Source organism: Arthrobacter arnarulunnguaqae (assembly GCF_051262515.1).
Lineage (GTDB): Bacteria > Actinomycetota > Actinomycetes > Actinomycetales > Micrococcaceae > Arthrobacter_N.
This window is the reverse complement of the sequence record NZ_JBIMER010000001.1, coordinates 1-57,671: the sequence shown is the minus strand read 5'-3', so window position 1 is coordinate 57,671 and position 57,671 is coordinate 1. Positions and strand designations below refer to the sequence as shown.

Genomic DNA, 57,671 nt, shown 5'->3' with positions numbered 1-57,671 from the left:
GTTGAGCTCGATGATCGTCGCCGGCGCGACGCCCAGGGCGCCCGGGTCGACGTCGGCGTTCTTGGCCAGGCGCGAGATCTCGCCCATCCACCACTTGCGGGCGACGGCGGGGCTCGCACCGGCGGCGATGGTCTCCTCGATGGCGTCGAGCAGGCCGGCGTTGACGACGTCGCGGAACTCCGCGTCGGCGTAGCCCCAGTCCCCCTGCAGGCGCTTGCGGCGCACGGACGGCGGCTCGGGGAGGCGCGAGCGCAGCTCCTCGATCCATTCCGTGGTCGTCACGATCGGCACGAGGTCCGGCTCCGGGAAGTAGCGGTAGTCGTCGGCGTCGGACTTGGGCCGGCCCGACGTCGTCGTGCGCGTGTCCTCGTGCCAGTGGCGCGTCTCCTGGACGATCTTCGCCCCGGAATCCAGGACCCCGGCATGGCGCTCGATCTCGAAGCGCACGGCGTGCTCGACGGCGCGCAGCGAGTTCACGTTCTTCGTCTCGGTGCGCGTGCCGAACACGGTCGCGTCCTTGGGCATCAGCGAGACGTTGGCGTCGCAGCGCACATTGCCGCGCTCCATCTTCGCGTCGGAGACGCCGAGGTTCTTCACGATCTCGCGGACCGCCGCGACGTACGCCTTCGCCAACTCGGGGGCGCGCTTGCCGGCGCCGGTGATCGGCTTCGTGACGATCTCCACCAGCGGGACGCCGGAGCGGTTGTAGTCCACCAGCGAGAAGTCCGCGCCCTGGATGCGGCCGGTCGCGCCGCCCATGTGGGTCAGCTTGCCGGCGTCCTCCTCCATGTGGGCGCGCTCGATCTCCACGCGGAAGACCTCGCCGTCGGAGAGCTCGATGTCCAGGTAGCCGTCGTACGCGATCGGGTCGTCGTACTGCGAGGTCTGGAAGTTCTTCGGGGTGTCCGGGTAGAAGTAGTTCTTCCGGGCGAAGCCGCAGGTCTCGGCGATCTTGCAGTTCAGCGCCAGGCCGATCAGGATCGCGTATTCGACGGCGGTCTTGTTGACCACCGGCAGCACGCCGGGCAGGCCCAGGCACACGGGCGTGACGTTGGTGTTCGGTTCGTCGCCGAACACGTTCGGCGCCGCGGAGAACATCTTGGTCTTGGTGCTCAGTTCGACGTGGACCTCGAAGCCCAGGACCGGATCGTACTTGTCCAGGGCTTCGTCGAAGTCCACGAGCACATCGGTGAAAGCGGCCATGCTAGGCGGCACCTCCCAGGGTTGCGGCGGCCAGGTCGGGGACCTGGTTGATGAGCGGCCCGCCCCACGAGTCCTCGAGGAGCTTCTCCAGCGCGGCGCCGGCGCGGTACAGGCGGGCGTCCTCGCGGGCGGGAGCCAGGAACTGGATGCCCACGGGCAGGCCCTCGGACAGGCCGCCCGGGACGGAGATCCCGGGGATGCCCGCCATGTTCGCGGGGATCGTGGCGACGTCGTTGAGGTACATCGCCAGCGGGTCCTCCAGCTGGGAGCCGAGCTTGAACGCGACGGTGGGCGACGTAGGGGACACCAGCACGTCGGCGGCCTCGAACGCGGCGGCGAAGTCGCGCTGGATGAGCGTGCGCACCTTCTGCGCCGACCCGTAGTACGCGTCGTAGTATCCGGCGGACAGCGCGTAGGTGCCCAGGATGATGCGGCGCTTGACCTCGTCGCCGAAGCCGGCGGCGCGCGTCGCGCCCATCACGCGCTCGATCGTCATGGGTCCGTCGGCGGGAAGGACCCGCTTGCCGAAGCGCACGCCGTCGAACTTCGCCAGGTTGGAGGAGACCTCCGAGGGCATGATCAGGTAGTAGGCGCCGAGCGCGTATTTCAGGTTCGGGCAGGAGACCTCGACGATCTCGGCGCCCGCGCCGCGCAGCAGGTCGAGCGACTCGTCGAAGCGCTGCTGGACTCCGGGCTCGTAGCCCTCGCCCTGCAGTTCCATGACGACGCCGACGCGCACGCCGGCGAGGTCGCCCGTGAGCCCCTGCCGCGCGGCCTCGACCAGCGCGGGGACGGGCTCGTCCAGGGACGTGGAGTCCGCCGGGTCGTGGCCGCCGATGAGCTCGTGGAGGTAGGCGGAGTCCAGGACGGTCCGGGTGACGGGGCCGATTTGGTCCAGCGAGGACGCCATGGCTATGGCCCCGTACCGGGACACGCCGCCGTAGGTCGGCTTGACGCCGACGGTTCCGGTGACGGCTCCGGGCTGGCGGATTGACCCGCCGGTGTCGGTGCCGAGGGCCAAGGGCGCCTCGAACGCGGCGACGGCCGCGGCGGAGCCGCCACCGGATCCGCCGGGGATGCGGTCCAGGTCCCACGGGTTGCGCGTGGGGCCGTAGGCGGAGTGCTCGGTGGAGGAACCCATCGCGAACTCGTCCAGGTTGGTCTTGCCCAGGATCGGCAGCTTCGCGGCGCGCACCTTGGTGATGACGGTGGCGTCGTAGGGGCTCATCCAGCCCTCGAGCATCTTCGATCCCGCGGTGGTCGGTTGGCCGACCGTCACGATGAGGTCCTTCACGGCGATCGGCACGCCGGCCAGCGGGTGGAGCGCCTCGGCGTCGGCACCGCCGGCCGCGCGGATGGCGTCGACCTCGGCGGCGACGGCGAGGGCCTCCTCGGCGTTCAGGTGCAGGAAGGCGTTGACGCCGCGGTCCCCGCCGTCGACCTCGGCGATGCGGTCCAGGTGTGCCTGGACGGCCTGCACGGAGGTCACTTCGCCGGCGCGGAGCCTGTCGGCCAGTTCGACGGCGGAGAGCTTGATGATGTTGTCCATGTCTTTACTCCCCATCCAGGATGGCCGGGACCTTGAAGCGCGAGTCCGCGGAGTCCGGGGCGTTCAGCAGGGCCTGTTCGTTCGTGAGCGTGGGCCCGACGACGTCCTCGCGCATCACGTTGACCAGCGGAATCGGGTGGCTCGTGGCGGGCACGTCGTCCCCGGCTGCCTCGCTGACGCTGGCGATCGCATCGACGATGACTGCGAGATCTCCGGACATCTTGTCCAGCTCCGCGTCGGTCATTTCGATGTGGGCGAGCCGGGACAGGTGAACGACGTCCTCACGGCTGATGGCAGACATGTATCTCCCGTGTCTAGGGTGGCGATTGTTTCCCACCCAGTCTAGTCGTCGAGATCCAGGACGTAGACGACCAGACGGATGTCCGTCCCCGGCACCAGCCAGTCCCGCTTCCGGGTGTGCGTGAAACCCTCCGAGGCGTACAGCCGGCGGGGAACGCCCCAGACCTCGCCGGTGGTCAGGCTCACGGCGTGGACACCCTCGAGTGCGCGCGCGTGGGCGACGATGGCGCGGACCAGGGCCCGGCCGGCGCCCGTGCGCTGGACCCCGGGATCGACGGCGAGCATGCGGAACTCGAGTTCGCCGTCCAGGGCGATGTCGGCGTAGCGGCTGCCCCTGCGCACCAGGGTCACGGATCCGACGACGGCCCCGGCGACCTCCGCCACCCAGACGTCGGCGTGTTGGTGCCGCTCGGCGACGTCCGCGATGAAGCGCAGATACGGCGATTCCGCGTCGAAGTGGCCCGAGGCGAGGTACGCGGCCACGGTGATGCGCGCGATGTCGGGGTAGTCGTCGGGAATCGCCTGGCGGACGGTCACGCTCACGCGGGGGTCTCCAGGTCGACGAGTCGGCCGAAGTCGAAGTAGCCGGCGGCCGACCAGCCCGGCTCCGTCGTCGGACGCAGGACCGGAACGCCGGCCTCCTCCGCGATGAGCGCGGCTGCTGCCCAGTCGTGTACCTGCGTGCCGTATTCCGCGTAGGCGTCCAGCGTTCCGTCGGCCACGAGGCACAGGTCCAGCGCCGCGGACCCGAGCCGGCGGACGTTCGCGAAGCCGGGCAGCAGGTCGTTGAGGGCGGACACCTGCCGGCTTCGCCGCCCGGCGTCGTACCCGAAGCCGGTGGCGATCAGGGCGCCTTCGGCGTCCGGCACGGGTCCGGCCAGTCGTTGCGGTTCGCCGGCCGCGCCGCCGGCCCCCGTGGAGGAGAGCCAGGCTCCCTGCCCGCGCGAGGCCCAGTAGACGCGCGCCAGCGCCGGGGCGTAGACGACGCCGGCGAGCCAGTCGCGCCCCCCCGGCGCTCCGGCGTCGGGCCCGGAAACGGCGACGGACGTCGCGTAGTAGAGGATCCCGCGGACGAAGTTCGTGGTGCCGTCCAGCGGGTCGATCGACCAGCTGTATCCGCTGGGTTCCGCGGGGGTGGTGGTGCCGTATTCCTCGCCGGTGATCTCGTCGTGTGGACGTTCCGCGACGATGACGTCCCGCACGGCCTGCTCGGCGCGGCGGTCGAAGTCAGTGACCCAGTCCCCTGCCGCGCTCTTGGTGTCGGTCTCGACCCGCGCCGTGGGGCGTTCGGCGAGGACGGCGGCGCCGGCGGCCGCCGCCCGGCGCGCGACGTCGAGCAGATCGGTGGGGGTGGGCAGGTTCATTCGGGCCCTTCCTCGGGTGCGTTTTCGGGTGTGTTTTCGGCGGCGGGCGGGGCAGCTGGATCCGGCGCCGTTTGCGGCCCGTTGGCGAGCAGGTCGCGGAAGCCATCCTCGTCCAGGACCGGGACTCCGAGCGCCACGGCCTTGTCCAGCTTGGTGCCCGCGGAGTCCCCGGCCACCACGTAGGAGGTCTTCTTGGAAACGGAACCGGAGGCCTTGCCGCCGCGGACGATGATGGCTTCCTTGGCCTCGTCGCGGCTGAAGCCCTCGAGCGATCCCGTGACGACGACGGTGAGGCCCTCGAGCGTGCGCGGGGTGTCGGCGTCGACCTCGTCCGCCATCCGCACCCCGGCAGCCGCCCACCTGTCCAGGATTTCCAGGTGCCAGTCGACGTCCAGCCACTCGATGAGGGCGTCGGCGATAATCGGCCCCACGCCGTCGACGTCGGCCAGTTTGGCCCGGCCGTCCTCCTCCGCGGCAGCGGCCCGAATGGCATCCATGGTGCCGAACCTGGTGGCGAGCGCCCGGGACGCGGTGGGTCCCACGTGGCGGATGGACAGGGCAACGATGACCCGCCAGAGCGGCTGCGACTTGGCCTTCTCGAGTTCGTTGAACAGCTTGTTCGTGTTGGCGCTCGGCTTGGACGGCACCTTGGCGGTGCCCTTGGTCCAGAAGTACGGGACCAGTTCGAACTGCCCCGTGCCGACTCCCTTGGACCGCTTTTCGCGTTCGATGCGCACTCCCGCCAGCTGCTCCGGCGACAGGTCGAAGAGATCCGCCTCGGTGGCCAGGGGCCCCGGGACGGGCTCCGCCGGCGCCGTGAGAGCATGGGCCGCCTCGTAGCCCAGCGCTTCGATGTCGAAGGCCCCCCGGCCCGCCAGGTGCGCCACGCGTTCCTTGAGCTGCGACGGACAGGATCTCGCGTTGAGGCACCGGATGTCGATGTCCCCCTCCTTCGCCGGGGCCAGCGTGCTCCCGCACGAGGGGCACTCGGTGGGCATCACGAACTCGCGCAACTCGTCCTCGCGGCCCTCGCGCAGCGGCAGGACCGGCCCGACGATCTCCGGAATGACGTCCCCGGCCTTGCGCAGGACGACGACGTCCCCGATGAGGACGCCCTTCGCCTTGACGACGTCCTGGTTGTGCAGGGTGGCCATCTCGACGGTGGAACCGGCCACCTTGACCGGTTCCATCACGGCGTAGGGGGTGACGCGTCCGGTCCGTCCCACGTTCACCCGGATGTCGAGGAGCCACGTGTGGACCTCCTCCGGCGCGTACTTGTAGGCGGCCGACCAACGCGGCACCCGCGACGTGTAGCCGAGGGCCCGCTGGATGGCGAAGGAGTCCGCCTTGATGACGATGCCGTCGATCTCATGCACGAGCGAATGTCGGCGGTCCTCGAATTCGCCGATGTAGGACAGGACGTCCTCGGGTGTTTTTACGACGCGCGCGTAGGGACTCACCGGCAGGCCCCACGTCTCCAGCAGCGCGTAGGTCTCCGATTGCGACTCCGACGCCAGGCCCTCGCGCACGCCGATGCCGTGGACGAACATGTCCAGCGGCCGTTTTGCGGTTTCCGCGGCGTTCTTCTGGCGCAGGGAGCCCGCCGCCGCGTTGCGCGGGTTCGCGAGCTGGGCCTTGCCCGCCTCCAGCAGCGATTCGTTGAAGGCGCGGAAGGCTGCCGAGGGGAAGAAGATCTCGCCCCTGATCTCCACCTCCGCCGGCCAGCCGGATCCCGCGAGCTCGGTGGGAATGGTCTTGATGGTGAGCACGTTGTGCGTGACGTCCTCGCCCGTGGTGCCGTCGCCCCGTGTGGCTGCCCGCACCAGTTTCCCGTCCCGGTAGAGCAGGTTCACGGCGAGTCCGTCGATCTTCACCTCACAGAGCCAGCGCAGCTCCTCCGCGGACGCCCGCGTCGTGGCGTTGGCGGCGGCCCGTTCCAGCCAGGCCCGGAGCTCGTCGATGGAGAACAGGTCCTCCAGCGAGTACATCCTGCTCAGGTGGTCCACCGGCGCGAAGGCCGCGGACACCTCGCCGCCGACCGCCTGCGTCGGCGAGTCGTTGGCCACGATCTCGGGATGCAGCTGTTCGATTTCCCCGAGGCGCCGGAAGAGGGCGTCGAACTCGGCGTCCGAGACCAGCGGCTCGTCCTGGCTGTAGTAGGCGAAGCGGTAGCGGCGGACGTCGTCGGCCAGCCGTTGGTACTCGTCGCGGACGGCGTCGGACGGGACGGCCTCGGGCGGGGTGTCGCTGGGGGTGCTGGTCTCGGGCTTGTCGTTCACAGTCCTATCTTGCCCCACGGCGGAAGGTACTGCGCCCGGTTATTCGTCGGCGGGCGGGGCGGACTCCAGCAACCGGAGATCCGCCGGAGTCACCAAGTGCGATGTCACCGCATGCTCGACCAGCCGCGCCCTGCGGTTGGTCGCCAGCTTTCCCGGGCCGCCGCGCAGTCCCGCGACGCCGGCGCGGTCCAGCTTGTCGCAGACGTTGTCCAGTTTGCGGTTGAACTTGGTGAGCTGCCACCCCAGCCGTTGGGACGCCTTCGCCGACGAGGGGATCGAGCTCAGGCCCGTTCCGTCGCGCCGCAGCATCGGTTCGGCGAGTGCGACGACGAGTGCCCGCTGGGACTCCGTCAGCAGCACCGGGCCGATGGTGGTTTGGCCCTCGCCGCTGTCCGCGGTCCATTCCTGCCGGAACGCCGGGGCCGTCAGATGCACGGCGAACTCGTAGGTGGTGGGGCCGGCGGTGAAGACCACGTTCGTGTGGGCGAAGACCAGCGGCAGGCGGGCACCGGGGGCGACCCAGGCCTGCAGGCCACCGGTCGCGTCGGTGACGGTGGCCGACAGCCGGCTGCCGACGTTGGAGAGCCACCACATGCCGTCGTACCGGGCCAGGGTCAGGAACCGCCGGTGGAGGTAGGGATTGTCGTCGACCTCGAGATCGCCCTCGCGGCCGATGGCGAAGACCTGCTCCTCGGCGACGGGGAACCACTCCCCGCAGAAATCGATGTTTATCCCGGCCACCACATCCGTCCCTCCGTCTTCTTTGCCGCCCAGATTATCTACCGAATTGAACAAAGGTCCCGGCCCCTACCCGGCGGCGCAATGCCGGGCCGGCTCGGAGGCCCGCCCCGTGGAGCGCACGACCGTCACCTGAATGCACGTCGGCTGGCCCTCGACGCGGGGGGTCTCGACGCCGGTCGCCTCGGTCTTCCGGTTCTCGCCCTGGTCCGTCGCCGTCACCGGAGCCCAGAAGTACACATCGCCGTCGTGGGGGTCCGCGTTCTCCCACGTGAACCTCACCGTTTCCCCGGCCACGGCCGTCTCGAACCCGGTCGCGGGCGCGACCGTGCCCTCCGTCCCGGCGAGCGGGTCCGATGGACCACGGGTGGGCTGCGGGCCGCCGGAACCGGCGTCGGATTCGGCGCCATCCAACACGGTGTTCGCCACCAGCGCGCCCGCCATGACGACGGCGGCGACGGAGGCGATGCCCGCCACGAGCCCGGTGGGGAACCGTTGCCCGGACACGGGCTCCCGCGGCCGCCCGACGTCGGTGGGCACGGCGGGCACCCATCCCGGTTGCGTTGCGGCACGCCCGGTGGCCGCGCGCTCGGTGGTGGACCCCTCGTCCACCGCCGGCGTTCGCATGAGGGTGTGGTCCCACGCGTCCGCGTCGGACTGCGGGGGACCGCCCTCGCCGGTCGCGGATCCGGTGTTGCCCCGCGGATCGATCGAAACGACTTGGCGCAGTCGGGTCGCGTCCCCGTCGTCGTCCGATCCCCGCTCCTCGGCGAAGCCGGCGTCGTCGAGCACCTCGAACGGCGTCACCGACAGGCCGAGTTCGGCCTGCACTCGCTGCAGCGACAGCGCGAGTTGGTGCGCCGAGGCGAACCGCCCCGCGGGATCCTTGGACATCGCGGTCGCGAGGGTCTGCTCCAGCGCGGACGGCACGTCGGCGCGGTTCAGCGGCTGGAGCGGGGAATTCGCGATGCGGGAGATGAGCTCGCGCTGGGAGTTGTCCGCACCGGTCCGAACGAAGGGCGAGCGGCCCGCCAGCAGCGTGTAGATCGTGGCGCCGAGGGACCAGACGTCCATGCGCACGCCCTCCGGCGCGCCACCGTCGAAGGCCTCGGGCGGCGACCAGGGAATCGAGAGCCCCGCCTCGTCGTCCAGCGTGTCCGTGGTGCCGGAGATGCCGAAGTCGGTCAGCGCGGGCCGGTTGTAGTCCGTGACCAGGATGTTGGCGGGCTTGATGTCCCGGTGAACGATCCCCGCGCGGTGGGCCGTTTCGACGGCGGAGGCGACCTGGATGCCGATGGAGAGCACCTCGTCCACGCCGAGTCGCGCCCGGCGGTAGCGCACGTCGAGGCTGGGCCGCGAGCAGTACTCCATGGCCAGGTACGAGTGCCCCTCGCCCGTGACGTTCGCCTCGAAGATCGTGACGATATAGGGGTGGGAGGAGAGCTGGGCCATGAGGTTGGCCTCGGACTCGAAACGGCGCCGCGCGCCCTCGGTCTTGAGGTCGGACAGCAGGACCTTCACCGCCACCTTCCGGCGGGGCCGGTCCTGCTGGTACAGGTACACGTCGGAGAATCCGCCGGTGCCCAGCAGGCTGACGTATTCGTAGCCGGCGATGGTCGGGGGTGGGGCGGGCGGGCGCTTGCCGCTCACAGGAGTCCCTCGAAGCGCAACCACACGCCGTCCCCCAGGTCGGCGATGTCGCCGTCCAGCAGCATCAGGGACTCCCCCTTCGCCAGCCGGCGCGGCGGTTGCCCGGGACGCACGAGCATGGTGCCGTTGGTGGCATTGAGGTCCGCAAGCATGACGTGCCACCCATCCAGCCGAACCTCCAGGTGGGACCGGGAGATGTCCCCGCCCGGGCTGCGCACCTGGACGAGGCGCGGCATGGTCCCGCTGGCCACGCGCGAAGCCGACGGTTGGCGTCCGACGACGGCGGACCGGTCCAGCTCGACGGTCTCGCCCGTGGAAACCACCATGCGGCCCAGCGAGGGTCGCGGGGTCGGGAGCGCCTCGGACGCCAGGGGGGCGGCGCAGTGGCCGCACGAGGACGACGTCGGCGGGTTGGCGTGCCCGGACGCGCACATCCTGCCGAGTACCTTGGGCCCGCCGGCCTCGGCGGCCTTACCGGTCGCGGCGGCGGTGGCCGCGCGCCCCTTCGGCAGGTCGCCGCGCATCAGCGTGTGTCCGTCGTGGTCGCCGGCCTCGGCAGCATGGACGGCAGTCGCCGGCGCCGCGGGCTCCGGTTTCGGCGACGCCACGCGCGCCGCGGCGAGCCACGGGACCGCGTCGATCATTTCGTGCGCATCGCCCGGCGGTTCGGGCGCCGTTGGCCCCGGCGTCCTTGGCCCGGCCTCCGGGGACAGGATGGTGCTTTCCTCGTCGGCTTCGTCTGCCGTGACCATCGTGTCGTTGATGCCGGGGGCGTCCTCCACCTCGCCGTGGAACGCGGAGGTTTCCTCGGAGACGGCGGCCCGCTCGGGTGCGGGGTCCGGCACGGGCGCCAGCACGGGGTCCGGATCGGGTGCGGGTTCCGGATCGGGTGCGGGTTCCGGCGCGGGTGCGGGTTCCGGCGCGGACGCCACCTGGGGAGTAGGCGCGGACAGCGGCTCGATGACCTGCCCGTCGCAGGACGACGGAAGCTCGGCAACGATGCGCCCGAAAGGCACCACGCCCTCGACCAGGGGCAGGCCTACCGCCCCGTCGTCGGCCGATGCCCGGGCCGAGTCGTCGGTGGCGACCGTCAGCCTTTCCTGGCCCGACAGGCGGCGTTCCATCCACGTCGTCACGCCCATTCCGTTGGCGTGGGTTCCCAACTCGTGCCCGGAAGCCGAGAGGGACAGCGGTCCCCGCAGGATCACGTGGAGGTCCTCGTCCAGCGCGAGGATTCCGAACGGGGGCATTCCGGTCAGCGACAGGCCGCGGCCCGCCAGCACGGCCGAGAGCAGCGACTCCACGGAGGGATCCGATCCCAGCGCCTCCCAGAGTGCGTCGATCTCCGCGGCGGCGGTCCCCCCCGGCAACAACACCATGTGCCTGGACCTGACCAGGGCAAGCCACGGACCCGGAACGTAACGGATATCCAGGTTCACGAGCCGTCCTCCTCCGCGCGCGGCCTGGTGTGGGCGTCTTCCGCCTCCGGACGCGGCGCCGTGTCCGCATGCCCGTCGTCGTGCACGTGCACCACGTCGACCACGATCACGGTGATGTTGTCCCTTCCGCCGGAACGGAGTGCCGCCTGGACCAGCGCGTCGACCGCGTCCTGCGGGGCCGCGTGCCGCGTCAACAAGTCCGCGACGTCGGCGTCGCCCACCTCGCCGGTGAGCCCGTCCGAGCAGACCATCAGCCGGTCGCCCGCCCGCACCGGCAACATCCAGAAGTCCGCGGCGCTGTTGTCCCCCGTCCCGAGTGCCCGGGTGATGACGTGGCGCCGGGGATGGACGAGCGCCTCCTCGGCCGTGATCTCGCCGCCGTCAACGAGTTCCTGAACCTCCGAGTGGTCGACGCTGACCTGCGCGAGGAGACCCCGGCTGAGCAGGTACGTGCGTGAATCGCCCACGTTGAACACCAGCCAGTAGGGAACGCCGCCCTCGCGGACCAGCGCGGTCCCGGAGAGGGTGGTGCCCGCCCGCGATCCGGCCGCCTGGCGGATCGCCAGGTCGGCGGCGCGCATGAGCTCCTGCAGGTCGGCGGCGCCGAGGGCACCTCCGGCGTCGTCCTGTCCCTGCGCGAGGGTACCGACGCAGATGCTGCTGGCCACCTCGCCGGCCTCGTGGCCGCCCATGCCGTCGGCGACGGCGAAGAGGTTGCGGTCCGCGAGGTACGAGTCCTCGTTCAGTGGCCTGCGCAGGCCGCGGTCCGTGGCGACCCCGTAGGCGAGCCGAAAGTTGCCCGCGGCGTGATCGGTCTCTGTGTGGCTCATGAGCGTTCGATCCTGAAGTGTCGTTCCCCGAAGTTCACGGTCTCGCCGAAGGCCGCGCGCTGGGAGTGGCCCGCGGCGAGCTCCCGCCGCCGGCCGTCGACCCCCGTGATGCCGGATCCATTGGTGGAGTTGCGGTCGGTCACCCACACGCCGGAGCCGTCGGCCGCCACATGCAGATGCGTCTTGGACACGGAGCGGCCCATGTCCGCGAAGTTGACCAGTTCCGCGATGTCCTCGGAACCCGACGGCGCGGGATTCCGGCCGACGAGGGCCGTCGTGGCCAGATCCAGCACCTGGCCGTCGTCGAACACCAGCCGGGCCCCCACGGTCTTTGGCCCGGTCGGACGCAATTGCGTGTAGCCGAGATCCTCTTCGGCGACCGCCGGGGCGGGAGCGTCCTGGGCCCGGTGCCCCGGAACGCTCTCTATGGGTCCCGTGCCACGGTAGTCGGCGCGCAGCGCGGGCCACTCGTGCTCTTGGCCCGTAGCGGAAAGGTCCGGGTGGCCCGGCGCGGTGGTGCCGCCGGGGGCGAACGTCGACGGACCAAAAAGCCCCCCCGTCGTGATCGGGTTCCTCCCCTGGTTGACGTCGACGACGAGCGTCTTGGCGATCCTGTCGTGCCATCCCTGCCGCTGGTGGTTCGGATCCCAGAGGTTGGACAGGACCACCACCACAGGACCCGCCAAGGGAACCACGCCAGCCACCGCGATGACCAGCCGGCGCAGGAAGACCTTGAGCCATCCCGGCGCGAATCCGTCCTCGTCCGTGGTGCGCAGGCCGAGCGCGAGGTTCCCGGGGGTCTTCCCGCTGTGCGCCTCCCAGCCCCAGACGGCGATTCCGTACGCGAGGACGACGGCGGCGAACACGAGGTAGGAGGAGGCCACGGACGCCGCGGCCGCCTCGGAGGCGCCCATCCGTGCGAGGCCGTCCCCGCTCACGGCCGCGAAGACCATTCCGGCGAGTACCACGGGAACGGCGTCAAGCAGCCACGCGCCCAGCCTCTTGCCCGCTGCGGCGTTTACCAGATTCAGCGCTGCGGCCACTGGCTACTCCTTCTGTCTCTGTGCTGGATCTACTGTACGGACGTCGGCCATCCGGCCGCGCCTCCTCCGGCGCTCCACGACACGCGCGGCCGCGTCCTGGAACAGCGAGCGGGGCGAGAACCTGGCGCGTTGGCGTTTCCAAAAGCCTACCGAGGATCGCATGCCAACGAGTTGCTCCTCGACCAGGTTCCAGTAGTCGGCCACCTGCGCCTCAGTCGGTTCGGCGGTCCCGAACACCGCGCCGTCCGCCCGGTGCGCCAACTGCATGACGGTGGCGCTAGACCGGGGGAAGTCGCCGCCGAGGGCCCGGGCGTTCTCGCGCCTGGTGCCCTTGCCGTCCGGTTGGGCGCCCATGTCGGTGGCCAGGCTGACCACCTCGCTCCACCCGCCGCCCACGCGATCGCCGGGCGCCCCGGATTCGAAGCGCGAGCGCCGGCGGCGCAGTTTCAGCCAGGCAACGAGCAGCAGGGGCAGCAACAGCAGCAGCAACGGGACCGTTGCCACGGCCACGGCCGTGACCAGTTGACCCCATTGGTCCCAGAACGTCTCCTGCTGCTCGTCGGCGTCCTGCGGATCCGCGGCCGTTTCCGGCGGTAGCTTGGCAGGGTCCTGGGGTGGCGGCGGGGGCTGCAGGACCTGCGGCTGGGGAATCGACTGCGGTTCCTGCTGCGGTGGCGTGGGTTCCTTGTCCTTGTCCGGCGTGGGATCGAACGTCACCCATCCGACGTCCTCGAAGGCGATCTCCACCCAGGCGTGCGCATCCTTGCCGGTGATCGCCACGGCCGACCCGGGTTCGTGGTCCTCGGGATAGAAACCCATCACCACGCGGGCCGGCATGCCCTGTTCGCGTGCCATCAGCGCCATGGCCACGGCGTACTGCTCGTCGTCCCCGATCATGTTCTCGGCGTCCAACAGGGACGCGATGCGGGCCGCCCCGTGTCCGGACAGGCTGGGCACCTCGTTTTCCTTGCCGTTGGAGAAGAAACCGCTGGTCTTCAGCACGGTGGCCATGTTCCGCGCCCGGGCCAACGGCGTGTCTCCGTCGCCGGCGAACTTGGCGCCCTGGCCGGCGGCGGCCTGCGGGACGTTGGCCAGTTTGGGCAGACGCACGTCGCTGAAACCGAACGCCGCGAGTTCCTTGTCGCCGATGGCCACCGGGTACACGACGTCCGCGGTGTACGAGTCGCCCTGGCGCAGCGGCACCGTGCTCAGCGCCGTCTCCGCGTCCGCGTTGTAGAACAGCGAGCGCGAGAGGTCCCGCCCGCGCTCCCCGGTCAGCTCCATGCCGGCCAGCTTCCCGGCTCCGGGCAGCCAGACGCCGGAGTATCCCTCGATGGTGATGTCCAGCGTCCCTCGCACACGGCGCGGTTCCTCCCGCAGGGAGGCGTTGATGCTGCTGGTGTCGCCCACGGGCGCGAAGTTGCCGCCGGAGCGCGGGTCCACGTTGAAGACCATGCCGTCGTAGGAATCCAGTGCCGCCAGCCTGATGCGTTCCCCCTCGGGCAGGCCGGAAACGGTGAACAGCGTCTCGTCGGACCTGTCCTTGACATAGTTCCGGAAGGTCATGAGCGGGCTCGGGTAGTCGTAGAGGTCGACGGGCGGTACGACGGAGTCGCGAAGCACCTGCCGGTTTTCCGACGCCGTCACGAGCGGCGCGGCCAACGCCGTCGTTCCGCCCGCGGCCACCAGGACGACGGCGCCGAAGGCCATGCGGCGCACCACCGAGTCCCGCGCGGCACGGCGGTCCTCGCCCGCGTGGTTCAGCGACTCCATTCCCGCGCCCACCGCCCGGTCGACGTGCCGGCGCCAGGCCAGCCAGCCGACGACGACCACGGTCAGGACCACGCCCCGCATCACCGGCATGGGCACGTCCCGGGTGCCGAAGCAGATGCCGACCACGAAGAGGACCGCCACCGGGATGACGGACCAAAAGGGCGAACGCAACCGCCAGGCCAGCAGACCGGCCGCCAGCCCCGTCAGGAGCGCGGAGAGGAACGGAACCACCAGCATGCCGCCCTGGACGCCGACCGGGGGCGCGACGGTAAGCACGTCCTTCCACGACAGGACGATGCCCGCAAGCAGCGTCCGGAGCGACTCGAGGTTCGGGATGAAACCGGCCGTCGCCTCGGCCCCGGTGGCCAGGGCGGTCCCGAACAGCAGGTAGGCGGCCGCCGCGACCCCGGCGGTGCGCAGGATGCCGAGGTGCAACCGGACGTTGGCGTACGCCACGGCGAGCCCCAGCAGTGCCCCGCCCAGACCGGCCGCGAGGTAGCGCGCGTTGCCGCCGTACGCCGAGTGCAGACCCATCGTGCCCACGGCGAGCGCGGCGAAGAGGCACGCCGCGTCGACGGCGTGGTGCGCGGCCGGACGTGTGCGGTCGCGCCTCATGAGGCCGCCTTCCGCAGAACGAGCCCGAGGTCCAACAGGTCGCCGAGCGAAATGACCGTCAGGTCGCCAATGGTCGCCCTGCCGGCGCTGAGTCCGTGGGCGCAGCGTAGGGCGAAGGCGCGGACACCCACCGGAATGTGGACGCTGGCCGCGCGCAGCTGCGCCGGCGTCGCCAGCGATCCGGTGACCAGGAAGAAGACCGATGCGTTGGGGACTGCGTCCGCCGTCGTGCGAGCCAGATCTCTCAGGTTGGCGCGCCGGGGTCGGCCCTCGATCCGCGTGAGGTCGTCCAGGAGGTTCCGGCCCGTTTCGGTGCGCGCCGGGCCGTCGTGGCTGATGACCGTCAGGTTGCGCTGGTCGCGGACGGCTTGGAGGCCGATCGACGCCGCCACGGAGACCGCGAGTTCGAAGTCGTTCTCCGTCGAGAACTCGTGCGTGTTCGTGGACAGTGCGACGGCCAGGTGGGAGCGCCGGGTCTCCTCGAACTGGCGGACCATCAGCTCGCCGGTGCGGGCCGTCGACTTCCAGTGGATATGGCGGCGGTCGTCGCCCACCACATAGCCGCGCAACGCGTGGAAGGACACGTCGGAGGATGAGAGGTCGCGCGTGGGAAGACCCTCGAGGTCGCGGATGAAACCCGAGCTGGATCCCTCAAGCGCCGTCGTCCGCGGGTGGACGAACAGCTCCTGGGGATCGCTCCACCGCACCTGCCTGCGCAGGAGCGCGAACGGGTCCTGCCGGATCGAGCGCACGGGACCCACCTGGATCACCGCGCGGCGCTGCGTCGGGATCGTGAACAGGTCCTCGTGGACCTGCCCGGGGGCGAGCCGCGGCACGTGGAAGTAGGCCGTTGCCAGCCCCACCGGCAGCTCCATGGCGGAGGGCAGAAGCGCCCGCTGAGACGCGTTCGCCACCTCCATGCTCCCGATCGCCCGGTCCCCCACCGCGACGCGAGTGCGGTTCAGGTCCAGCCGGACGTCGTAGACGGACCGCCCCAGGACGAACGGAACCGCGATCGCCAACAACAAGGTCCCCGTGAGCGCGGCGATCTTGGCCTCCTGCCATCCGAAGGCGGCGCCGAGAACGCCAAGCGCCAGCACGACGCCGGCCAGCAGCCAGCCGAGCGGCGACACGATCCCGGTCACCGGGCGCACCGTGTCGGCGAACCACGCCGCGGCGCGCCGCAGGTTCGGGGCGGCGGAGAGCTCGACCAGCTGGGCTCCCTCGCGCCAAAGCGAGGAAGGGTGGAGCCTGCCGCGTCTCGGCGGGGCGGCGCTGCGCCGTCGGGCCTTGCGTTGGCCGGGCGCTGGTGTGGTGGTGCTCATGCCGTGGCGTCTTCCGGTCCGGCTAGGCGTGGGCCGCGGCACGCTGTTGCGGCGCGGCGGTGTCGGCAAGCACGCGCCCCAGCACGGCCTCGGGCGTGGCGCCGGCGAATTCCGCTTCGGGGTCCATGACGAATCGGTGCGTCCACACGTAGGGCGCCAGCTCCTTGACATCGTCCGGCAGAACGAAGTTGCGCCCCTCCGCGGCCGCCCAGACCTTGGCGGCGCGGACCATGGCCAGCGCGCCGCGAACGGAGACGCCCAATCGGGTCTCCTCCGCCTCGCGTGTCCCCTCGCACAGCTCCGCGACGAACTCCAGAACGGCGTCGTCGACGTGCGTGGTTGTCGCCAGGTCCGCCATGTCCGCGATGGCCTGGGTGGTGATGATGGCCTGCAGCCCCGCCGAGCGGTCGCGGGTGGTCGCGCCGGAGAGCAGGCGCACGGTCGATGCGCGGTCCGGGTAGCCGATGGAGGTCTTGATGATGAAGCGGTCCAACTGTGCCTCGGGCAGGCGGTAGGTGCCCGCCTGCTCGATGGGGTTCTGGGTGGCGATCACCATGAACGGCCGGGACTGCGGATACGTGGTCCCGTCCACGGTGACGCGGCCCTCCTCCATGACCTCGAGCAGGGCCGACTGCGTCTTGGGCGAGGCGCGGTTGATCTCGTCCGCGAGCACGAGGTTCGCGAAGATCGGGCCCTTGTGGAACTCGAACATCTGGGTTTTCTGGTCGTAGATCGTAATGCCCGTGACGTCGGAGGGCAGCAGGTCCGGCGTGAACTGGATGCGCGAATGGGTTCCCTGCACGGTGGCGGACAGCGCCCGCGCCAGCATGGTCTTCCCCGTGCCGGGGGCGTCCTCGAGAAGCACGTGGCCTTCGGCCAGCATGGCCGTGAGGACCAGCTTGACGACGTCGTCCTTGCCGAGGACGGCGCGGCCGACGTTCGCCACGAGCTTCTCGAACGTGCCGGCGAACCATTGCGCCTGCTCTGTTGTCATGGTCATGTGTGTCTCCTTCGAAAACCGCGGATGCGTTCGGCTGGCGCCCGGCGCTACCAGTTGTGGATCTTGTTGGATTGGACGCCATCGACGACAGCGAAGACCGGCGTCGCATAGCGCGAGCCGTTGACGCATTCCATGATCGCCCGCGCGTGTCCGCTGCCGTTGGTTGAGATGGTGTGCGCCCCGCTGTCGAAACGGCCGTTGCCGTTGTGGCACTGGACGCCGAACGTCCGGTTCGGCGCGAAGTTGTTCACCTCGACGTCGAACTTGTAGCACTCGATCCAACATCCCTCGTAGCCGTTGTATTCGGGGCCCTTGCGCAGGGTGACGGAACGAGCCGGCGGGTCGGGCTTGGGGTTGGTGGCCTCGCTGATCTGCCACGACTTCCGCTGCCCCTCGGTGTCCTTCGCCACCACCGTCAGGGTGCGGGTGGTGCTGTAGCCCAGGTTGTTGACCCGCTGGTTGCCGTCGTTCGGCGTGCCACCGACGCCGCCATCGATCCCGACGGTCAGCGTGACGGGACGGCCGTTGGCGTAGTCCGCCTCCTTGGCGTTCCAGCGGAAGTCGATCCAGTCGTCTCCGTGGGTGGCTGATCTCCCCCCGCCATTGCGCAGGGGACCGTAGGAACTGGTGCTGTTGGACCCCGGGCTCGGTTCCCCGGCCCCGGCCACGTTCAGCGCCCGGACGCGCCACGTGTGGGCGGAACCGTTGGCGTCGGTCGTGATGACCGCTCCGGGACCGCTGATTCCCTGCCAGGCACCCCCGTCGGTGGAGTACTGGTAGCCCGTGATGCCGGACCCGTTGGCGCCCGGCGGGTTGAAGTCCAGTCGGACCTTGTTGTTCTGCCCGGTCGCCGTGGCCGCCGGCTTCCCGATGGCCAGCGGCCGTCCGTAGGGGGTCACGGCCGTGGATTGGGCGCTCTCCGGGGAGGCGCCCACCTTGTTGCGGGCCGTCACGCTGAAGCTGTAGGAACTGGTGGTCTTCAACCCTGTCAGCGTCTGCCCGCTCGAGCTCGCGGAGACGTCCAACGAGCGCGCGAGGGCGCCGTTCTCGAAGACCTTCAGCGTGTATCCCCGCAACGGGGCGCCGTTGTTGTCCGGCGCGGACCAGTTCACCCGAACCACGCCGCCGTCGACCGCCGACTCCTGCCGCACGGCCGTGGGGGCGACGGTCTGGAAGGGCTTGCCCGCCGGAATCACGCCGGCCGAGTAGGTGCTCCACGGGGATGGTTTGTCCGCCTTGTTCAGCGCCTGCACCCTGAACTGATAGGACACGCCGTTGGTGAGCCCTGGCCACGTGTAGCCGGTTCCGGTGATGCCCGTGACCTGCGTGGCCCCGTTGGCGGGCGCCGGCGAGATCTCCAGCGTGTAGGACGTGATGGCCGAGCCGCGGCTCACCGGCGCCGTCCACTTCACGTCGGCTTCCCGGTCGCCGTAGGTGGTGGCCGGCGGGGCGGGCTGCTCCGGTTCGACGTCGGGGCGCGCGTCGGCGGACTCGGCCGACGGTTCCGATTCCCCGACGGCGTTCGTCGCCGTCACGGTGAAGTTGTAGGTCCGATCGTTTACCAGCGGGTTGAGCGTGCACGTGGTGGATGGGCACTGGTGCTCGAACCCGTTGCCCCGCACGGTGTAGGACTCGATCGGCGAGCCGCTGTTGGACGGCGCATCCCACCGCAACACCACGTTGCGGTCTCCCGTGGACTCGACCAACGGCAGGCCGGGCGCCTCCGGCCGGCCCTTGACGTTGAGCGTCACCGTGCCGTTGACCTCGCGGTCCGCGTCCTGCGTCATGTCCCCGATCGTGTACTGCACGGTCATCGTGCCCACGAAGGTGTCCGCGGGGGTGATCTCGAGCCCGCCGCCGCCGATGGCGACAACTCCGTCGCCCTGCCGTCCGGTGGCCCCGATAATCGTCAGGTCCCCCTCGCCCGCATACGGGTTGTGGTCGTTCGAGAGCACGTCCACCGTTTCGGTGCGCCCCTGGTGGGCGTCCGCGACGGTGTCGGCCACGGCCACGGGCAGTTCGCGGCTGGAGGCCAGGACGGAGATCGCGACGGTCGCGGAGACGGGCGGGTTCTCCTCGTCCTGGACCGTCACCGTGACGGCCCCGCGAGTGCCCTTGGGCGTGTTCGGCGGCGCCGAGGCGCGCAGGGTGTGGCCTTCCACGAGCTCGACGTCGACACCCTGGACGTTTGTCTCGGCGAGCTTGAACACCAGCTTTTCGGTGTCGCCCGCGTCGGGATCGCTCGCGGTCCGGCGCAGATCCAGGCTCGCGGGGTCCTCACCCTGCGCCACCTCCATCGAGTTCGACTGGATGGTCGGCGGACGGTTCTCCTCGGGACGGGGCAGCACCTTGATCGGGATGGACAGGACGGCCGACAGTCCGTCCGGATCATCCGGGCCACTCCCGTCGGTGACCTCGACGGTCACCGAGGCCGGTCCGGCATAGTCCTCCGCGGCGCGGAAGACCAGTTCGTTGGCGGACTTCACGAGCTGTCCGCCGCTGTCCGGCACGGACCTGACCTTGTCCTCGGCCGTAAGACGCGGCGTCCGGCCGTCCCGGACCTGGACCAGCTCCGGAAGCCGAAGCGCCAGCGGGTCCCCGGCCATGACCTCGATCGGGACGTCGCTCTTCAGCACCGGGCGCGCCTCGCCGGATCCCGGCACGTGCGCGAAGGCCGTCGAGTGGAGCCCGTCGACGTCGGTCACGGTATACGCGATTACCTGCGGCCGCGAAAGCACCTGCACGCGCAGCTGCCCGTCGGCAATGCTGGCGGTGTCCGGGCTGTCCGGAAGCGACACCTCGAGCTCGTCGGTGCGGCCGTCGGGGTCCTCGTCGTTGTCCAGCACCGGCAGGGTGATCTGGTCCTTGCCCACCGCCTCCTGGAGCGAGGACCTGTCGTCGCGCGCGATGGGGGCCAGCAGCTCGGCGTTCGGATCGGCCTGCACCGTCAGGGTGGCGGAGGCGGACCCGCCGCGTCCGTCGGCGACGTTGTAGCGGACCGAGAGCGAGCCCTTTTCGGCCGGCGACGTGACGACGATGCGCCCCTCGACGACCTTCGCGTCCGCCCCCTCGGAGGACTTCAGGTCGTCCACTAGGGCGATCCTGTCACCGTCCGGGTCGGTGTCGTTCGTGAGGACGTCCACCGAAACGGGCCGGTCGGGCCGAACCGTGATGGAGTCGTTGGCCGCAACCGGCGGATTGTTGGTGTTGGCCAGCGGTGCGATGCCGACCATGACCGTTCCGGTGGATCGCGCGCCGAGACGGTCCTCGACGACGTAGGTGAAGACGTCGGTGCCGGCCGCGTCCCTTCCGGCGGTGTATTCGATCGCGGAACCGCGTACCTTCGCGTTGCCCAGCGTGGGGGCCGATCCCAGCTGCACCAGCGTGACCGAATCACCATCCGGGTCTATGCCGTCCAACGGAATGTCGATGGCCGTGGTGCCTCCGGCGAAAACCCTGCCCTGGACCTGCACCGCGTTCGGCGGCGCGTTGTTCTCCAGGTCCTGCGGCCGGACGTGGAAGCTCACCCGCGCGCTGGCCTCCTGGCCGTCGGGGCCGGCGACGGTGTACACGGCCGAAACCGTCCGGGCTTTGCCGTCGAACGCTCCGGCGCGGAACCGCACGGTGTCGTCGGCGACGCTGATCAGGCTTCCCTCGCCGATCTTCGAGGACTCCTTGAGATCGGGGCGCAGCGTCAGTTCCGCGCCGTTGGGGTGCACGTCGTTCTCCAGGACATTGACCGTGGCCACGTCGCCGGCCCGGACCACCACGGTGTCCGGGTTCGGCCGCGGCGGATCCAGCCGCGGCGGCGCGGGAACCGGGATGACGGTGATCTCGCCCGTGGACACCCCGCTGCCGTTGGAGACGGTGTAGGTCACCTTCGTCGCTTCGGTCAGGCCGCGCACGTCGGTCACGCGCACGAAGCTGTTGCGCTCGACGGCGACGGTGAATGGCGCCTCCTCCGGAACCTCGGCACCGGTCAGCACCAACACGCCGCCCGCCGGGTCGGAGTCGTTGCCCAGGACGTTGACCAGGACGTTGCCTCCCGCCGGCAACAGCGCCACGTCGCGCACGGCCACGGGGTTGCCAGTGTTCCGCTCCGGGTCCCTGACGTCGATGCGGATCAGGCCCGCGGCGCTGGAGGGTCCGTTGGTCGCCACGTACTTCGCGTAGAACGTGCCCGTGCGTCCGCCGCGCAGCGTGACCGTCCCGGTGTCGGGGTTGGAAGCCAGCTCCAGCCCGTCGACGGCGTCGACGTTGGCCAGGCGCAGGCCGGCACCGGAGGGATCGGCGTCGTTCTCCAACGGGGAGAAGGTGACCTCCTCGCCGACGTTGGCGACCACGTGGTCGGTCGACGGGATGGGCGGGATGGTGGATTTGGCGAGGACCTCGACGACGATGCGCCCCTGCGTGCTCTCCCGCCCGTCGGAGACCTGGACGGTGATTTCCTTGCGGCCCACGGACTTCCCGCTGTCCTGGAACGTCAGGGCTCCGTCGGGGCGGACGCGGATGGTGTCCTCGCCCTTGCCGGCACCGCCGAGCAGCTGCAGGTCGTCGCCCTCCGGATCGGACCAGTCCGTCAGGATGTGCTGGGTGATCGACTCGCCCTGCTGCACGCGCAGCGTGGTCACTCGCTCCTGGGCCGGGCCGCTGTTCTCGCCCATCGGCACCACGCGCACGTTGGCGCGGCCGGTGGCCTCGCCGCCGCGGCCGTCGGACGCCTTGTAGGTGAACGACGTCGATCCGGTCGCCTCCTCGGGCACCACGAGTTGGAATCCGGTGCCGTCGTAGATCCCCTGCAGGGTGCCCACGGCCGGCTGTTTTCCCTCCAATGCCGCCACCAGCAGGTCGCCGTCGGGATCCACGTCGTTGAACAGGACGGGCAGCGCCGTGGTCCGCCCGGCGCGCACGCCGAAGGAATCGGGCTTGGCGATGGGTTTCTTGTTGTCCTCGGTGCGGTTCGGCAGTTCGATCGCGTCGGTGATCTCCTTGGAGTCCTCCTTCTTCGCCTCGCCCTTGCCCTTGGGCGGTTCCAGGTCGCTCCAGTTGTTCACCACCTGCATGCCGTCGTTCACGAGCCAGACCAGCCCGCTGGCCACGTCGTTGAGGACCACCACGTCCCGGTTCACGCGGAAAGCGAGTTCCGCGCCGCCGGCGAGCTCGGGGATCCGGGCCTCCTGGTCGTCGGCATCGCGCGCGCAGTCCCGGACGTAGGCCGCGCTCCCCTGCCACGCGGCGTACGTGCATTCGCCGACGCGCACGGGCTGGATGGCCTCCCCCGTGGCGGCCAGGGGCCGGTACTCGGCCTCGCCGCCGCCGAGCGGGACAGCGGCCAGCTTGTTGGACAGGGCGATCGCCACGCCGTCGGCATCGGGGCCGGGCGCCTGGATCTTCCCGCCGGCGGGATCGAGAACCGACGTCGTCGTCCCGTCCGAGGTCAGCACGTCGCCGGAGGCCGCGTCGAACACGACGGCGGTGTCCCCCACCACGCTCAGCTGCGGCTCAGGGAGCCCGGACAGCCCCTCGACCTCCACGTCCCACGCCGGCTCGAACGTCCCGTCGGCGAGCGCCGTGAAACTCAGGAAGCGGTTGGCGGCGAAGTCGACGGCCCAGACGGTGTCGTCGCGGCCGACGGCGGTCAGCGTGTCTCCCTCGGCGTCCAGGAGTGGCTCCTGGTCCTGCGCCGAGAACTCGCCCAACCGCTCCGTGCGCGAGGCGTAGACGATGCCGCGGTCCGCGTCGGAAACGGCGATCACTCCGCTGCCGTAGGAGAAGGAGGAGTTCGCGGGCAGCGCGTTGTCGTCGGTGAAGGCAACCATGGCGGGGTCCACGGTGGTCAGGGACGCCTGCTCGAGGTTGCGCACGAAGACCTGGTCGGCGTTCTGCGCCAGATCGTAGTTCGGCAGCGGGGTCACCACGCCGCCGTCGAGCACGCGGGACTCGTAGTTGAGGTGGCCGACCTTGTCGACCGACTTGTTCACGACCCACACGCCGCCGTCGTTCAGGTCGACGTCCGCCGTCTCGAATCCGGGGTAGAGGATGGCTCCGGTGACCGCCAGGGCGGTCGCCGCGGAAACCGCTGCCACCTTGAAGCCCGCGGTCTTGCCGGGAGTCGCTCCCCATCGGGACATGACGAGACCTCACGTAGATGCTTGTCGCCTATGCGCTCCCCCAACAAGACCGGCGTCGATCACCATCAGCCTAACCGATGGAGGAACGCGGGCGCGATGGGGACAAGTCCCCATGCGGCCGGTTTCGGGCCGGTTCGACGCTAGTCCAGAACCAGACCGGTGCCCTCGCCCGGGGCGAGGATCACGGGGTTGATGTCGCCGAAACCGCGCACCGCCGTCGTCTGCTGCGGCAGCAGGACGAACCGGTCGTCGTCCGCCAGCGTGGCGGCGGTCAGGGAGTCGGTGAGCACCGTGCCCGGCTCGGCGAGCGCGGTCAGTCGGGCGGCGAGATTCACGGTGGGACCGTAGATGTCCCCCAGCCGCGACAGGATGCGTCCCCAGACCAGCGAGACCCTGGTGTCCGGCAGCATCTCGTCCCGCCTGAACTCGCGGGCCAGCGACAGGGATATCTGGGCGCCGGCCTGCGGCGTCTCGGCGACGAACAGCACTTCGTCCCCGATGGTCTTCACGAGCCGACCGCCGCCGACGGAGATGATCTCGGCCGATTTGTTCTCGAAACGCTGCACCAGCTGGGCCAGCGTGCGTTCGTTCATCCGCCGGGACAGGCTCGTGTAGGACACCAGGTCAGCGAAGCCGACGGCGCGGGCCAGCGGCAACGGCGCGTCGTCCTCGCTTCCGTCGCGCCCGGCCTCGCTGGACGCCAGCCCGGTGTCGGCGCGGACGCCCAAGCGATGCAGCGCCGCATTGAGCTGCCGGCGCCAGGAGTACAGCAGGATCTTTTCCATGGGTTCGATGAGCTCGGGGAGCACGCTCACCAGCCGCCGACGCGCCTCGGGGTCGCTGACCCCCTGGTTCTGGACCATGTCCTCGACGAGCGCCTCGACCTGCCACACCACCATTCGGTCCGTCATCTGGCCGATGGCGCGCGTCAACGAGATCGCGGCCTCCTCGGTCAGCAAACCGGCGCGCACGTTGTCGACGATGGTCACCAGCGCGTCGAGGTCGACCTGGGTGAACGCGACGTCGTCGTCCCCGATGTTGGGAAAGCCCATGGCCCGCCAAAGTTTGCGCGCGCTCAGTAGCGAAATCCCGGCTCCGGCGGCGACATCGCGCCTGCGCAGGGTGCGTTCCGCGCCGAGCAGACGGTGTTCGAGGTCCTTGGCCGACTGTTTGACCGCCTCGTGGGCCAGCGCCTGCGCCAGCGGGAGGGCGCGCGTGTCCGGGCCGGCGTCGGGGCTCAACCGCGGGAGCGGTGCGGTGGTGGGGTGCGCCTGTGGGTCCGGCGATGCGGGGGCCTGGGCACCCCTGAGGCCGTCCTGCGACCCATCAACCATGTCCCGTCCAATCCATCCGTTGTTCAACATCCAGTTCTACACCATCGAACATGACGGTCCTGGGGAGCGCCTCTATGGCGTCCAGCACCAGTTCGCGCAGCCGGTGGACGCCGGGCATGTCCGGCAGCTCCGCCTTCCCGTGAGCCGTCTGCAACTCCAGCGTGCCCGCCCCCGCCCCGCGTCGCAGGACCGGCTGGCGCACCCGCAGTCCGCCGACGAGCACCAGCGGAAGCTCCCACTGCGAGCGCCCCGAGATCCCGCGGCGGATCACCACCCGGCGGTTGGTCAGGTACGTCCAGGTGCGCAGCCAGCGCACCAGTGGACCGACACACCAGACCAGCGCCAGGACGACGGCGGCGATCGGCACCACGGCCGTGAGCAGCGGCCGGGCCTCGCCGAGGGCCTGTGGCAGGTCCGGGCGGTTCAGCCAACCGAGCCCGAAGCCCGTCACGGCGACAAGGGACAGGAATCCCGCGACCGGTGCGTTCAGGACCCGGCGGTGGGCGCGGGTCTTGACGATGACGCGTTCGCCCTCGGCAAGGCGCAGTCGCATGGGTCCTCCTCTTCCGTACCTTCCCCTCGATTCTAGGTGTTGGGCCTGTCGCGGGCCCCCGGCCGGAGCCTACGAGTACTCCCCGTCGGCGCGGCGGAGGTGCACCACGTCGCCAGCGCGCAGCGCGGTTTCGGTGCCTTGCGCGGACCGGATGCGCAGGGCGCCGTCCGCGTCGAGGCCGACGGCCTCGCCCTCCAGCGTGGAGCCGTCCGGCAGTTCGGCGCGGACCCGTGCGCCGAGGGTGGCCATGCGCGCCGCGACCCGTTCGCGCAGGCCCGCGTCCGCCTCGCCGCCCTCGTCCACGAACCCGCGGTACAGCTCGGCCACGCGGCGCAGGTACGCCGTGAGGACAACCGTGTTGTCCGTCGTCGACGCGCCCTCCAGCAAGAGGCTGGTCGCCGTGGGGACGGGAAGTTCCCCCTCCGTGAGGCCGACGTTCACCCCGGATCCGACGACCACGGCGGGAACCGGGCCCTGCGCGACCAGCTGGGCCAGCAGCCCGGCGACCTTCTTGCCGCCGACGAGGACATCGTTCGGCCACTTGATCCGGGCCTCGACCGCGGTCGAGGCCCCGATGGACTCCGCCAGCGCGAGTGCACACAGCATGGACAACCAGCCGTAGGCTCCCGCGGGCAGCGGTCCGCCGTCGGCCGTCGTGGGACGGAACAGCACCGACACCGCCAGCGCGCTGCGCGGCGGCGCCTGCCACACGCGCTCCAGCCGGCCCTTTCCGGCCGACTGGAAGTCGGTGGCGAGCACACACAGGTCGGGCCATTCGGCGGGGTCGGCCGCCGCGGACGCCGCGATGTCCGCGTTGGTGGACCCGGTGGACTCCACGGTCTCCACGCGGGCGAAGGGACCCGCCGGGGCCAGCAGGTCCGACCGCAGGGCGGCGCCGTCCAACGGTGCGCGGTCGTCGGTCGGCCGGGGCGTCGATTCGGAGGTCGCGGGGCCTCGGGACTTCGATGGTTCCTGGGTCATGCTCCCACCCTAGGACGAAGGCGGCGCGTCACAGGAAGATGTCCGCAACCAATTGGTCCTCCCGGGCCCCTAGCCCGTATCCGGAGAAGTCCTCGATGCCCTCGTCCCGCAGCACCTCCTCGTCCGTGAAGAAGTTGCCGGTGCACTCCGCGGGCGGCCGCGCGAGGATCGCCACCGCGGCGTCCGCGACGATGCGCGGGCTCCGGGATGCCGTCGCCAGCCGTTCCCCTCCGGGCAGGTTCCGGATGGCGGCCGTGTCGATGAGAGTCGCCGGCCACAACGAGTTCACGCCGATGCCCTCGATGCGCAGCTCCTCGGCGAGGCCCAGGGTCGTCAGGCTCATTCCGTACTTGGCCATGGTGTAGGCCAGATGGGCGCCGGCCCACTTCGGATCCAGGTTCAGCGGGGGCGAGAGCGTGAGGATGTGCGCCTGCGGCGAGCGGCGCAGCGCCGGGAGGCTGAGCTTGGACAACAGGAACGCACCCCGCACGTTGATGTCCTGCATAAGGTCGTAGCGCCGCATCGAAACGTCGTCGGTGTTGGAGAGATCGATCGCCGAGGCGTTGTTGACGACGGCGTCGATACCGCCGAAGGTTTCCACCGTCGCCGCGACGGCGCGTGCGACGTCGTCGTCGTTCCGCACGTCGCCGACGATCGGGAGGGCACGCCCGCCGGCGGCGACGATTTGCTTCGACGCCGAGTACACGGTCCCCTCCAGGGAGGCGTGGGTTTGCGCCGTTTTGGCCATGAGCGCGATGTTCGCGCCCTGCCCGGCCGCGCGCAAGGCGATGGCCAGGCCGATGCCGCGGCTGCCGCCGCTCATGAGGATGGTTCGGCCCGCCAACGGGGCGGACGTGTCGGTGCTCGGTGCCGGGGGGATCGTCATGGCAACACCCTACGGTAGAAAGCACACCATTGTTACCCATCGGTAACAAGCGGTCGCGGCGGGCGGCCAATCCGGCCCCGCCCCAGCCCGGGCTTCGCTTTTTGTAGGGTTCCTACAGGCGAAGCGCATCCGGCCGTCATTAGACTGGCACCGATGGCGTGATCGTTGTGCCATTCCTACTATCCCCAACCCGACGGGAGTCCCCGGCATGAGCGAGACCGGCACCGACACGATCGCCGACGCGATCGACGTGTCCACCACTGCGGGCAAGATCGCCGAGTTCCGGCGCCGGCAGGCCGAGTCGATGCTCCCCTCCGGCCCCGAAGCGGTCGAGAAGCAGCACTCCCGCGGAAAGAACACCGCCCGCGAACGGGTCGACCTCCTGCTCGACGAAGGTTCGTTTGTCGAGTTCGATGCCCTCGCCGTGCACCGCACCAGCGCCTTCGGCATGGACAAGAAACGCCCCCTCGGCGACGGACTGGTCTCCGGCTACGGGACCGTGGACGGCCGCATGGTAGCCGTGTATTCCCAGGACTTCACCGTCTACGGCGGATCGCTCAGCCAGGTCAACGGCGAAAAGATCGTGAAGGTCCAGGAATTCGCCCTGCGCAACGGCTGCCCCGTCGTCGGCATCCTCGATGGCGGCGGAGCCCGCATCCAGGAGGGCGTCGCCTCGCTGGCCATGTTCGCCGACATCTTCCGCAACAACGTGCACGCCTCCGGCGTGGTCCCGCAGATCTCGTTGATCATGGGTCCGAGCGCCGGTGGGGCCGCCTACTCCCCGGCGCTGACCGACTACGTGGTCATGGTCGACAAGACCAGCCACATGTTCATCACCGGCCCCGACGTCATCAAGACCGTGACCGGCGAGGAGGTGGACATGGAGACCCTCGGCGGGGCACGCCAGCACAACGCCAACACCGGCACGGCGACCTACCTGGCCGCCGACGAGCCGGACGCGATCGAGTTCTGCAAGGAACTGCTCGACTACCTGCCCTCCAACAACATGGCCGAGGCCCCCGCCGCGGAGTTCGACGAGAACCTCGAGACCACGGACGAGGACGCCGCGCTGGACGCGCTCATTCCGGATTCGGCCAACCAGCCGTACGACATGCGCAAGGTCGTCGGGAACATCGTCGACGACGGGGCCTTCCTCGAGATGCAGTCCCTGTACGCGCCGAACGTGATGATCGGATATGCACGGGTCGAGGGCCGCACCGTGGGCATCGTGGCGAACCAGCCCATGCAGTTCGCCGGAACCCTGGACATCGCCGCCTCGGAGAAGGCCGCGCGGTTCGTGCGCAACTGCGACGCGTTCGGCGTGCCGATCCTGACACTGGTGGACGTCCCGGGATTCCTGCCCGGCAAGGACCAGGAGTTCCAGGGCATCATCCGGCGCGGCGCCAAGCTGCTGTTCGCCTATGCCGAGGCCACCGTCCCGAAGATCACGGTCATCACGCGCAAGGCGTACGGCGGCGCATACATCGTGATGGGTTCGAAGAAGCTCGGTGCGGACTTGAACCTGGCGTGGCCCACGGCGCAGATCGGCGTCATGGGAGCCCAGGGCGCGGTCAACATCCTGTACCGCCGCGATCTCGCGGCCGTCGCATCCGCGGGCGGCGACGTCGAGGAGCGGCGCCAGGAGATCGTCCGCGACTACGAAGCGGAGTTGCTGAATCCCTACCAGGCGGCGGAGCTGGGCTACGTCGACGCGGTGATTGCGCCGTCGGACACTCGTCTGCAAGTGGTCCGCGGCCTGCGGGCCCTGCGGGACAAGCACGCCTCGCTGCCCGCCAAAAAGCACGGCAACATCCCGCTGTAGGAACGGAGCCACGTGGACAACGAAACGACGACGCCGATCGCCGGCGGCGAACCCGCGCTTCTGCGCGTGGAGCGCGGCAGCCCGACCGCGGAGGAACTGGCCGCCCTGACCGCCGTCGTGATGGCTCTGGGGGCCGAGGCCGACGGGGCCAGGTCCGCAGCGGACGAGGCGACGTCGCGCGCCGAACGCCTGCGCAGGCAGACACGCCGCGGCCGGCAACTCGCGGGGCTGCCGGGGTCCTGGCGCAGCGGAAGGTTCTAGCGCAAGGTCTTTAGCGAAAGCTTCACAAACGGGTAGTCTTCCGTCATGACCAACGCCACCTCCGCGACCCCGCGCGCATTCACCGCAATCGACGCCGTCGCCGACGCACACTTCGCCCGGCTGCTCGAACTTGCCCCGGATTTCGCGACGAGCCTGGGCATCGCCGGGCACGAGACCGAATACGGGGACTACTCCCCCGCGGGCGAACGAGCCATGGCCGAGGCGAACCGCGCAACCCTGGAGCGGCTCGAGGGCCTGGAGCCCGTGGACGACGTCGACCGGACCACCCTCGACGCCATGCGCGAACGCCTGGGCCTCGAGCTTGAGATCCACGAAACCGGCGTCACGGAGCTGAACAACATCGCCTCCAACGCGCAGGGGATCCGCGCGGTCCTCGATCTCATGCCCACGGACACGGCGGAGAACTGGGGGCACATCTCTGGCCGCCTGGGCAACATTCCGGCGGCCCTCCGGGGATACATCGAGTCGCTGCGCGCGAGCCGGGACCACGGCAAGGTGTCCGCCAGGCGTCAGGTGGAGATCGTCGTCCGGCAGGCGCGTGACTACGCCAAGGAGGGTGGCTACTTCGATTCCCTGGTGGCCGGGGCGCGCGCCGGAGGCGAGGAGCTGCCGCCGGCGCTCCGGGCGGAGCTCGCCGACAACGCCCGCCGCGCGGCCGACGCCTACGGCGGGTTATCCGACTTCCTCGAAGCCGAGCTGCTCCCACATGCGCCGGCCAAGGACGCGGTCGGGCGCGAGCACTACGCCCTGATGTCACGGCGCTTTCTGGGAGCGGCCATCGACCTGGAGGAAACGTACCGTTGGGGCGTCCAGGAACTGGACCGTCTCATCGCGGAGCAGGAGCGCGTGGCCGGCCAGATCAAGGACGGCGCGTCCATCGAGGAGGCCAAGGCCATCCTCAACGCCGACACAGCGCGGCAGCTGAAGGGAACCGACGCGCTCAAGGCCTGGATGCAGGACAAGTCTGATTCGGCGGTGCGCGATCTCAAGGGCGTCCACTTCGACATTCCGGAAGTCATGGAAAAGCTGGAGTGCATGATCGCGCCCACCCAAGAGGGCGGGATCTACTACACCGGGCCGTCCGAGGACTTCTCCCGGCCCGGCCGGATGTGGTGGTCGGTCCCGGCGGGCGAGGACAGCTTCACCACGTGGGCCGAGACCACGACCGTTTACCACGAGGGCGTTCCCGGGCACCACCTGCAGGTCGCCACCGCCACCCTCCGGCGGAACACGCTGAACGACTGGCGGCGCAACGCCTGCTGGGTCTCCGGCCACGGGGAGGGCTGGGCCCTCTACGCGGAGCGCCTGATGCTCGAGCTCGGGTACCTCTCCGACCCCGGGGACCACATGGGCATGCTCGACATGCAGCGGATGCGGGCGGCGCGGGTGGTGTTCGATATCGGAGTCCACTTGGGACTGGAGGTGCCTCAACGGTGGGGCGAGGGGACCTGGACGCCGGAGAAAGGCTACGGCTTTCTGGCCAAGCATCTGGACATCTCCGAGGGGCAGCTCGCGTTCGAGTTCGCCCGCTACCTGGGGTGGCCGGGACAGGCGCCGTCCTACAAGGTGGGGCAGCGCCTGTGGGAGCAGATCCGCGACGCCCGCCGTGACAGCGAGGGTGACGCCTTCGACGTGAGGGCGTTCCATTCCGAGGCGCTCGGCCTCGGCTCGGTGGGGTTGGACACGCTGCGTCGGGCCCTGCTGCCGGGAGCCTGACGCAGGTCTACGGTTGACGCATGAGTGAATCGCCGAATCCCGCGCAGTCCCCGCACCCGGCGGCGCCAGGACCCGCCGGGCATCCCGAGGCCGCGCTGCTGGTGCTGGCCTCCGCCTCCCCCGGCCGCGCCAGGATCCTGACCGATGCCCGCATTGCCTACGACGTCGTGGTGTCCGACGTCGACGAGGACGCGGTGCTGCGCGACGCGGTCGAACGTCTGGGGAAACCGGATGCGCACGACACGGCGCTGCTGCTCGCGCGGTCCAAGGCCGAGTCCGTGGCCGCGCTCCAGGACGCGGACGGCGCCGTCGTGCTGGGTTGCGATTCGGTGTTCGAGTTCGAGGGCGTCGCGTACGGCAAGCCGTACACGGCCAAGGTCGCCGCGGAACGCTGGCGGGCAATGCGCGGCAAGTCCGGCGTGCTGCACAGCGGCCACTGGCTGATCGACAACCGCAGCGACGAACCGGGCGACGGCGGAACCGGGGCGACCGTGGGCGCGGTGGCTTCCGCGACCGTGGCCTTCGTCGACGCCAGCGACGCGGAGATCGAGGCGTACGTGGCTTCCGGTGAACCGCTCCCCTGCGCAGGCGGCTTCACGATCGACGGCCGCGGCGCGGCGTTTGTGCACCGCGTCGAGGGCGATCCGAACGCGGTGGTGGGGCTCTCCGTCTCCACGTTGCGGCAACTGTTGTCCTCCGCGGGGCTGTCCGTGACGGACCTCTGGGAGTAGTCAGCCTCGATGCGTCGGTAGCTGCCCTTCCTCCGACCCCGCCGATAGCTGCATCCCCTTGCGTGGATTCAGACCCCTGCAGAGGACCGCCGGTTCGGCGGATCCTATACGGATGGTTTGCTCCGAGATGACATAGGTGAGTCCCGCCCGTCGCACCCGATCGCCGTCTTCGGAGGCCGCTGTGCAAAAGATGCGGCGCCCCAAAGCCTGGGGAGGACGAGAACCAAGGCTCGCGCGTGCACCGCATTCCCTCGCGCGGGACTGCTTTCCACGCACGTGCCTGAATTCGGCGACGGCACACCTTTTGTAGGGACCCTACAAAAACCGCTGCCGGACGCACGGGACCCGCCGGTCGCTGACGTGGAAACCCCACAAGCGCAGGTAGGCTCCAACAGAGCAACGTGAAGGAGATAACCCTGCCATGACCCCCTTGACCAAGGTCCTCATCGCCAACCGCGGCGAAATCGCAGTACGCGTCATCCGAGCGGCGCGCGACGAGGGCATCGCCTCCGTTGCCGTCTACGCGGAGCCGGACATCGATTCCCTGCACACGCGCCTCGCCGACGAGGCCTACGCGCTCGGTGGCTCGACGGCGGCGGACTCGTACCTGGTCATGGACAAGATCCTCGACGCCGCCGCCCGGTCCGGAGCGGACGCCATCCATCCGGGCTACGGCTTCCTCTCCGAGAACGCGGAGTTCGCCCAGCGGGTCGTCGACGCGGGGCTGGTGTGGGTCGGCCCCCCTCCAGCGGCCATCGCGCAGCTCGGCGACAAGGTCCAGGCGCGCCACATCGCGGAAAAGGTGGGGGCCCCGCTGGTTCCCGGCACCAAGAACCCGGTCTCCAGCACCCGGGAGGTCCTCGAGTTCGCGGACCACCACGGATTGCCGCTGGCCATCAAGGCGGCCTACGGCGGCGGCGGCCGCGGCATCAAGGTGGTGCGCTCGCGCGAAGAGATCCCGGAGATGTACGAATCCGCAGTCCGCGAGGCCACCGCGGCGTTCGGCCGCGGCGAGTGCTTTATCGAGCGGTTCCTCGACGCCCCGCGCCACGTCGAAACCCAGTGCCTGGCCGACGTCCACGGCAACGTCGTCGTCGTCTCCACCCGCGACTGCTCACTCCAGCGCCGCAACCAAAAACTCGTCGAGGAGGCCCCCGCCCCCTTCCTCACGGACGAACAGAACACACGCCTCTACCAGGCATCCAAGGCCATCCTGCGCGAGGCCGGCTACGTCGGCGCCGGCACGTGCGAGTTCCTCGTCGGTCAGGACGGTGTCATTTCCTTCCTGGAGGTCAACACCCGGCTTCAGGTCGAGCACCCCGTCAGCGAAGAGGTCACCGGGATCGACCTGGTCCGCGAGCAGTTCCGCCTCGCCCGTGGCGAGGAGCTCGGCTACACGGATCCCGAGGTCCGCGGCCACTCCTTCGAATTCCGCATCAACGGCGAGGACGCCGGCCGCAACTTCATGCCGGCACCCGGCACCATCTCCACACTCGGCTTCCCGACGGGACCCGGCGTGCGGATCGACTCGGGCGTGGAGCAGGGCGAGACGGTCTCCGGCAACTTCGACTCCATGATCGCCAAGCTGATCGTCACCGGCGCAACGCGCTCCCAGGCGGCACAGCGCGCCCGCCGCGCGCTGGAGGAGCTGGTGATCGAGGGCATGCCCACCGTGGTCCCGTTCCACCGGGCGGTGATGGCCGACGCCGCGTTCGTCCCGGACGAGGGTCCGTTCACGGTCCACACTCGCTGGATCGAAACCGAGTTCGACAACCGCATCGCGGCCTGGTCCCCTGCCGGTGCCGCCGAAGAGGCCGACGCCGGCGAGCGGCAGCGCGTCACGGTCGAGGTGGGGGGCAAGCGCCTCGAGGTCGTCCTGCCGGCGGGGCTCGGCGGATCCAACGGGTCGTCCGGCCGCGCGGCCGGCAAGCCCAAGAAGAAACGCGCGCAGCGCGGGACCGCGGCGGCCGCCGCTTCCGGCGACGATCTGGAGTCCCCCATGCAGGGAACCATCGTCAAGGTTGCCGTCGCGGACGGGGACACCGTCGCGGAGGGGGACCTCGTCGTAGTGCTCGAGGCCATGAAGATGGAACAGCCGCTGACGGCGCACAGGTCCGGCGTCGTCTCCGGCCTGTCCGCCCTAGCCGGCGACACGGTTGCCGCCGGTGCCGTTTTGGCGAGCATCACCGACGGCTGACCTCCCGTCTTTCGCCGGTTGGCGGGGCGGTTTCCCTCTCGGGAAGCCGCCCCGCTTTCGTGTGCGCGAACCGAACGATGTGCCACCCGATTCGCGTTGCGAAAGACTCCGGAAAGATTTTGCCTGCGGTATTTACAAACGCAACACGCATCACCATAGTTAAGGCCACTTGGGGGTATCGGCCTTGACGGATTTATTCCGTCTTGGGGGGCTCGATTCCGCGGGGGTTCGCACGGTCCAATGGCGACTAAGCGCCGGACCGACGCAATTGGGGAGAAAAAATTGAAAAATCTTGGGAAGGGGCCTGGGAAACCAGGTCAAAAGGCCGGTGTCCTGGCTGTCGCGACCGCGTTGGTAGCGGCCGGCATCCTCGCACCGGCGCAAGGCGCCATCGCCGCACCACCTCCGGGTCAGGACTTCAACGTCACGCAGGGCGACCTGGAATTCATCATCAAGCAAATCGACATCTCGGAGGACCACGCCGAGGCCACCCTGACGGATCCCAATGATTCGCCTCTGTGCCTGCCCGGCAAGACCTTCGACGTCGCGACCCAGACCTACCGGGATTCGCAGGGATACTGCGTGGGTTCGCCCACGATGCCCTACGGCCTGCGGACGGTCGACGGCCGCTGGAACAACCTCCTTCCGGCTCAGGACGGCTACGGAACCGCGCAAGAGGTTTTCCCCCGCCTGCTAAAGGCGGAATACAAGGACGCCGACGTCACGCCGCCCTTCGCGCCGGGCAACAACTCGCCGAATCCCGGCGCCGCGACGTCCTACAACCAAACCCAGGGCTTCGTCTACGACTCGGACCCGCGCACCATCAGCAACCTGATTGTCGACCAAACGGTCAACAACGCGGCCGCGGTAGAGGTGATGAACCGGGTCGACGGCAGCCTTCGCGAAATCGGAGCCACCGCAACAAGGCTCGCCGGAACGGCCGACTACAGCGACGCGGTGGCCATCAGCCGGCGGGCGTTCCCCGATGGGGCGCCCGTCGTCTACATCTCGCGCGACGACGACTACGCGGACGCCATGACCGCGGCGACCGCCGCAAAGGCAGACGGCGCTCCGCTTTTGATGGTTCCCACCAGCGGCACCATTCCCACCGATGTCGACGCGGAGCTGAGGCGCCTCGCACCCGGTGAGATCGTCGTAGTGGGCGGCCCGCTCGCGGTGAGCGAGCAGGTCTTCGGAGATCTGGGTGGCTACGCGGCGACGGTCACGCGAGTGGCGGGCGATACGCGCTTCGGCACCGCGGTTGCCATCAGCAACCGCGACCACCCGACGGACGACGTCTCGAAGGTCTACCTGACGACGGCGTTCAACTTCCCCGACGCGCTCACCACGGGAAGCGTTGCGGCCCGCGACGCGAACCCCGTCCTGCTGACCAATGTCGGTTCGATGCCGCAGACCACCATCAACGAGCTCACGCGGCTGGCGCCGAGCGAGATAGTGATCATGGGCGGACCGCTCGCCGTCGATCCCGCCGTTGAGACGCAGGTCCGGAACTCGGTCCCCGGCTCCACAGTCACCCGCATTGGCGGCGCGAACCGCATCGAGACGGCGGCCATGCTGTCCGCGGCCTCGTTCACGCCACCCGTCGATACGGTTTACGTTGTTACGGGAGACGATTGGCCCGACGCGATGGCCATCGCGCCGGTCGCCGGCATGCAGGGCGCACCGGTGCTTCTGGTACGGACCACCGGATCCGTGACCCCGGTCATCACCGAGCTGAACAGGCTCGCGGCCTCCAATATCGTGGTGATCGGCGCCAACAGCGGCGTGGGAAACGTCTCTGCGGCATTCGAGGAGGAGCTGGCCACGAGCGTGGTCGGCAATAACGTCGTGGTCCCGGACATCGCCACGGACGAGGGGCTCTCGGCTTCGGCCACGAGCCTGTTTACGATCTTCGGGCAGTTCTTCGACCACGGCCTCGACCTGGTCTCGAAGGGCGGCAACGGCACGGTGGTCATCCCGCTGCAGCCGGACGATCCGCTGTACGTCCAGGGGGCACGGACGAACTTCCTGACCCTGACTCGCGCGACGATCAACAACGACGGCGGTGCCCGCGAGCACATCAACCGCACCACCCCGTTCGTCGACCAGAACCAGACCTATGGTTCGCACGCCTCGCACCAGGCCTTCATGCGGGAGTACACGCTCGTGAACGGAAGCCCGATGCCCACCGGTCGCATCCTCAACGGCGAGGGCGGCGAGGGCCTGCCCACCTGGAACGACGTCAAGAACCAGGCCCGCACGGTTCTGGGCATCGAACTGGACGACTTCGACGTCCTCGATGTTCCGCTGATCGCCACGGACCCGTACGGCCACCTGCTCCTCGGCGCGAACGGCCGGGCGCAGCTCGCCTTCGCGGACGGGCTCCGCGAGGGCAACCCGGCGGCGCCGATCTCCACCGAGGGTTCCCTGACGGCAAACGCGTCCTTCCTGGACGACATCGCCCACGGGGCCACGCCGCGGATGGTCGCCAACCCGGCGGACCCCACGGGTCCACAGATCCCCGGCTACGACAACGCGTCGCTGGGCCAGCACTTCATCACCGGAGACGGCCGAGGCAACGAGAACATCGGACTCACTTCCGTGCACCACGTGTTCCACTCCGAGCACAACCGGATGATGGATCAGATCCAGAACGTCCTGGAGACCGAGGTGCCCGCGGAACTGTTGGCCCGCTACCAGGCCGACGGATTCTGGGACTACGGGGAACGCCTCTTCCAGGCGGCACGCTTCTTCACCGAGATGCAATACCAGCACCTCGTCTTCGAAGAGTTCGCGCGCCGCATTCAGCCGAACATCGACGCCACCGTGCTGAACGAAAACTCGTACCAGCCAGACGTAAACTCATCGATCCGGGCGGAGTTCGCCCACTCGGTGTACCGGTTCGGCCACTCGCTCCTGCGGGAGACGGTGCCGCGCGAACACAACGGTGTCATCACCGAGGTGCCGTTGCTGGACGCCTTCCTGAGTCCCACGGCTTTCCGAACCGCACCCGACGGAACCGCCATCGGCGCCGACGAGTCGGCCGGCGGAATCCTGAAGGGCCTGGCCAACCAGACCGCCAACGGCATCGACGAATTCGTCACCGACACGCTTCGGAACAAGCTGCTCGGCCTGCCGCTGGACCTGCCGGCCATCAACATCGCACGTGCCCGCGACACCGGCGTCCCCGGGATGCAGGCCGCGCGAGCCACGTTCTTCGAGGAGAGCGGGGATCCGCAGTTGGCTCCCTACGACAGCTGGGAGGACTTCCGTCTCTCGATGAAGAACCCGGAGTCGATCGGCAACTTCATCGCCGCCTACGGCAACCACCCCACGGTGGTCGACGCAACGACGCTGGCGGCCAAGCGCTCCGCCGGTCAGACACTGGCTACCAACACGACGTTCATGAACGCCTCCGCGGCCGACAGCGGGCTCAACGAAGTCGACCTGTGGATGGGCGGACTCGCCGAGAAGCCGTATATCTTCGGCGGCATGCTCGGCGCGACGTTCAACTACGTGTTCGAGAAGCAACTCGAGGACCTGCAGAACGGCGACCGGTTCTACTACCTCAACCGCAATCTGGGCAACTCGCTTTTCCACACGCTGGAGGCGAACTCGCTGTCCCAGATCGTGCTGCGCAACACGACGGCGGACCGCGTTCCGCACGATGTGTTCGCGTCGCCGCAGCTGACGTTCAACCTGGACAGCCCGCAGACGGAGCTGAACTCGGCCGGTCTGACCGGCAGTGCGACGGCCGGCTGGCGCTTCAACGGCGCCGAGCACATCGTCGTCCAGGATACCGACGCGGCCAGCAACATCCGTGGCGGTCTGGGCGATGACTCCATCTGGGGCCGCGGTGGCAACGACAGGATCGAAGGTGACGACGGCGCGGACGCAATCATGGGTGGCGACGGCGACGACATCCTCACAGACCTGTTCGGCGACGACAGGATCCAGGGCGAGGCCGGCAACGACGCCATCAACGGTGGTCCCGGCGTCGGCGACCTGCTGTTCGGTGGTTCTGGCCAGGACTACATCGTGGGCGGCCAGGACGCCGCCACGGTCTTCGGTGGCCTCGGCGACGACTTCATCTGGGGCTCGAGCGGCCGCGACAACCTTCGCGGCGACGAGGGCAACGACTGGATCGACGGCGGCAACAACGCCGACCTCCTCGTCGGCGACCTGAGCAACACGATGATGAACGATCCGGGTCTGTACCACGGCGGCCACGACGTGACCGTCGGCAGGACCGGCAACAACGACCACGACGCCGAAGGTGGCGACGACATCATGGTCGGCGGGCCCGGCACGGATAGCTTCGGAGGGATGCTCGGTTTCGACTGGGTGACCTACGACGGTGCCAGCCTCGCGGTGAGCAACGACATGGACGCCATCCAGATCGTGCCCGGCTCCGAATCGGCGATCATCGACCGGTTCAAGATGGTGGAAGGATTCTCCGGCGGCGCCGGGAACGACGTCGTCCGCGGAAACGCGAACGTCGAGGCGTTCGAGGACCCGAACATCGATCGGCTCGGCTACGGGCATCGGCTCACCCAGGAACACCTGACCCGGATCGAAGGACTCCGGGACATCCTTGGCGGCGGAGATAACCCTGTCTATGCACAACGCTTCATGGTCGACACTCCAGCGACCGAGGAGGACATGAACAACAACATCCTCTTCGGCGGAGCCGGCGACGACACCTTCGAGCCGCGCGCGGGCAGCAACTTCGTCGACGGCGATGCCTGGCTGGACGTCAACGTGGTCCTGCGCAATGCCGACAACCAGGTGACGGAACGTCAAAACAACGTCTCCGCCTACCAGACGCGCATCTTCAACCGCACGCTCAACCCGGCGGACCTGTCGATCGAGCGTCGGTTGCAGAACACCGCGGGGACCGGCAACGACACGGTGGTCTACGCCGGTCCGCGCACGGACTACCTCATCACGACGAACGCCGATGGGGTTGTCCAGGTGGCCAGCATCCTCGAACCCGAGGTACGCACCGACTACCTGCGCAACGTCGAGCAGCTGCAGTTCGGCGACGGCGTCGTCGTCGATCTCACCACCCCGGCGCTGGAAATCCTCCAGCTCGAGGAGGTGACCGTCGATCCCACCTTCGCCGGGACCCCGGCCGACGGCGACACGATCACCACCACCCTAAGCGAGGGCGCCGTGAACGACGGAGGCGCCGCGCAGTTCGAACTCCAGGTCATCGCCCTGGATGGGGCCGGCGATCCGGTGGCCATCACTACCCAGGCCAACGACACCGGCGAGTTCGGCATCACCGCCGTGGAGGCCGGTTCGCCGGTTCAGGTCATCGCGACCATCACGGATGGCGAAACCGCACCACAGCAGTTCGTCTCCGAGGTCTCGGAAGGCACCGCAGCGGCGGTCGAACCGGCTCCGACGACCGCCGAACTGCAGGGGGTGGAGGAGTAACCGCTGGGGCCGGTCCCCACGGGGACCGGCCCCACACCACTTGTTCGCCAGCAAACGCCAGCGGCGGCGGTCCCCTCGGGGACCGCCGCCGCTTCGTTGGTTGACTTTAGGAGATGTTGTTCTCGTAGTCGCGGTCCCGCGTTTCGGCGGTCATCCACAGGGCGATCAGCGTCAACACGGCGGCCGCCGCGAGGTAGACGCCGACCCAGACGGTGTTCCCGCCGCCGGACTGCCACAGGGCAATGGCCACGAACGACGCCGGGGCGGCACCGATCACCGACGAAAGGTTGTAGGCGACGGCGGAGCCGGTGTAGCGGACGTTGGTCGGGAACAGCTCGGGAAGGATCGCCGCCATCGGACCGAAGGTCAGGCCCATCAGGGTGAAGCCGATGATCAGGCCGGCCATCGCGGCTCCCTGGCCGGGTCCGAAGAACAGCGTCCAGCACGCGCCGAAGACCAGGATGCCGATCGAGACGGCCATGAGGAACTTGCGGCGTCCGTAGCGCTCCGCGAGGGGCCCCGACACCACGGTGAAGATGCCGAAGAAGACGACGCCAAGGATCAGCATCCACAGGAATTCGGGCCGCGCGATGCCGAGCCCGGGGACGAAGGACGCGGCGTCGAAGGTCTTCCCGGCCTTTTCCGCGGCAGCCGCGGCCACGGCCGGGTCGCTGGGAGACGTTCCGTAGGTCAGGGTGAACGAGGTCATCAGGTAGAACAGCACGTACGTGGCGAACATGATGAACGTGCCGGCGACGACGGGGCGCCAGTGGTACTTGAAGGTGTCCTTGATCGGGGACTTGGCGACCTTCTTGGCCTTGACGACGTTCTGGAAGGACGTGGACTCGACCAGCTTCAGGCGGATGTAGAGGCCCACGGCGACAAGGACCGCGGAGAGGATGAACGGCACGCGCCAGCCCCACGCCAGGAAGTCCTCGTCGGACAGCGTCAGCTGCAGCGCAACGAAGAGCAGGTTGGCGAGGATGAAGCCGAGCGGGGCGCCCAGCTGCGGGAACGTTCCGTAGATGGCGCGCTTGTTGGGGGGCGCGTTTTCGGTGGCCAGCAAGGCCGCCCCGGACCACTCGCCGCCGAGGGCCAGGCCCTGGCAGAAGCGCAGGATGACGAGCATCAACGGCGCCAGGACAACGAACGATCCGGTGGCCGCCGGAAGGAAACCGATGAGGAACGTGGCGATGCCCATGGTGAGCAGCGAGGCCACCAGCGTGCCCTTGCGCCCGAATTTGTCGCCGAAGTGGCCGAACAGGATTGAACCCACGGGCCGCGCAACGAAGGCCACGCCGAAGATCGCAAAGGAACTCAGGATGGCATTGATGTTGGTCGCATTGGGGAAAAAGAGCGCGGGAAACACCAGCACGGAGGCGGTGGCGTATGCGTAGAAGTCGTAGAACTCGATGGTGGTGCCAATGAGGCTGGCGAAGATCACGCGGCCGCGCGTGTTTTTCTTCGGTGCCGTTGCGGTGGCGGGACTGGACACGGTAGTGGCCTCTCTCCGAACAAGGGTCGATGGATGCCTAGCGATACTAGGCCCACCCGCCACTATTTGGACAGTATGTCCAGATAGTGGACACCCTGGAGGCACAGACGGACCGTGAACTACACGTGCACGTGCAACCTCCGCGCGGCCTCGGAGACCGAGCCGCTGATGGACGGGTAGACGGTGAATGTCTCCGCGATGTCGTCGACGTGCAACCGCTTGTGCACCGCGAGGGCGATCGGGAAGATCAACTCGGATGCGCGCGGCGCGACCACCACTCCCCCGATCACGGACCCGGAGCCCTTGCGCGCGATGATCTTGATGAAGCCCTCGGTCACGTTCATCATCTTCGCCCGCGCGTTGGTGGCCAGGTTGAGCTTGATGATGTCCGCCTGGTACTTTCCCTCCCTGACCTGCTGCTCCGTCACTCCGACCGTGGCGATCTCCGGGGAAGTGAAGATGTTGGACGACACCTCGTTGAGCTTCAGCGGGCGCACGCTGTCCCCCAGCAGGTGGGCCATGGCGATCCGTCCCTGCATCGCGGCCACCGAGGCCAAGGCGAACACGCCCGTGCAGTCGCCCGCCGCGTAGACGTTCGGTGCCGTGGTGCGCGAGACGCCGTCGACCTTGATGTGCCCGCTGTCCGTCACCGCGACACCGGCGTTCTCAAGGCCGATGTCGGCTGTGTTGGGGATGCCGCCGACGGCGACCAGGCAGTGGCTGCCGTCGATCGTCCGGCCGTCGGAAAGGGTCACGAGCACGCCGTCGCCCACGCGTTCGACGGCCGCCGCTCGGGACTTCGCCACGACGTTGAGGCCGTTTTCGCGGAAGACGTCCTCGAGGACCTGTGCCGCATCGGCGTCCTCGCCCGGCAGGACCCGGTCACGCGAGGAGACCAGCGTGACCTTGGCGCCCAGCATGTTGTACGCGGACGCGAACTCCGCGCCGGTGACGCCGGAACCGACGACGATCAGGTGCTCCGGAATCTCCTTGAGGTTGTAGACCTGGGTCCACGTGAAGATGCGTTCGCCGTCGGGCTTGGCCGTGGGGAGCTCGCGTGGATGGGCGCCCACGGCGAGGAGGAGGGCATCGGCGTCGAGCGTCTGCTCGGATCCGTCCGGGCGTTGGACGTGCACCGTGTTGTTGTCGATCAGCCTGCCGCTGCCGATGACCACGCGCACGCCTGCGCGTTCGAGTCCCGTATGGATGTCGGACGACTGGTCGCGCGCCAGGGCCAGAAGTCGCGCGTTCACGACGCCGAGGTCCGCCGTCGCATCCGTCACGTCGCCGGTGCGGACGCCGAAGTTGCGCGCTCCGGACACCCGGCGCATCGCGTCCGCGGTCGCGATCAGCGTCTTGGAGGGCACGACGTCGGTGAGCACCGCCGCTCCCCCCATGCCGTCGCGCTCGACGATCGTCACCTGCGCACCCAGGTGCGCACCGACAATCGCCGCCTCGTAGCCTCCAGGGCCACCTCCGAGGATCACTAGCCGATGGGCGCTGAAATCGTGTTGAGCAGTCACGAGAGTCCATTCTTCACCAAGCGTAGGAAACTTGCACACCTGTGGTGGTTCCGCGTAGGGGACCGGGTTCCCGGTACATTGTTCCCGTGACCGAACAACACAACGATCCCTTTGCCCTGGCCAGCGAGGCCGCCGCAGCAATCGCCGATCAAACGGGGGTCCGGCTGCACGACACCGCCCTGGTCCTCGGCTCCGGTTGGGGCGAGGCGGCCGGACTACTCGGCGAGACAACCCACTCGCTTCCCGCCGACGGCATCCCAGGGTTCCACGCTCCGGCCGTCGTGGGCCACACCGGAATCATCAAGTCCGTGCTGACCCCGGCGGGTCGCCGCATCCTCGTGTTGGGCGCACGCACGCACTACTACGAGGGCAAGGGCGTCCGCGCGGTGGTGCACGGCGTCCGCACCGCCGCCGCCGCCGGCTGCAAGACCCTGGTTCTGACGAACGGTTGCGGAGGCCTGAACGAGGACTGGACGCCAGGCACCCCCGTGCTGATCAGCGACCACCTGAACCTGACGGCCGCCTCCCCGCTGGAAGGCGCGACCTTCGTCGACCTGACCGACCTCTATTCCGCGCGGTTGCGGGACATCGCCCGCTCCGTGGACCCGACCCTGGATGAAGGCGTCTACGCCCAGTTCACCGGGCCGCACTACGAGACCCCCGCCGAGGTCCGCTACGCGAAGGCCATCGGCGCCGATCTGGTGGGCATGTCCACGGCCCTCGAGGCCATCGCCGCGCGCCACGCGGGGCTGGAGGTCTTCGGCATCTCGCTGGTGACCAACCTCGCGGCCGGGATCAGCCCCGTTCCCCTGAGCCACGGCGAGGTCATCGAGACCGGCCAGGCCGCCGGACCGCGGATCTCGCGGCTCCTCGCCGACATCGTCGACCGGATCTAGCGCCGTGGGACACCCAACCGCTCTCTCCGCGGAACTCGCCGCCGCCGTCGAACTCTGGATCAAAGAGGATCCCGACCACGCCACCGCCGATGAACTGCGCGTCTTGGACGCAACCGCCGCGGGTGGCGGCGTGGCCGCCGACGCCGCCGCGTCCGAGATCGCCGACAGGTTCGCCGGACCGCTGGAGTTCGGTACAGCCGGGTTGCGTGCGCCGTTGGGCGCCGGGCCCGCCCGCATGAACCGCGCGGTGGTCCGGCGCACCGCCGCCGGGTTGGCCGACTACCTCCTGCACTCCGCCGCCGGCGCCTACCAGCCGCGCGCGGTGATCGGCTTCGATGCCCGCCACAACTCGGACGTGTTCGCCCTCGACACGGCGGCAGTCTTCACGGCCGCCGGCATCGAGACGCTGCTCCTGCCGTCGCAACTGCCCACGCCAGTGCTCGCGTGGGCCGTGCGGGCGCTGGCCTGCGATGCGGGCGTGATGGTGACGGCCAGCCACAACCCGCCGCGTGACAACGGCTACAAGGTTTACCTCGGCGGGCGCGCCGTGGCAGGCGCGGGCCAGGGAGCCCAGATCGTAGCGCCCATGGACGGCGACATCGCCGGCCGGATCGACCACCACGCCCCCCTGTCCTCGATCCCCCTCGCCGGATCCGGCTGGACGGTCCTGCCGGGCGCCGGCGAGGACGGCGACATCCAGGCGCGGTATGTGTCCGACGTCGCCGCACTGGCCGACGCCGGGAACTGGCCCGCACGCGACCTGCGGATCGTGTTGACGTCCCTGCACGGCGTCGGCGGGAAAACGATGACCCGGATCTTCGCGGAAGCGGGCTTCGACGACGTACGCGTCGTCGGCGCACAGTCGCAGCCGGATCCCGACTTTCCCACGGTCGACTTCCCGAACCCGGAGGAGCCCGGCGCCATGGATCTGGCCTTGGCCCAGGCCGAAGCCGAAGCCGCGGATCTGGTCATCGCCAACGACCCGGACGCGGACCGGTGCGCCGTCGCCGTCCCGGGAGCAGACACCGGAGCGGAAACGGGATGGCGCATGCTCAGCGGCGACGAAGTCGGCGCGCTGCTCGGCGCCCACATGGCGAAGCGGCTGGCCGCGCCCTGCGTTGCCGGATCCACGCCGGACCGCAGCGTGGCGACGTTCGCGAACTCCATCGTCTCCTCCCGCCAGTTGGGACGCATTGCGCAGGCACACGGCATCGACCAGCACACCACGCTGACGGGCTTCAAGTGGATTTCCCGCGTTCCGGAGCTCTCGTACGGCTACGAGGAGGCGCTGGGATACTGCGTGGCACCGGACCTCGTCCGCGACAAGGACGGAATGTCCGCCGCTCTCCTGGTCGCCGAGCTCGCGGCCGGCCTGAAGGCCGACGGCCGCTCCATCCAGGACGCGCTGGACGAGCTCGCACTGCACCACGGCCTGCACCTGACGGACCAACTGTCTGTGCGGGTCCACTCGTTGGACCTGCTCGGGGCCATGATGGGCCGCCTCAGGTCGCGGCCGCCCGAGTCCCTGGGCGGATCGGAGGTCGTCGACATCCGGGACCTCTCCCTCCCGGGTGGCGAGCTGCCCCCCACCGACGGCATGCTGTTCATGACGGCGGACGACACCCGCGTCATCGTGCGCCCCAGCGGCACGGAACCGAAACTGAAGTGCTACTTGGAGGTTGTCTCGCCGGTCTACTCGGCGGACGGGCTTCCGGATGCCCGCGCCGTTGCCGGCGCGCGTCTGGCGGCGGTCCGCGCCGACGTGGGCGACGCACTGGGCCTGTAGAAGCCCAACCGCTGGAGACGACCCGGGCACCACGCCCACCCCACCACCCAGGAGATACGAATGCCCTCGAGCCAGAATGCAACCACCCCGGCCTCTGACATCGCCGGCTACATCGACCACACCCTGCTCAAGCAGGACGCCTCCCGCGACGACGTCCTGCGGATCGCGGCTGAAGCGGCCAAGTACGGCTTCAAATCCGTCTGCGTGAACCCCCTCTGGGTCGCCACCGTCGCGCAGGCGTTGGCCGGCAGCGGCGTGCTGACCTGCTCGGTCATCGGGTTCCCATTCGGTGCCACGACGACGGCGTCCAAGTCGTTCGAGGCCGCCGCGGCGGTCGGCGACGGGGCCGCCGAAATCGACATGGTCATCGACATCGCGGCCGCGAAGCGCGGCGACCGCGAAGCGCTGGTCGCCGACATCTCCGGCGTCGCCGCCGCGGTGCACCAGGGCGGCGCGATCCTCAAGGTCATCATCGAGACATCGCTCCTCACCGACGACGAGAAGGTCCTCGCCTGCGAGTCCTCCGTGGCGGCCGGGGCGGACTTCGTCAAGACCTCCACCGGCTTCGCCGGAGGCGGCGCCACGATCCACGACGTGGCGCTGATGCGCAAGACCGTCGGTCCGGACATCGGCGTCAAGGCCTCCGGCGGCGTCCGCTCGCTGGAGGACGCGCGGGCCATGCTTTCGGCGGGCGCAACACGGCTCGGAGCCAGCTCGGGTGTTGCTATTGTAGAGGGAGAACAGGGAGCCGCAGGCTACTGACGCGGGCGCCGCGGACAGCTCCGCCGGCGCATTAACAAGGAGAATCGCTGTGTATTCAGACGGCAAGAACAAGGCCTATTCCGGGCAGGGAAACTTCGTGGGCAATTTCGTGGCCTTTGCCGTGTTCTTCGTCCTTTTTTGCGGGTCCCTCTACGCACTGTCCTTCTGGACGCTCGAAAACGCCTGGGTCCCGGGCATCGTGTGCCTGGTGCTCGCGGGTCTCGCCTTCGGCATTCCGCAGGCGATCCTGGGCCGTTCGGACAGCTTGGAAACGGCGCGCGCCGAGGCCGCGGCGGTCGCGCGGACCAAGTAGCCGGATCCCGCGCGCGTCATTCGCCCTGCGCGGGACAGGTGCTTTCGACGGAAGCCCCGCCTTTTCGGCGGGGCTTCCGTCGTTTGCGGCGATGTTGCGAAGGTATGCGGCGACGTTGCGGGCCATCCGTGGCGGCACCGCTCCACTGGCGCTAGGGTGGTTTGCGGGGCCCGAACCAGGGCCCGGACGACCACAGGAGGACTGGAATGCGAATCTTTACGTTCCTTGCGGGAGCAACTGCCGGATACATCTTCGGCACACGATCGGGCCGCGAGTCCTACGACAAGATGAAGGTCAAGGCCCGCGAGCTCTGGGAGGATCCCCGCACCCAGGACAAGCTGAACGGCCTGGGCGAGACGATCAAGGAGAAGGCCCCGGAGGTCAGCGCCGCCGTCGGCGCCGCCGCGTCGAACGTGGCACACAAGGTGCGCGAGACCACCGGCAAGTCCGATTCGACGGGTTTCGGCGGCTCGGCCGGCGCGACGGACCACGTGTCCGACCCCGCGCATGCCGCGGACACCGGAACCGACTGGTCCAGCGAAGGCGGAGCGACGCCCAGCGGCCCGGCCACCGGCAGCTAGCGGCAGCCGCGAAATAGCGGCAAACGGGCCGGACGCAAGGAACCCCCGCCACCGCGCATCCGCGGGTGCGGGGGTTCCTGCCGTCCACCGCTGCCGCCCGGCGGACGATACGGCTAGTCCTCGAAGACCGCCTTCAGCACGCCGCCGGCCCATTCCAGCATCTGCGCGTCAGCGAGGTCCCTGCCCCCGATAGCGGCCGTCTTCGGCTTGGGAATCAGGATCGCGTTCAGCGCGGGTTTCTGCTGCGCGCCCTTGTACATCCGCGCCAGGCGCAGCTCCCTGGATTCCGGCAGGTTGGCGGGGGCGAACTTGATGAAGTTGCCCTGCAGCGCGACGTCGGTCAGTCCGGCGGCACGGGCACGCACACGGAACCGGGCGACCTCCACCAGGTTCACCACGGGCGCCGGCGGCTCCCCGTACCTGTCCACCAGCTCGGCCACGACCGCGTCGATGCCCTCGCGGTCCGTGGCCGCCGCCAGCTTCCGATACGCCTCAAGGCGCAGCCGCTCCCCCGGCACGTAATCGTGCGGCAGATGCGCGTTGACCGGCAATTCGATCTTCATGTCCGCCGGTTTCTCCTCGGCGTCGCCCTTGAAGTCGGCCACGGCCTCGCCGACCAGCCGGATGTAGAGGTCGAATCCGACGCCGGCGATGTGCCCGGACTGCTCGCCGCCGAGCAGGTTTCCTGCGCCGCGGATCTCAAGGTCCTTCATGGCGAGTTGGAAGCCTGACCCCAGCTCGTTGTGGGCGGCGACGGCCTTCAGCCGCTCCAGGGCAACCTCCCCCAACGGCTTCTCCGCGTTCCAAAGGAAGTACGCGTAGGCGCGCTCGCGTCCGCGGCCCACTCGGCCGCGCAACTGGTGGAGCTGCGAGAGTCCGTAGGCGTCCGCGCGGTCCACGATCAGCGTGTTGGCGTTGGAGATGTCCAGCCCGGTCTCGATGATGGTCGTGGAGACCAGGACATCGAACTTCCGCTCCCAGAAGTCCACGATGATCTGTTCGAGCCGGGCCTCGCTCATCTTCCCGTGCGCCACCTCGACCCGCGCCTCGGGGACCAGCTCACGCAGCTTCGCGGCGACCGAGTCGATGGACGACACCCGGTTGTGGACGAAGAACACCTGGCCCTCGCGCATCAGTTCGCGGCGGATGGCCGCGGTGACCTGCTTATCCGTGTAGGCGCCGACGTACGTCAACACCGGATGGCGTTCCTCCGGCGGCGTCGCCAGCGTGGACGTCTCGCGGATACCCGTCAGCGACATCTCCAGCGTGCGCGGGATCGGCGTCGCCGACATCGCCAGCACGTCCACGTTGGTGCGCATCTTCTTCAGCGCTTCCTTGTGCTCCACGCCGAAACGCTGTTCCTCGTCGACCACGACCAGCCCGAGGTCCTTGAACTGGACCTCTTGGGACAACAACCGGTGCGTGCCGATCACCACGTCCACCGAGCCGTTCTTCAGTCCCTCGATGATCCCCTTGGACTCCTTGGCGCTCTGGAATCGGGACAGGGAAAGCACGCGCACCGGGAACCCGGAGAACCGCTCGGCGAACGTCTCGTGGTGCTGGCGTGCCAGCAAGGTGGTGGGCACCAGAACGGCGACCTGTTTGCCGTCCTGAACGGCCTTGAAAGCCGCGCGCACGGCGATTTCGGTCTTGCCGAACCCGACGTCGCCGGACACCAGGCGGTCCATGGGGATTTCCCGCTCCATGTCCGCCTTGACCTCGTTGATGGTCGTCAACTGGTCCGGGGTCTCGTTGAACGGGAACGCCTCTTCCAGTTCCTGCTGCCACGGGGTGTCCTTCGCGAAGGAGTGCCCGCGCGAGGCCATACGCGCGGAGTAGAGGCGGATCAGCTCACCCGCGATCTCCTTGACGGCGCGCCTCGCCTTGGACTTCGTTTGGGACCAGTCGGAGCCGCCCATCTTGGACAACGACGGCGCTTCGCCCCCGACGTAGCGCGTCACCTGGTCCAGCTGGTCGGTCGGAACGAACAGCCTGTCCCCGGGGGCCCCGCGTTTGGACGGCGCATACTCCAGCACCAGGTATTCGCGCATGGCTTCGGGTCCGGAGCCGCCGGCGACCTTGCGCTGCATCAGTTCCACGAACCGGGCGATGCCGTGCTGTTCGTGAACCACGAAGTCGCCCTCGGTGAGTTGGAGCGGGTCGACGGCGTTGCGCCGCTTCGCCGCCAACTTGCGTCCGCTCTTGGCCGAGTACGCGCTCGAGCGCCCGAGCAGGTCGGCTTCCGTCAGGAGTCCCAGCTTGAGTCCGTCGAGGACGAACCCCCGTCCGGCGACCGCCGTGGTGATCTCGATCAGACCCTCCTGGGGGGAGGCGTCCAGCGATTCGACGCGATGGCACGGGATTGCGGCGTCGTGGAAAAGCTCGGCGAGCCGCTGGGCCGGTCCAGGGCCGTCGGTCACCACCACCACGCGCCAGTCGTCCCTGACGCGGGATCCGATGAATTCCATCATCTCCGCGACGTCGCCCTGGTACCCGCGGGGCTCGCGAGCGCCGACCCTGATGCTGTCCACGTCCAGGACCAGTTCCCCGTCAAGCCCCAGGGACGTGACGGACCACCAACTCACTAAGGACCGCAGCGCGGTGGCGCGGGTGTCCGCCAGCGATGCGAAGTTGCCCTGGTCCAGCGCGGCGGTCAGCCCCTCGGCCTGCAGGAGGTCCACCGGCGCCGCTCCGCCGTCGGACGCCGTGGACCAGGCCGCGGCCAGGAACTCCTCGTTGGTGGCCGCAAGGTCGTGGGCGCGCGCCCGCACCCGCTCCGGCTCCATGACCATGGCGATCGAGTTGGCCGGCAGCTGGGCGGCAAACGGCACCATCGCGTCGACGAGAACGGGGGCGAGGGACTCCATGCCCTCCACCGCGATGCCGCCGGCGATCTTCTCCAGCATGTCCGCCGCAGCCGGCATCGCACCGAGGAGCTTCGCGGCCCGGGACATGACGGACGGGGTGATGAGCAGCTCGCGGCACGGCGGCGCAAACAGCCCGACGGGCCCGGCACCCTCCGCGCCATCGGGGTCCAGCGAACGCTGGTCCGCTACGGCGAACCACCGCATCTGTTCGACTTCGTCGCCGAAGAACTCGATGCGCACCGGGTGGTCCTCGGTGGGCGGAAAGACGTCGAGGATGCCTCCGCGGACGGCGAATTCGCCGCGATGCGTCACCATGTCCACGCGCGAGTAGGCGGCGTCCGCCAACTCCCGGACCACATCGCCAAACGGCTTCTCCTCCCCGGTGCGCAGGCGGACGGCCTTGAGGTCGCCGAGGCCGTCGACGAGCGGCTGCACGACGGCGCGGACCGGCGCCACCACGACTTTCAGCGTCCCGTCGGGGTGCTTGAGGCGGCGCAGGACGTCGAGCCGGCGCCCCACGGTGTCCGACCGCGGCGAGAGCCGCTCGTGCGGCAAGGTCTCCCAGCTCGGGAACTCCGCTACGGCGCCGGGCGGGAGGTAGGAGCGCAATGCGGCCGCCAGATCCTCGGTTTCCCGACCCGTCGCCGTCACGGCCAACACGATGGCGGCTCCCGCGCCGTCCGCCCCGCCGTCCGCCCCGCCGTCGGCCGCTCCGTTGCCACCGGCTTCGAGTCCGTCGACGGCCTCTGCCACCAGCGCCGCGCGCAGTCCCGCGGGTGCCGCGACCTCGAGGTCCTGGCTGCGCGTCCCGAAAGGGTTCGTGGCGTACGCGCGAACCCGCGCGTAGGAGGGATCGGCCGCAAGGGCGGTACGAAGACCTGTGAGGGCCATGGGGGTTCCTTCCGGGGCCGGCGGACAGCACAAATACCCGGGATCCTTGAGGAGTCCGGGGCACCACTCCAGCCTACCGCTTCCGCCCGTCCCCCCGGCCTCCCGCGGTGGGTCGCGGGGTCTGCGTTGGGGGGCACCGCACGGGGACCGTAGCATGGACACAGCAACCGACGTCGGCTCCCCAGCGTGCCGAACCCCACCCGAAGGAGCCACCGTGGCATTGAGCGCCAGCACCACCGTCAACTACCCGGCCAGCCGCGTCGCGGAGGTGTTCGCGGACCGCGACTTCGTGGAGCACGTCAGCGGCCAGGTCGGGGGAACCCTCGATGAGTTCACGGTCAGCGGACCGGTGGCCCAGGCGTTCGAGGCCACCGTGGTGCGCTCCGTCCCCACGGACCGCCTGCCGGAGATGGTCCGGAAGTTCGTGGGCCAGACGCTCAGCATCACCCAGCGCGAGTCGTGGTCCGCTCCCGCGGCAGACGGGAGCCGCACGGTGGACATCACGATGGACGTCGCCGGTGCCCCCGTCGAGGTGAAGGCCGTGCAACGGCTGGTGGCCGACGGCGAATCCACGACCGTCGAACTGACCGGGGACGTGAAGTCCGGAATCCCGTTCCTCGGCGGCAAGATCGCGGCCGCCGCCGAGCCGTTCCTCGGCAAGGCCCTGGGGCTGCAGGCGCGGCAGGCCCAGGCTTGGCTCGACCGCCGCTAGTCCCGACGGACCGATCTTACGAAGAACCAGGAACAGCCATGAACCAGCCACCCACCAAGCCGCCCATCCAGCCGTCCTCCGATACGGCTTTCCGCCGTTCCAGCTACACGGAGCACCTGCGGATCTCCGAGATCCTGCGCAAGGAAACCATCGGCGGACTGGTGCTGATCGTCGCCGCTGCCGTGGCCATCATCTGGGCGAACACGCCGGCAGCCGCCTCCTACTTCGCCCTGCGCGACCTGCACGTCTCCATCCCCGTGCCCTGGCTCGATCTCGACCTCAGCCTGGGGCACTGGGCCTCGGACGGCCTCCTGGCCGTGTTCTTCTTCCTCGTGGGGCTGGAGCTGAAGCGGGAATTCGTCATCGGCGACCTCAATAGGTTCAGCCGGGCGATCGTCCCCGTCACGGCCGCCTTCGGCGGAGTGCTGGTTCCCGCCCTGATCTACCTCGCCCTCAACGCGTCAACCGGAGGCGAGACGCTCCGCGGCTGGGCCATTCCCACGGCAACGGACATCGCCTTCGCGGTGGCCGTGCTGGCCGTCATCGGCTCACATCTACCGTCCGCGCTGCGGATCTTCCTGCTCACCCTGGCCGTGGTCGACGACCTCATCGCCATTGTGATCATCGCCTTCGTCTACACCTCCGACCTGAAACCGCAATTCCTCCTGTTCGCCCTGGTCCCGATAGCACTGTTCGCTGCGCTCTCCCAGCGTGGTCAGCGTTTCTTCGGACGCCGCCCCTGGGCGGCATGGCTCATCCTGCTGCCTTTGGGTGTCATCGCGTGGGCGCTGGTGCACGAGTCCGGCGTCCACGCGACCATCGCCGGCGTCGTGCTCGGTTTCATCGTCCCCGTGCGCCGCAGGGACGGCGCGGACGGCCGCGGGCTCGCGGAGGCGTTCGAACACCGCTTCCGCCCGCTCTCCGCCGGTTTCTGCGTTCCGCTGTTCGCTTTCTTCTCCGCGGGCGTCACCATTGGCGGCCCGGAGGGCATCGGGCGCGCGCTCGGGGACCCCGTGGTCTGGGGAATCGTGGCGGGGCTGCTCCTGGGCAAGCCGATCGGCATCCTCGGTTCCACTTGGCTGGTCACCAAAACCCGCCACGCCAACCTGGATCCGGACACCCGCTGGGGCGACCTGTTCGGGGTCACGCTACTGGGCGGGATCGGATTCACCGTGTCACTGCTCGTGTCGGAGCTCAGCTTCGGCCTGGAATCGCCGCACTACGAGCACGCCAAGGTCGCCATTCTCGTGGGCTCGCTGCTCGCGGCGGTGCTGGGCTCCCTGTGGCTCCGTCCCCGGGACAAGCGCTACCGTGACATCGCCCAACGCGAGCGCGTCGACGCCAACAAGGACGGCGTCCCGGACCTCTTCGAGTAGCGCGAACAGCGGTCTACTAGGCGCGTTCGGCGGGCTCCGCGGCGGTCCCGTTGGACGCCAACAGCGCCTGCTCGGCGGCCACCCAGGCCAACATGGCGCACTTGACGCGGGCGGGGAACTTCGAGACGCCGGAAAACGCGGCCGCGTCCCCGAGCACTTCCTCGTCCGCTTCCCGCGTCCCGCGCGACCGCATCACCTCACGGAACTCCTGGACCATCGCCAGGAGTTCGACGCCGTCCACGCCGTCCGACAACTCGGTCAGCGCGGACGCGGAGGCCATGGAGATCGAACAGCCGTTGCCCTCCCAGCTGATCCGTGCAACACGCGCTCCGTCGGTTTCGACGCGCAGGCGGATCTCGTCGCCACAGATCGGGTTGTGCTGGTGCGACTCCCCCCACGCGTGGCCCGGCTCGGCCTCCACGAGGCCGTCGCCTTCGCGGCGCTTCGCGTGGTCGAGGATGATCTGCTGGTAGAGCTGTTCCAGGCCGCTCATGCGTTGACTCCGAAGAACGGGCGAACGCCGGCGACGGCCTCGAGGTACGCATCGACGTCGTCCGCGGTGTTGTAGAGATAGGTGCTGGCGCGCGTGCTGGCCGTGACGCCCAACGCGCGGTGCAGCGGCTGGGCGCAGTGGTGGCCGACACGGACGGCGATGCCGCGGCTGTCGAGGAACTGGCCGACGTCGTGCGGGTGAACCCCGTCGACGTCGATGGCCGCGGTGCCGATGCGCTCCACGCCGGCGGGTCCCAACTGGCGTATGCCCGGGATCGACGCCAGGCCCTCGGCCATGCGCGCCCCGAGAGCGGACTCCCAGGCGGCGATCCGGTCCATGCCGACCTCGGAAAGGTACCTGGCCGCCGTCGCCAGGGCCACCGCCTGCGAGACGCGCTGCGTTCCCGCCTCGAACCGCGCCGGCGCGGGAAGGTACTGCGCGGATTCCATGGTGACAGTGGTGATCATGGAACCTCCCGTAAGAAAGGGCGGCATGGCGTTGAGCAGCTCCCGGCGCCCGTACAGGGCGCCGATGCCGGTCGGACCCAGCATCTTGTGGCCGGAGAAGGCCATGAAGTCGACGTCGAGTTCGCGGACGTCGACCGGCAGGTGAGGGACCGACTGGCACGCGTCGAGGACCGTCAGTGCCCCCACTCCTCGGGCCAGCGCCACGAGGGCGGGCACGTCGGTGACCGTGCCCAGGACATTCGAGACATGCGTGAAAGCCAGCACACGGGTGCGCGGTCCCACGACGTCGGCGGCGAGGTCCATGCGCAGCGCGCCGTCGGCGTCGACCGGGATGTGGCGCAGCGTCGCGCCCGTGCGGAAGGCGAGCTCCTGCCACGGGATGAGGTTGGCGTGGTGCTCGAGCTCGGTGACGACGATCTCGTCGCCCGTGCCCAGCGCGAAGCGCTCCGCTGCGGGGCCCCCGCGACCGGCCGCCGCATTCGAGAACGCGTACGTGACGAGATTCAGCGCCTCGGTGGCGTTGGACGTCCACACGAGTTCGTCCGTCGCGGCGCCGACGAAGGCGGCTACCGTTTCGCGCGCGTCCTCGTAGATGTCTGTCGCCTCGACAGCGAGGCTGTGGGCACCGCGGTGGACGGCCGCGTTGAAGCGCTCGTAGAAGTGCTGCTCGGCCTCGAGCACGCACTGTGGCTTCTGGGACGTCGCGCCCGAGTCCAAGTACACCAGCGGCGCGCCGTTGATGGACCGGCCGAGGATGGTGAAGTCCGCGCGCAGGCGGCCGACCTCTGCGTCGTCGAGCGGCGCCGTGTCCATGGCGCTCTGGCGGGTGGGTGACTCCACTGTGGACGGGCCCTTCGCTTGGGAATGCTCGGTCGTTTGGGGATGTTGAGTGCGGTGATTCGGGATTCCGGAACGGAACCGTGCCCTAATCCTCCCACTCGAAGCGCCATTGCACACCTGAGCCGAGCCTTACCTTTGTCCGGGACCGAAACTCGTTCCTCGTCCGGGCGCCACAAGGGGAAACGTGTCAACTGGCTAGGTTGAGTTGCCGCGAGTCACGCTTGCCTCCAGGCGGGCCGCCGATCAAGCAACATGGAAGCGTCGCTGGGCCGCCTCGAGACCTTCCCGGATCAGCAGTTCCGTGGCGTCAGCGGCATCGTCCACGAGGAACGGAAGTTCCTTCTTCTCCACCGTCCCGAAGTCCTTGAGGACGAAATCCGCGGTATCCATGCGTCCGGGAGGACGGCCAACGCCGACCCGGACGCGGTAGTAGTCTTTCGTCGACAGTGCCTTGGAGATGTCCCGGAGGCCATTGTGGCCCCCTTCTCCCCCGCCGAACTTGAGCTTGAGCGAGTTGAACGGGACGTCGACCTCGTCGTGCACGGCGACGACGTGGTCCGCGGCGATCGAGAAAAACTTCGCGAGCGACGAGACCGGGCCTCCCGACAGGTTCATGTAGGTCGAAGGTTTGGCGAGCACCACGCGCGGCCCGCCGATCCCCAGGCGTCCCTCGAGCACGTGGGCACGGGACTTGTGCGCCTTGAAGGATGCCCCCACACGGGCGGCCAGTACGTCCAGGACCATCTGGCCCACGTTGTGCCGATTGTGCGCGTAGCCGGGCCCGGGGTTTCCGAGCCCGGCCACGAGCCAGGTGTCGCTAGTCATGCGGGTGGGTGGGGACCCTACTCGGCGGAGGAAGCAGACGCGGCGGGAGCCTCTGCGCCGGCCTCGGTGGAGGACTCTGCACCAAGGTCCGCCGCCGCCGGCACGTACACGGTCGCGATAACGGTGTCGCCCTCGATGAGCAGCGAGGTTCCCTTGGGCAGGACGAGCTCGGAGGCCAGCACGTTGTCGCCGGCTTCGCGGCCTTCGACGTTCACCGTCACGGATTCGGGCAGGTGGGTAGCTTCGGCCTCGACGGAAACGGTGAACTGCTCCAGGTCCAGGACGGCGCCGGCGGCAACTTCGCCCTCGACGTGCACGAAGATGTCGACGTGGACCTTCTCGCCCTTCTTGACGGTCAGCAGGTCGAGGTGGTCGACGGTCTGCTTCAGCGCGTGGCGCTGGATGTCCTTGACGAGCGCGAGGTGCTCTTCGCCTTCGACGTCGAGAACCAACAAGGCGTTCGAGTGGCGCACGGCCAAGGTGGTCTCCTGGGCCGGCAGAAGGAGGTGGAGCGGCTCGGCGCCGTGGCCGTAGACGACTGCCGGGATCTTGTGGTCGCGGCGGGCCTGGCGCGCGGCGCCCTTGCCAAAGTCGTTGCGGAATTCCGCGGCAAGCTTGAGCTGATCGGTCATGGTGGATCTCCTTGGATTCGTTGCGGTCTGCCTGGCTCGGAGGTCAAAGCCTAGATGCCGCAACGTCCACCGGATGATGGCCGCGGCGTCAGCGTCTAGCCTCGTCGATCACGGAGCGCATGGGACACAAGATCCCGCTCCCTCGCCTGGGCACTGCCCACCATCATACCAGCCCGCGGCACCCACGGGCGCAGGGCATGATGGCCGCCGCGAAACTCCGTGCCCTGTCAGTGGGCTAAAATCGTATGGACTATAGCGCGCAAAGCTGGCTTGGACAGTCTCAATTTTGCACGTACCGAGCCCACGGGGAGATTTTATTTTGGAACCGAACGAAGTCAATGGCGCCGAGGCTGGGCCCGACTTGCGTCAATACCTGAGTGTCGTCAGAGCGTACTGGCGGGGAATCTCCGCAATAGTACTGGCGACTGTGCTTCTGGCTTTCCTGTGGACCATGACTCAACCGAAGATCTACGAGGCGTCGTCCTCGGGCCTGGTCGTGACGGCAGGCGCGGAGAACATCGGTACCGCATTGGCGGGCGACAACCTCGCCAAGTCCAAGGCCACCAGCTACAAGTCGATCGCCGAAACGCGTCCCGTCGCGTTGAAGGTCCGTGAGGAACTGGGCATCGAAACCAGCCCCGACACGCTCCTGGGGCAAATCACGGTCGAGGTCCCGACCGCCACCGCCGAAATCCGCGTGAGCGCGTCCTCCACCGATCCGGCCGCGGCACAGAACCTCGCCAACGCCTGGGTCCAGGCCTTGGCCCGGCAAGTCGCCGAGATTGAATCGGCCGGTTCCGACGGCGGTTCTTCCCAGCCCGCGGTCCAGGTCGCCCCGCTCGGCATGGCCGCGCTCCCCACAGCCCCGGTGTCCCCCAACACAAAGCTCGCGCTCGCGCTCGGCGCCGTCGTCGGGCTGGCGCTCGGGTTGGGCTATGCGCTGGTCCGCAACCACTTGGACCGCCGGATCCGTTCAGCGGAAACCGTGGAACGGCTCGGAACCAGCGTCGTGGGCACCATCCCCTCCGACTCTCGACTGACGGACCACCGGCAGATCGTTGAGACCGGAGTGCTCGACCACGACGACCGCGAATCCCACGCCTTCTCCGAGTCTCTCCGGGAACTGCGTACCAACCTTGCCTACATGGACGTCGACAACCCGCCGCGGGTCATCGTCGTCACGTCGTCCGTACCCGGCGAAGGCAAGTCTTCCGTCACCGCCAACCTTGCCGTCGCCATCGCGGCGACCGGACGCGAGACGATACTCGTGGACGGCGACCTTCGCCGCCCGGTCCTCACGGAGGTCTTCGGCCTTCCGGCCGGCGCCGGACTCACCGACGTCCTCAGCGGCATGGCCGATATCGACGACGTACTGCAGCCGTACGGCCCCGTCCCCAACCTTTCGCTGCTTTCCTCGGGCCGGATCCCGCCGAATCCCTCCGAGCTTCTGGGCTCGCGCGCCATGAAGAAGCTACTCCGCGAACTCTCGGAAACCGCCGTCGTCCTGATCGACGCACCGCCACTGCTGCCCGTGACCGATGCCGCGATCCTCACCAAGTCGGCGGACGGTGCCCTCGTGACGGTCAAGGCCGGGTCGACAACGACGGACGAGCTCGAGAAGGCTCTGGACAACCTCCGCAAGGTCGATGCGCACGTGCTCGGTGCAATCCTCAACCAGGTTCCCACCAAGGGCGCCGACGCCAGCCAGTACGGTTACTACGGGAAGTACTACTACTCTTCTCAGGCCACCGACGGGGCACCCAGCCGCCGCAACGGGCATGCGGTAGCGGTGGAGGCGCCCGAGACGCAGGCCCCGACGCCGTCCGCTGCCCCCGTTGCCGCAACGGACCGACCCGCAGGGGACGAGCACTACGGAGAAGGGCCGGTGCAGCCGACTCGGGTTTCCGCCTCGTCCGCGGCCAACCACGAGCACTTTCAGGCCGAACCCGACGCGATTTTCGACGTCGAGCGCGCCGACCAAACCGCCGGGGATCCGTCCTTCGACGAGTTGCTGACCTCGCCGCAGATG

Annotated in this window: 40 protein-coding genes (1 of these 40 running past the window's edge); 14 read left to right on the top strand and 26 right to left on the bottom strand. The window is 69.2% G+C overall.

Annotation, left to right across the window (positions count from 1 at the left end; all coding sequences use genetic code 11):
• The 19 genes from gatB to ACHAAJ_RS00110 form a co-directional block, all read right to left on the bottom strand.
• On the bottom strand, positions 1 to 1,203 hold the 5' portion of the coding sequence (gene gatB / locus ACHAAJ_RS00200; protein WP_435725797.1) for an Asp-tRNA(Asn)/Glu-tRNA(Gln) amidotransferase subunit GatB. 312 nt of this gene lie to the left of the window's left edge; only the first 1,203 of its 1,515 coding nucleotides appear in the window; the start codon lies at positions 1,201 to 1,203; its stop codon lies off the left edge, out of view.
• Between the two features lies 1 nt (position 1,204).
• On the bottom strand, positions 1,205 to 2,752 hold the full coding sequence (gene gatA / locus ACHAAJ_RS00195) for an Asp-tRNA(Asn)/Glu-tRNA(Gln) amidotransferase subunit GatA (RefSeq protein WP_435725796.1): 1,548 nt from the start codon (positions 2,750 to 2,752) through the stop codon (positions 1,205 to 1,207).
• 4 nt (positions 2,753 to 2,756) lie between these two features.
• The gene (gatC, locus tag ACHAAJ_RS00190) at positions 2,757 to 3,053 is read right to left on the bottom strand and encodes an Asp-tRNA(Asn)/Glu-tRNA(Gln) amidotransferase subunit GatC (RefSeq protein ID WP_435725795.1); all 297 of its coding nucleotides are present in this window, start codon (positions 3,051 to 3,053) and stop codon (positions 2,757 to 2,759) included.
• A 41-nt stretch (positions 3,054 to 3,094) separates the two neighbouring features.
• Positions 3,095 to 3,595, bottom strand: a complete 501-nt coding sequence (locus ACHAAJ_RS00185) for a GNAT family N-acetyltransferase (protein ID WP_435725794.1) — start codon at positions 3,593 to 3,595, stop codon at positions 3,095 to 3,097.
• Positions 3,592 to 4,410, bottom strand: coding sequence for an inositol monophosphatase family protein (locus ACHAAJ_RS00180; RefSeq protein WP_435726214.1), 819 nt, complete (start codon positions 4,408 to 4,410; stop codon positions 3,592 to 3,594). Before ACHAAJ_RS00180 ends, ACHAAJ_RS00185 begins: the two co-directional genes overlap by 4 nt.
• Positions 4,411 to 4,412: 2 nt before the next feature.
• Positions 4,413 to 6,695 (bottom strand): NAD-dependent DNA ligase LigA, encoded by a 2,283-nt coding sequence (ligA, locus tag ACHAAJ_RS00175; protein ID WP_435725793.1) that lies wholly within the window; start codon positions 6,693 to 6,695, stop codon positions 4,413 to 4,415.
• 39 nt (positions 6,696 to 6,734) lie between these two features.
• Entirely contained in the window at positions 6,735 to 7,436 is a 702-nt protein-coding gene (locus ACHAAJ_RS00170) for a hypothetical protein (RefSeq protein ID WP_435725792.1), read from the bottom strand.
• A 66-nt stretch (positions 7,437 to 7,502) separates the two neighbouring features.
• The gene (locus ACHAAJ_RS00165; RefSeq protein ID WP_435725791.1) at positions 7,503 to 9,083 is read right to left on the bottom strand and encodes a serine/threonine-protein kinase; all 1,581 of its coding nucleotides are present in this window, start codon (positions 9,081 to 9,083) and stop codon (positions 7,503 to 7,505) included.
• Complete coding sequence (locus tag ACHAAJ_RS00160; RefSeq protein ID WP_435725790.1) at positions 9,080 to 10,522, bottom strand: FHA domain-containing protein; 1,443 nt, start codon at positions 10,520 to 10,522, stop codon at positions 9,080 to 9,082. The genes ACHAAJ_RS00165 and ACHAAJ_RS00160 overlap by 4 nt, the downstream gene beginning before the upstream one ends.
• Positions 10,519 to 11,352 carry a PP2C family protein-serine/threonine phosphatase gene (locus ACHAAJ_RS00155; protein WP_435725789.1) on the bottom strand — a complete coding sequence of 278 codons (834 nt, stop codon included), beginning with the start codon at positions 11,350 to 11,352 and terminating at the stop codon, positions 10,519 to 10,521. Before ACHAAJ_RS00155 ends, ACHAAJ_RS00160 begins: the two co-directional genes overlap by 4 nt.
• On the bottom strand, positions 11,349 to 12,395 hold the full coding sequence (locus tag ACHAAJ_RS00150; protein WP_435725788.1) for an RDD family protein: 1,047 nt from the start codon (positions 12,393 to 12,395) through the stop codon (positions 11,349 to 11,351). Before ACHAAJ_RS00150 ends, ACHAAJ_RS00155 begins: the two co-directional genes overlap by 4 nt.
• 3 nt (positions 12,396 to 12,398) lie before the next feature.
• Entirely contained in the window at positions 12,399 to 14,783 is a 2,385-nt protein-coding gene (locus ACHAAJ_RS00145) for a transglutaminase-like domain-containing protein (RefSeq protein WP_435725787.1), read from the bottom strand.
• Positions 14,780 to 16,108, bottom strand: coding sequence for a DUF58 domain-containing protein (locus ACHAAJ_RS00140; RefSeq protein WP_435725786.1), 1,329 nt, complete (start codon positions 16,106 to 16,108; stop codon positions 14,780 to 14,782). The genes ACHAAJ_RS00145 and ACHAAJ_RS00140 overlap by 4 nt, the downstream gene beginning before the upstream one ends.
• A gap of 22 nt (positions 16,109 to 16,130) precedes the next feature.
• Positions 16,131 to 17,108, bottom strand: coding sequence for an AAA family ATPase (locus tag ACHAAJ_RS00135; protein WP_435725785.1), 978 nt, complete (start codon positions 17,106 to 17,108; stop codon positions 16,131 to 16,133).
• 47 nt (positions 17,109 to 17,155) lie between these two features.
• Positions 17,156 to 23,239: an Ig-like domain-containing protein gene (locus tag ACHAAJ_RS00130; RefSeq protein WP_435725784.1), complete on the bottom strand. Its 6,084-nt coding sequence runs from the start codon at positions 23,237 to 23,239 to the stop codon at positions 17,156 to 17,158.
• Positions 23,240 to 23,379: 140 nt separating this feature from the next.
• Entirely contained in the window at positions 23,380 to 24,573 is a 1,194-nt protein-coding gene (locus tag ACHAAJ_RS00125) for an adenylate/guanylate cyclase domain-containing protein (RefSeq protein ID WP_435725783.1), read from the bottom strand.
• Positions 24,566 to 25,126 carry a PH domain-containing protein gene (locus ACHAAJ_RS00120; RefSeq protein WP_435725782.1) on the bottom strand — a complete coding sequence of 187 codons (561 nt, stop codon included), beginning with the start codon at positions 25,124 to 25,126 and terminating at the stop codon, positions 24,566 to 24,568. Before ACHAAJ_RS00120 ends, ACHAAJ_RS00125 begins: the two co-directional genes overlap by 8 nt.
• A 69-nt stretch (positions 25,127 to 25,195) precedes the next feature.
• The gene (locus ACHAAJ_RS00115; RefSeq protein WP_435725781.1) at positions 25,196 to 26,107 is read right to left on the bottom strand and encodes a biotin--[acetyl-CoA-carboxylase] ligase; all 912 of its coding nucleotides are present in this window, start codon (positions 26,105 to 26,107) and stop codon (positions 25,196 to 25,198) included.
• A 28-nt stretch (positions 26,108 to 26,135) separates the two neighbouring features.
• Positions 26,136 to 26,993, bottom strand: coding sequence for an SDR family oxidoreductase (locus tag ACHAAJ_RS00110; protein ID WP_435725780.1), 858 nt, complete (start codon positions 26,991 to 26,993; stop codon positions 26,136 to 26,138).
• A 208-nt stretch (positions 26,994 to 27,201) separates the two neighbouring features.
• Here ACHAAJ_RS00110 and ACHAAJ_RS00105 point away from each other — a divergent pair, with 208 nt between their 5' ends.
• The 6 genes from ACHAAJ_RS00105 (at position 27,202) to ACHAAJ_RS00080 (ending at position 39,183) form a co-directional block, all read left to right on the top strand.
• On the top strand, positions 27,202 to 28,815 hold the full coding sequence (locus ACHAAJ_RS00105) for an acyl-CoA carboxylase subunit beta (RefSeq protein WP_435725779.1): 1,614 nt from the start codon (positions 27,202 to 27,204) through the stop codon (positions 28,813 to 28,815).
• Positions 28,816 to 28,827: 12 nt separating this feature from the next.
• A complete protein-coding gene (locus ACHAAJ_RS00100; protein WP_435725778.1) occupies positions 28,828 to 29,076 on the top strand; it encodes an acyl-CoA carboxylase subunit epsilon in 249 nt (82 codons plus the stop codon).
• A gap of 45 nt (positions 29,077 to 29,121) precedes the next feature.
• Complete coding sequence (locus tag ACHAAJ_RS00095; RefSeq protein ID WP_435725777.1) at positions 29,122 to 30,813, top strand: DUF885 domain-containing protein; 1,692 nt, start codon at positions 29,122 to 29,124, stop codon at positions 30,811 to 30,813.
• Positions 30,814 to 30,833: 20 nt separating this feature from the next.
• Complete coding sequence (locus ACHAAJ_RS00090; RefSeq protein WP_435725776.1) at positions 30,834 to 31,544, top strand: Maf family protein; 711 nt, start codon at positions 30,834 to 30,836, stop codon at positions 31,542 to 31,544.
• Between the two features lie 421 nt (positions 31,545 to 31,965).
• On the top strand, positions 31,966 to 33,741 hold the full coding sequence (locus ACHAAJ_RS00085; RefSeq protein WP_435725775.1) for an acetyl/propionyl/methylcrotonyl-CoA carboxylase subunit alpha: 1,776 nt from the start codon (positions 31,966 to 31,968) through the stop codon (positions 33,739 to 33,741).
• 282 nt (positions 33,742 to 34,023) lie between these two features.
• Entirely contained in the window at positions 34,024 to 39,183 is a 5,160-nt protein-coding gene (locus ACHAAJ_RS00080; RefSeq protein ID WP_435725774.1) for a peroxidase family protein, read from the top strand.
• 106 nt (positions 39,184 to 39,289) lie between these two features.
• Here ACHAAJ_RS00080 and ACHAAJ_RS00075 read toward each other — a convergent pair whose 3' ends face one another.
• Positions 39,290 to 40,678, bottom strand: coding sequence for an MFS transporter (locus tag ACHAAJ_RS00075; RefSeq protein WP_435725773.1), 1,389 nt, complete (start codon positions 40,676 to 40,678; stop codon positions 39,290 to 39,292).
• 119 nt (positions 40,679 to 40,797) lie between these two features.
• Complete coding sequence (locus tag ACHAAJ_RS00070; RefSeq protein WP_435725772.1) at positions 40,798 to 42,201, bottom strand: NAD(P)H-quinone dehydrogenase; 1,404 nt, start codon at positions 42,199 to 42,201, stop codon at positions 40,798 to 40,800.
• Positions 42,202 to 42,287: 86 nt separating this feature from the next.
• Between ACHAAJ_RS00070 and ACHAAJ_RS00065 the strand changes: the two genes are divergently transcribed.
• The 5 genes from ACHAAJ_RS00065 to ACHAAJ_RS00045 all read left to right on the top strand — a co-directional run bounded on the left by ACHAAJ_RS00065 (position 42,288) and on the right by ACHAAJ_RS00045 (position 46,539).
• Positions 42,288 to 43,097, top strand: a complete 810-nt coding sequence (locus ACHAAJ_RS00065) for a purine-nucleoside phosphorylase (RefSeq protein WP_435725771.1) — start codon at positions 42,288 to 42,290, stop codon at positions 43,095 to 43,097.
• A 4-nt stretch (positions 43,098 to 43,101) separates the two neighbouring features.
• Entirely contained in the window at positions 43,102 to 44,883 is a 1,782-nt protein-coding gene (locus tag ACHAAJ_RS00060; RefSeq protein ID WP_435725770.1) for a phospho-sugar mutase, read from the top strand.
• 60 nt (positions 44,884 to 44,943) lie between these two features.
• Positions 44,944 to 45,645, top strand: a complete 702-nt coding sequence (gene deoC / locus ACHAAJ_RS00055) for a deoxyribose-phosphate aldolase (RefSeq protein ID WP_435725769.1) — start codon at positions 44,944 to 44,946, stop codon at positions 45,643 to 45,645.
• Positions 45,646 to 45,694: 49 nt separating this feature from the next.
• Complete coding sequence (locus ACHAAJ_RS00050) at positions 45,695 to 45,958, top strand: hypothetical protein (RefSeq protein ID WP_435725768.1); 264 nt, start codon at positions 45,695 to 45,697, stop codon at positions 45,956 to 45,958.
• Between the two features lie 206 nt (positions 45,959 to 46,164).
• On the top strand, positions 46,165 to 46,539 hold the full coding sequence (locus ACHAAJ_RS00045; protein WP_435725767.1) for a YtxH domain-containing protein: 375 nt from the start codon (positions 46,165 to 46,167) through the stop codon (positions 46,537 to 46,539).
• Positions 46,540 to 46,652: 113 nt separating this feature from the next.
• Here the strand turns inward: ACHAAJ_RS00045 and mfd are convergent, their stop codons facing one another.
• Positions 46,653 to 50,297, bottom strand: a complete 3,645-nt coding sequence (gene mfd / locus ACHAAJ_RS00040) for a transcription-repair coupling factor (protein WP_435725766.1) — start codon at positions 50,295 to 50,297, stop codon at positions 46,653 to 46,655.
• A gap of 214 nt (positions 50,298 to 50,511) precedes the next feature.
• Here mfd and ACHAAJ_RS00035 point away from each other — a divergent pair, with 214 nt between their 5' ends.
• Together ACHAAJ_RS00035 and nhaA are read left to right on the top strand one after the other, a co-directional pair.
• On the top strand, positions 50,512 to 51,009 hold the full coding sequence (locus ACHAAJ_RS00035; protein WP_435725765.1) for a DUF2505 domain-containing protein: 498 nt from the start codon (positions 50,512 to 50,514) through the stop codon (positions 51,007 to 51,009).
• A 38-nt stretch (positions 51,010 to 51,047) separates the two neighbouring features.
• Positions 51,048 to 52,385, top strand: coding sequence for a Na+/H+ antiporter NhaA (nhaA, locus tag ACHAAJ_RS00030; RefSeq protein WP_435725764.1), 1,338 nt, complete (start codon positions 51,048 to 51,050; stop codon positions 52,383 to 52,385).
• Positions 52,386 to 52,401: 16 nt separating this feature from the next.
• Here the strand turns inward: nhaA and sufU are convergent, their stop codons facing one another.
• From sufU to ACHAAJ_RS00010, 4 genes are all read right to left on the bottom strand, one after another.
• Positions 52,402 to 52,878 carry a Fe-S cluster assembly sulfur transfer protein SufU gene (sufU, locus tag ACHAAJ_RS00025; RefSeq protein ID WP_435725763.1) on the bottom strand — a complete coding sequence of 159 codons (477 nt, stop codon included), beginning with the start codon at positions 52,876 to 52,878 and terminating at the stop codon, positions 52,402 to 52,404.
• Complete coding sequence (locus tag ACHAAJ_RS00020) at positions 52,875 to 54,158, bottom strand: SufS family cysteine desulfurase (RefSeq protein ID WP_435726213.1); 1,284 nt, start codon at positions 54,156 to 54,158, stop codon at positions 52,875 to 52,877. Before ACHAAJ_RS00020 ends, sufU begins: the two co-directional genes overlap by 4 nt.
• 270 nt (positions 54,159 to 54,428) lie before the next feature.
• Complete coding sequence (gene pth / locus ACHAAJ_RS00015; protein ID WP_435725762.1) at positions 54,429 to 55,010, bottom strand: aminoacyl-tRNA hydrolase; 582 nt, start codon at positions 55,008 to 55,010, stop codon at positions 54,429 to 54,431.
• Between the two features lie 17 nt (positions 55,011 to 55,027).
• Entirely contained in the window at positions 55,028 to 55,642 is a 615-nt protein-coding gene (locus ACHAAJ_RS00010) for a 50S ribosomal protein L25/general stress protein Ctc (protein WP_435725761.1), read from the bottom strand.
• Positions 55,643 to 56,093: 451 nt separating this feature from the next.
• On the opposite strand from ACHAAJ_RS00010, the gene ACHAAJ_RS00005 reads away from it, so the two are divergent.
• On the top strand, positions 56,094 to 57,671 hold a 1,578-nt coding region (locus tag ACHAAJ_RS00005; RefSeq protein WP_435725760.1), incomplete at its 3' end, for a tyrosine-protein kinase domain-containing protein.

Bases quoted from the DNA above. Each gene is read 5' to 3' on its own strand.
- ACHAAJ_RS00010 (WP_435725761.1), bottom strand. From the start codon at position 55,642: ATGACCGATCAGCTCAAGCTTGCCGCGGAATTCCGCAACGACTTTGGC.
- ACHAAJ_RS00115 (WP_435725781.1), bottom strand. From the start codon at position 26,107: ATGACCCAGGAACCATCGAAGTCCCGAGGCCCCGCGACCTCCGAATCG.
- ACHAAJ_RS00140 (WP_435725786.1), bottom strand. From the start codon at position 16,108: ATGAGCACCACCACACCAGCGCCCGGCCAACGCAAGGCCCGACGGCGC.
- sufU (WP_435725763.1), bottom strand. From the start codon at position 52,878: ATGAGCGGCCTGGAACAGCTCTACCAGCAGATCATCCTCGACCACGCG.
- deoC (WP_435725769.1), top strand. From the start codon at position 44,944: ATGCCCTCGAGCCAGAATGCAACCACCCCGGCCTCTGACATCGCCGGC.
- ACHAAJ_RS00135 (WP_435725785.1), bottom strand. From the start codon at position 17,108: ATGACCATGACAACAGAGCAGGCGCAATGGTTCGCCGGCACGTTCGAG.
- ACHAAJ_RS00125 (WP_435725783.1), bottom strand. From the start codon at position 24,573: ATGGTTGATGGGTCGCAGGACGGCCTCAGGGGTGCCCAGGCCCCCGCA.
- gatA (WP_435725796.1), bottom strand. From the start codon at position 2,752: ATGGACAACATCATCAAGCTCTCCGCCGTCGAACTGGCCGACAGGCTC.
- ACHAAJ_RS00085 (WP_435725775.1), top strand. From the start codon at position 31,966: ATGACCCCCTTGACCAAGGTCCTCATCGCCAACCGCGGCGAAATCGCA.
- ACHAAJ_RS00095 (WP_435725777.1), top strand. From the start codon at position 29,122: ATGACCAACGCCACCTCCGCGACCCCGCGCGCATTCACCGCAATCGAC.
- ACHAAJ_RS00145 (WP_435725787.1), bottom strand. From the start codon at position 14,783: ATGAGGCGCGACCGCACACGTCCGGCCGCGCACCACGCCGTCGACGCG.
- ACHAAJ_RS00110 (WP_435725780.1), bottom strand. From the start codon at position 26,993: ATGACGATCCCCCCGGCACCGAGCACCGACACGTCCGCCCCGTTGGCG.
- ACHAAJ_RS00020 (WP_435726213.1), bottom strand. From the start codon at position 54,158: ATGGACACGGCGCCGCTCGACGACGCAGAGGTCGGCCGCCTGCGCGCG.
- ACHAAJ_RS00090 (WP_435725776.1), top strand. From the start codon at position 30,834: ATGAGTGAATCGCCGAATCCCGCGCAGTCCCCGCACCCGGCGGCGCCA.
- mfd (WP_435725766.1), bottom strand. From the start codon at position 50,297: ATGGCCCTCACAGGTCTTCGTACCGCCCTTGCGGCCGATCCCTCCTAC.
- ACHAAJ_RS00155 (WP_435725789.1), bottom strand. From the start codon at position 11,352: ATGAGCCACACAGAGACCGATCACGCCGCGGGCAACTTTCGGCTCGCC.
- pth (WP_435725762.1), bottom strand. From the start codon at position 55,010: ATGACTAGCGACACCTGGCTCGTGGCCGGGCTCGGAAACCCCGGGCCC.
- ACHAAJ_RS00105 (WP_435725779.1), top strand. From the start codon at position 27,202: ATGAGCGAGACCGGCACCGACACGATCGCCGACGCGATCGACGTGTCC.
- ACHAAJ_RS00045 (WP_435725767.1), top strand. From the start codon at position 46,165: ATGCGAATCTTTACGTTCCTTGCGGGAGCAACTGCCGGATACATCTTC.
- ACHAAJ_RS00120 (WP_435725782.1), bottom strand. From the start codon at position 25,126: ATGCGACTGCGCCTTGCCGAGGGCGAACGCGTCATCGTCAAGACCCGC.
- ACHAAJ_RS00130 (WP_435725784.1), bottom strand. From the start codon at position 23,239: ATGTCCCGATGGGGAGCGACTCCCGGCAAGACCGCGGGCTTCAAGGTG.
- gatC (WP_435725795.1), bottom strand. From the start codon at position 3,053: ATGTCTGCCATCAGCCGTGAGGACGTCGTTCACCTGTCCCGGCTCGCC.
- nhaA (WP_435725764.1), top strand. From the start codon at position 51,048: ATGAACCAGCCACCCACCAAGCCGCCCATCCAGCCGTCCTCCGATACG.